This is a genomic window from Streptomyces sp. NPDC060028 (genome assembly GCF_042736725.1).
Classification (GTDB): Bacteria; Actinomycetota; Actinomycetes; order Streptomycetales; family Streptomycetaceae; genus Streptomyces.
The window spans coordinates 56,234-112,924 of record NZ_JBHWVJ010000009.1 but is presented as its reverse complement, the minus strand read 5'-3'; the positions used below and the strand labels follow the sequence as shown (position 1 = coordinate 112,924).

Genomic DNA, 56,691 nt, shown 5'->3' with positions numbered 1-56,691 from the left:
CTCGTCGCCGATCGAGCGGAAGAAGGTGATCGGCGCGCCGTACGGGTCGTACACCTCGTCCGCGTCCGGCGAGGGCGCCAGCAGCCAGCCCCGCAGGGCCGCGGCGGCGCGGACCAGCGCCCGCGCCCGCTCGGCCATGCCGCCGTCCAGCGGCGGCAGCGTCGCCGGGTCTATCGCCCTGACCAGCCGGGTGAACTCCTTCAGCGTGAAGGTGCGCAGCCCCGCGGAGTGGCCCATCGAGATGACCTGGGCGCGGTGGTCGCGGGTGGCCGTGAGGACCAGGTCCGCCCGGATGACGTGCTCGTCCAGCAGCTCCCGGCCCGTGAAGCCGGAGGCGTCCGCACCGAAGTCCGCCAGCACGGCGGCCGCGTTCGCCTCCATGGGGGCACCCTCGTGCCCCCAGGTGCCGGCGCTCTCCACGATGAGGTCACCCGTGACCAGCCCGCCGAGCCGGTGCGACAGTGCGTGCCGCGTCAGCCGCTCGGTGATGGGCGAGCGGCACACGTTGCCGGTGCTGACGTGGAGTATGCGGAAGGTGCTGTCCCCGGCTATGCCACGCCCCTCAGGGCTCACGGAGCCACCTCGAGGTCGGGTACGACCTCCCGCAGCTGCTCCGCGGTCAGCGCCCCCTCGCGCAGCAGGACGGGAACCTTTCCGGTGACGTCGACGATCGACGACGGCTGGATCCCCGGCGTCGGACCACCGTCCAGGTACACCGAGACGGAGTCGCCCAGCATCTCGCGGGCCGCGTCGCAGTCCTCCGGCGCCGGGTGCCCGGTCAGGTTCGCCGAGGACACGGCCATCGGCCCGACCTCGGTCAGCAGCTCGATCGCGACCGGGTGCAGGGGCATGCGTACGGCCACGGTCCCGCGGGTCTCCCCGAGGTCCCAGGCCAGCGACGGCTGGTGCTTGGCGACCAGGGTCAGCGCGCCCGGCCAGAAGGCGTCCACGAGCTCCCACGCCTGCTCGGAGAAGTCCGTGACCAGGCCGTGCAGGGTGTTCGGGGAGCCGATGAGGACAGGGGTGGGCATGTTGCGCCCGCGCCCCTTGGCGGCGAGCAGATCGCCGACGGCCTCCGCGCTGAAGGCGTCCGCGCCGATCCCGTACAGGGTGTCGGTCGGCAGCACGACGAGCTCGCCCCGGCGCACGGCGGATGCGGCTTCACGCAGACCCGTCTTGCGGTCCGTCGCGTCGTTGCAGTCGTATCGCCGGGCCATCAGCGGGCCTCCTCGTGCAGCAGGGGGGTAGCGGAAAAGGTCGCGCCGGTCACGGCAGTGCCTTGCGGGCCGTCGCGAAGCGGGGACGGTTGTTCAGGTCCGGGTGGTCGGCCGCGTCGGCCCATCCCCGCTCCTCGGCGAAGATCCACGGGACCTGGCCGCCCTGGGTGTCGGCGTGCTCGATGACGACGATGCCGCCGGGCCGCAGCAGCCGGTGCGCGGTGCGCTCGATGCCGCGGATGGTGTCGAGGCCGTCCTCGCCGGAGAACAGCGCCATCTCGGGGTCGTGGTCCCGGGCCTCCGGGGCGACGTACTCCCACTCGGTGAGCGGGATGTACGGCGGGTTGGAGATGACCAGGTCGACCTGCCCGTCGAGCTCCGGCAGCGCGCTGAGCGCGTCGCCCTGGTGAACGCTGACCCGGGAGCCCTCGGCGTTCTTGCGCGTCCAGCGCAGGGCGTCCTCGGACAGCTCCACGGCGTGCACGCGCGAGCGCGGCACCTCCTGGGCCATGGCGAGCGCGATGGCGCCGGAGCCGGTGCACAGGTCCACGATCATCGGCTCGACCACGTCCATCGCCCGGACGGCCTGTATGGCCCAGTCCACGACCGATTCGGTCTCGGGCCGGGGCACGAAGACCCCGGGCCCCACCTGGAGCTCCAGGTAGCGGAAGAAGGCGCGGCCGGTGATGTGCTGGAGCGGCTCGCGCGCCTCGCGGCGGGCGACGGCCTCCCAGTAGCGGGCGTCGAAGTCGACGTCCTTGACGTGGTGCAGTTCCCCCCGTTTGACGCCGTGCACGAAGGCCGCGAGCTCCTCCGCGTCGAAGCGCGGTGAGGGCACGCCGGCGGCGGCCAGCCGCTGGGTGGCCTGGGCCACCTCGGCAAGCAGCAAGTTCACGCTGGTCCTCCGGGCTGCTGTCGTACGGGGGGTGGTGCGGGGGGTCAGGCAGTGGGGCAGGTCGGGCCGGGTCAGTGCGCGGCCGCGAGCTTGGCGGCGGAGTCGGTGTCGACGCAGGCCTGGATGACCGAGTCGAGGTCGCCGTCGAGCACCTGGTCCAAGTTGTACGCCTTGAAGCCCGTGCGGTGGTCCGAGATCCGGTTTTCCGGGTAGTTGTACGTCCGGATCTTCTCGGAGCGGTCCACGGAGCGCACCTGGCTGCGGCGCACGTCGGAGGCCTCCTGCTCGGCGGCTTCCTGGGCTGCGGCCAGCAGGCGCGAGCGCAGGATGCGCATGGCCTGCTCCTTGTTCTGGAGCTGGCTCTTCTCGTTCTGGCAGGAGGCGACCACACCGGTCGGGAGGTGCGTGATGCGCACGGCCGAGTCGGTGGTGTTGACGGACTGGCCGCCGGGGCCCGAAGAGCGGTACACGTCGATGCGCAGGTCGTTCATGTTGACCTCGACCTCGACCTCCTCGGCCTCCGGGGTGACGAGCACGCCGGCGGCGGAGGTGTGGATGCGGCCCTGGGACTCGGTGGCCGGAACGCGCTGGACGCGGTGGACGCCGCCCTCGTACTTCAGGCGGGCCCAGACGCCCTGGCCGGGCTCGGTGGCGCCGTTGCCGCCCTTGGTGCGGACGGAGACCTGGACGTCCTTGTAACCGCCGAGCTCGGACTCGGTGGCGTCGATGATCTCGGTCTTCCAGCCCACGCGCTCGGCGTAGCGCAGGTACATGCGCAGCAGGTCGCCGGCGAACAGGGCGGACTCGTCGCCGCCCGCGCCCGCCTTGACCTCCAGGAGCACGTCCTTGTCGTCACTGGGGTCGCGCGGGACGAGCAGCAGGCGGAGCTTCTCGGTGAGCTCTTCACGCTGTGCGCTCATCACCTTGACCTCGGCGGCGAAGTCCGGGTCGTCGGCCGCGAACTCCTTGGCCGTCTCGATGTCCTCGGCCGACTGCTTCCACGCACGGAAGGTCGCGACGATCGGGGTCAGCTCCGCGTAGCGCTTGTTCAGCTTGCGCGCGTTGGCCTGATCGGAGTGGACCGACGGGTCGGCGAGCTTCTTCTCAAGATCGGCGTGCTCGCCGATCAGTTCCTCGACCGCCTCGAACATCGGGGGCTCCTGTGGTGAAAGTACGAAAAGGGCTGCGGGACGAGAAAGGCGCCGGTCCGGCTGCCCCCGTGTCGACAGGGTGCAGCCGGGATCCGACGCCTGAGGCTCGCTACTTCTGTGCAGCCTTGCCGAAGCGGGCCTCGAAGCGGGCCACACGGCCACCGGTGTCGAGGATCTTCTGCTTGCCCGTGTAGAACGGGTGGCACTCGGAGCAGACCTCGGCACGAATGTTGCCTTCGGTCAGGGTGCTACGGGTGGTGAACGACGCACCGCAGGTGCAGCTGACCTGGGTCTCGACGTACTCGGGGTGAACATCGCGCTTCAAGGTGTCTCCTAGATTCGGGAGGGCGCCGGGTCGCAGGAGCCGAATTGCGCGCTGCGTGAACCGGGGCCGACAGACCAGTCTGCCAGGACCGGGCTGCCTGTCAAAATTCTGAGGACGCCTCCCTCAACAGGAGGGGGCCGGCATCTATTCCGGACCGGTGCTAACGGACGACCGCGCCGGCCGATCCCTTGTCACCGGTCGAGTTCGCGGTGGCCTCGGCGGGGATCGGCTGCTCGGCCAGCAGCGCGTCCCAGACCATCTTGGACTCCTTGGCCAGGGGGGCCACGCGGTTCGGGTCACGCGCGTCCGTGGTCACCGGCAGGGTGATCATCTGCATGTTCTGGGCGTCGATGCCCTGGAGCCCCTGGGCGAAGCCCATGAGCGACTTCACGTCGCCGAGCGCCTTGTCCGTGGTGAGCGCCTTGGTGGCGGTGTCGGCGAGGTCGAGCAGCCGCTTCGGGTTGTCGAACAGCCCGATGCCCTTGACCTGCTTGATCAGGGCCTCGATGAAGGCCTGCTGGAGCTGTATTCGGCCCAGGTCGCCGCCGTCGCCCACGCCGTGGCGGGTGCGGACCAGGCCGAGGGCCTGCTCGCCGTTCAGGCGGTTGGTGCCGGCCGCCAGATCGAGGTGGCTGTAGTCGTCCTTGATCGGCTTGGTGGTGGTCACCTCGACGCCGCCGAGGTTGTCGATGATCTTCTTGAAGCCCGTGAAGTCGACTTCGAGGTAGTGATCCATCCGGATCCCCGACATCTTTTCGACGGTCTTGACCGCGCAGGCCGCCCCGCCGATGGTGTACGACTCGTTGAACTGGGAGCGCGAGCTGCCGGGGTCGGTCTTGCCGTTCTTCAGCGCGCACGAGGGCCGGTTGACCATGGTGTCGCGCGGTATCGACACGACGCTGGCCTTCTGGTGGCCGTCGTAGAGGTGGATGATCATCGCGGTGTCGGAGCGGGCCGAGCCGCCGTCGTCCGCGCCGTACTCGCTGTTCGCGCCGCCGCGGGAGTCCGAGCCGAGGACGAGGATGTCCATCGACCCGTTGTCCACGTTCTGCGGGCGGTCGGTGCCGAGGGCCTGGTCGATGTCCACGGTCTTCAGGTTGCCGTTGAACTTGAAGTAGAAGTATCCGAGCCCCGCCCCGCCCAGCAGGACCACGCCCGCGGCGCTCCACGCGGCGATGGCGAGGGCCCTGCGGCGCTTCTGCGGCTTCCGTCGGCGCCGGCCTGCGCCGCGCCTGCCGCGGCCGCTGCTGTCCTCGCTCATGCTCTCCTCTGTCTGCCGTGGGTCCGCTTGCCGGCCGGGGTTCGCCCCTGCCCCTCCCCGAGCCGCCCCTGACACAGACGGCCTAACGCCCTCCAGGGTTCCACGGCGGCCGCGGGCGCCATGCCGCCGCCATCCGGCGGACCGATCGGGATGAACGCCACGCAATGCCCCGCCTGCCTGGGGTTTCGGTACGGGACGCCGAGCGGCGGACACGGGTTCAGCAGGGAATGAAATGTGGCGAAGGTCGCAGCCGATGGGAAAACGGACGGGAGCCGCGCGGGAAGACCGGCGGGGAGCGGTGGGGAGCGGTGGGAAAGCCAGTGCGGAAACCAGCGGGAAGACCGGCACGCAAACGCACAGCCGCCCCCGCCGCGGGTGCGGCGGGGGCGGCTGTGGTGATGCCTGCGGGGACTAGTCGTCGTTCTTGCCCGACGGGGTCGTCTTCGCGATCTGCATCAGGAACTCGGCGTTCGACTTCGTCTGCTTCATCTTGTCGAGAAGCAGCTCGATGGCCTGCTGCGAGTCGAGCGCGTGCAGCACCCGGCGCAGCTTCCAGACGATGGCGAGCTCTTCCGCGTTGAGGAGGATCTCCTCCTTGCGGGTGCCCGACGGGTCGACGTCGACAGCCGGGAAGATGCGCTTGTCGGCGAGCTTGCGGTCGAGCTTGAGCTCCATGTTGCCGGTGCCCTTGAACTCCTCGAAGATCACCTCGTCCATGCGCGAGCCGGTGTCGACCAGCGCGGTGGCCAGGATGGTCAGCGAACCGCCGTCCTCGATGTTGCGCGCGGCACCGAAGAAGCGCTTCGGCGGGTACAGCGCGGTCGAGTCGACACCACCGGACAGGATGCGGCCGGAGGCGGGAGCCGAGAGGTTGTACGCGCGGCCCAGGCGGGTGATGGAGTCCAGCAGGACGACCACGTCGTGACCCAGCTCGACGAGGCGCTTGGCGCGCTCGATGGCCAGCTCGGCGACGGTGGTGTGGTCCTCGGCCGGGCGGTCGAAGGTCGAGGAGATGACCTCGCCCTTGACCGACCGCTGCATGTCGGTGACCTCTTCCGGACGCTCGTCGACCAGGACGACCATCAGGTGGCACTCGGGGTTGTTGACGGTGATCGCGTTGGCGATCGCCTGCATGATCATGGTCTTGCCGGTCTTCGGCGGGGCCACGATCAGACCTCGCTGACCCTTTCCGATCGGCGACACGAGGTCGATGATGCGGGTGGTCAGCACGCCCGGGTCGGTCTCCAGACGGAGCCGGTCCTGCGGGTAGAGCGGGGTCAGCTTCTGGAACTCCGGGCGGCCACGGCCGGATTCGGGCGCCATGCCGTTCACCGAGTCGAGGCGCACGAGCGCGTTGAACTTCTCGCGGCGCTCACCGTCCTTGGGCTGGCGGACCGCCCCGGTGGTGTGGTCGCCCTTGCGCAGACCCGCCTTGCGGACCTGGGCGAGGGAGACGTACACGTCGTTCGGGCCCGGCAGGTAGCCGGAGGTCCGGATGAACGCGTAGTTGTCGAGGATGTCGAGGATGCCCGCGACGGGGATCAGGACGTCGTCGTCGGCGACCTGCGGCTCGCTCGGGGCGAACTCGTCGCGGCCACGACGGCCACGGCGGTCGCGGTAGCGGCCGCGGCGGCCACGACGGCCTTCCTCACCGTCGAAGTCGTCCTGGGGGCCGTTGTCCTGACGGTCCTGCCGGCCCTGCTGACCCTGGCCCTGGCCCTGACCGCGGCCGCCCTGCTGCTGGCGGTCCTGACGGTCGGCGCGGTCCTGACGCTCGGCGCGGTCCTGGCGGCCGCCGCCCTGGCCGGCCTGGCCCTGAGCCTGAGCCTGACCGGCCTGACCCTGGCCGCCCTGGCCCTGGTCGTCGGCCTTGGCGCCACGGTCACGGCGGCCCTGCTGGCGGTCGCCGCGCTCGGTCCGCTCGCCACGGTCGCTGCCGCGGTCACGGCGGTCGCGGCGGCCGCGGCCCTCTCCGTCCTGGGCCTGGCCCTGGGCGGATACGGCGGTGGCGGCCTCAGCCTTGGTGTCGGCCTGCGCGGTGGCGGCGGCCGTCTCGGTCTTCTGCTCGACCTGCACGGCGGCGGGAGCCGAGGACTCCGGGCTGCCGGACGGGGCCGTGGCCCGACGGCGGCGACGCTCGCCGGCCGGGGCGTCCTCTCCCGCACGCTCGGCTTCGCTCGCGCGGGAGGGGCCGCCTGCCGGCTGGCCCGGGATGTCGATCTGCGCCTGTACGGCAGGCTTCTCGGCGGGCGCCGTGGCGGCGGCCTCGCCCGTGCGGGCCTTGCTGGTGGCGCGGCGCTTCGGCTTGGCCTCGGCGGTGTCGGCGGCGGCAGGGGCCGCGGCCTTGGGGGCGCTGCCGCCCTGCGCTTCCTTGATGACCTCGATCAGCTGGCTCTTGCGCATCCGCGCGGTGCCCCTGATGCCAAGGCCCGACGCGACCTGCTGCAGCTCGGCCAGGACCATGCCCTCGAGGCCGGTGCCGGTGCGGCGGCGCTTGGTCGGCGCGGCGCCCTCGGCGGGGGCACTGGTGCCGACATTGGTGTCGGCAGCGCCCATCAGATCGGTGGTGTCGCTCACGAAGGGTCCTTCCCTGGAGCGGACGTCGGCCTGTCTGGCTCGGCGACCGGTTGTGCTGTCCGACAACAGTCCATTTCCTGATGGGTCATGGACCGCGGCCGGGGCGGTGGTCCGCCGATAGAGGTACGGCGGAGAGAAACGTGCATGGGTGGTTCCGGCGAGAAGCCCCCGAGCTGGAAGCGTGGGAATGTCACGCCGATTCCGGAGCGTGCTCGAAAACTGCTGGCAGCGATCAAAGCAGTCGGGGAGGCTCCCGGAAGAAAGGTGGTCCCTGACAGGGACACTGAGCACCAAGCCATGGCGGCTTCGGATGCGCACTTGACACTAACACTACCGGATCCAACAGACATTCCCCCTCTCAGTCACCGGCAATCGCCCTTCCGCGCGGGCGGCCTGCCCCGGCCGCCCGCCCCAGACCGCCCATGTCCCTGCAACAAGGACTAGCCGCCCTGGGTACCCAGCGGAAGTACGCTCGCGCCCGCGGCGTCGAGTGCGAGCCGGTTGGCCGCCCACCCCTCGCCCGCGAGCTGCGCGACCTTGTCGGCCGCGCCGTTGTCGACCAGCGCGAGGACCGTGGGGCCCGCGCCGGAGATGACCGCGGGGATGCCATCCGCCCGCAGTCGGGCGACGAGTGCCACGCTCTCGGGCATCGCCGGGGACCGGTACTCCTGGTGGAGCCGGTCTTCGGTGGCCGCCAGCAGGTACTCGGGACGCCTGGTCAGGGCCTCGACGAGCAGGGCCGCGCGGCCCGCGTTGACGGCCGCGTCCACGTGCGGGACGGTGCGCGGCAGCAGGCCGCGCGCGGTCTCGGTCAGGACGGGCTTGGACGGGACGAAAACCACCGGAACGACGGAATCGGCGGGCTCCATACGGATCGCCTTGGCGCTGCCCCCGTCCATCCACGCCAGGGTGAAGCCGCCGAGCAGACAGGCGGCGACGTTGTCGGGGTGGCCCTCGATCTCGGTGGCGAGCTCCAGCAGCGCCGCGTCGTCGAGCTTGGCCTCTCCGCCTATGGTCACGGCGCGGGCGGCCACGATGCCGGCGCAGATCGCGGCGGAGGAGGAGCCGAGGCCGCGGCCGTGCGGGATGCGGTTGGCGCAGACGACCTCCAGGCCGCGCGGCTGGCCGCCCAGCAGGTCGAAGGCGGTGCGCATGGAGCGTACGAGCAGATGACTCTCGTCCCGCGGGAGGGTGTCGGCGCCTTCACCCGCGATGTCGATGTTCAGGCCGGAATCGGCCACGCGGACGACGACATCGTCGTAGAGCCCCAGGGCCAGGCCGAGGGCATCGAAACCCGGGCCGAGATTGGCACTGCTGGCGGGGACGCGCACCCGTACGGCGGCGGCGCGGAACGCTGGACCGGCCATCGTCCGATGACACTCCTTGTGACTGTGCGAGATCTTCGCTCTTCGCTGGCTCGCTGCGAATGTACTGGAGAACGTACGACACCCGAAGGCCCTGTGGGCAGCACCGCGGTCATATGCGCGGTGGCGGATGTAAGTACAGCCTATCCAAGGAAGGTTCTCATCCGACATAGGGCGCACAGGAGGCGCACGATGCGTGTCGCGGACTTCCGTCGGATCGTATTGTCTTTTGGTGTCGTACGGCCCGAGTTGCCGGATTCCGGAAGGCTCCGGAACCCGGCGAACGGGGCGTCGGTCAGATCAGGCCGAGGCGTACGGCGGCGGCCTCGGCGTCGACGGGAATGGTGACCGGCTGCGGAGCGCCGGCGACCGCCCAATCGGGGTCCTTCAGGCCGTTGCCGGTGACGGTGCATACGATCGTCTGGCCCGGGTCGACCAGGCCGAGCTCGGCGGCCTTGAGCAGACCGGCCACGGAAGCGGCCGAGGCGGGCTCGACGAAGACGCCCTCCTGTGCGGCCAACAGCCGGTAGGCGGCCAGGATCTGGCGGTCCGTCACCTCGTCGATGAAGCCGCCCGACTCGTCGCGCGCCTGCAGCGCGTACTCCCAGGAGGCCGGGTTGCCGATGCGGATCGCGGTGGCGATGGTGTGCGGCTCCTTGACGATCTCCCCGCGCACGATGGGCGCGGAGCCGGAGGCCTGGAAACCCCACACACGGGGCGTACGGGAGGCCAGGCCGTCGGCCTTGTACTCCTTGAAGCCCTTCCAGTACGCGGTGATGTTGCCGGCGTTGCCGACGGGCAGCACATGGATGTCGGGGGCGTCGCCGAGCGCGTCGACGATCTCGAACGCGGCCGTCTTCTGACCCTCGATGCGCACCGGATTGACCGAATTGACCAGCGCCACCGGGTAGTTGTCGGACAGCGCGCGGGCGAGGGCGAGGCAGTCGTCGAAGTTTCCGTCGACCTGCAGGATCTTGGCGCCGTGCACGAGGGCCTGGCCCATCTTGCCGAGCGCGATCTTGCCGCGGGGCACGAGGACCGCGGACACCATGCCGGCGCGTACCGCGTACGCGGCGGCGGAGGCCGAGGTGTTGCCCGTGGAGGCGCAGATGACGGCCTTGGCGCCGTCCTCTTTGGCCTTGGTGATCGCCATGGTCATGCCGCGGTCCTTGAAGGACCCGGTGGGGTTGGCCCCCTCCACCTTGAGGTGCACCTCGCAGCCGGTGCGCTCGGAGAGCACCTGCGCGGGGACGAGGGGAGTGCCACCTTCGCGGAGCGTGACCACGGGGGTCTTGTCCGTGACCGGCAGGCGGTCCCGGTACTCCTCGATGATGCCGCGCCACTGGTGGGTGCGATTGCTGCTCATGGGTCCTTACTCCCCTTCAACGCGCATGATGCTGGCCACACCGCGGACGGTGTCCAGCTGCCGCAGCGCCGCGACGGTCCCGGAGAGGGCCGCGTCGGGCGCGCGGTGGGTGACGACGACGAGAGAGGCTCCTTCGCCGCCCCCGTCCTGATGACCTTGCTGGCGGACCGTGTCGATGGAGACACCGTGCTCCGCGAAGACCGTCGCCACCTGGGCGAGCACGCCCGGCTTGTCGGCCACATCGAGGCTGATGTGGTAGCGGGTGACGACGTCCCCTATGGGGCTGACCGGCAGCTGGGTGTACGCCGACTCGCCGGGCCCCGTTGCCTCGGCGAGCTTGTTGCGGCAGACGGCGACGAGGTCGCCCAGGACCGCCGAGGCGGTCGGCGCGCCGCCCGCGCCGGGCCCGTAGAACATGAGCCGCCCGGCGGCCTCCGCCTCGACGAAGACGGCGTTGTACGCCTCACGGACGGAGGCGAGGGGGTGCGTCAGCGGGATCATCGCCGGGTGGACGCGGGCGGTGACGGACTCGCCGTCCTCCGCGCGCTCCAGGATGGCGAGGAGCTTGATGGTGCAGCCCATGCGCTTGGCGGAGGCGAAGTCGGCGGCGCTGACCTCGGTCATGCCCTCGCGGTAGACGTCGTCCAGGCGGGCCCGGGTGTGGAAGGCGATGCCGGCCAGGATCGCGGCCTTGGCGGCGGCGTCGTAGCCCTCGACGTCGGCGGTGGGGTCGGCCTCGGCGTACCCGAGGGCGGTGGCCTCGTCGAGCGCTTCCTGGTAGCCGGCGCCGGTGGAGTCCATCTTGTCGAGGATGAAGTTCGTCGTGCCGTTGACGATGCCCATGACCCGGTTGATCTTGTCGCCGGCGAGGGACTCGCGCATCGGGCGGACCAGCGGGATGGCGCCGGCCACGGCGGCCTCGTAGTACAGATCCAGCCCGGCCGCCTCGGCGGCGGCGTGCAGCGAGGCGCCGTCCTGGGCGAGGAGCGCCTTGTTCGCCGAGACGACGGAGATGCCGTTCTCGAAGGCGGTGGTGATCAGGGTGCGGGCGGGCTCGATGCCGCCGATGACCTCGATGGCGATGTCGATGTCGCCGCGTTTGAGCAGCGCGGTCGCATCGGTGGTGACCAGCGCCGGGTCGATGCCCTCGCGCACCTTGGAGGGACGGCGCACGGCCACGCCGGCGAGTTCGACGGGCACGCCGATCCTGGCTGTCAGATCGTCGGCGTGCGTCGTCATGATGCGCGCCACCTCTGAGCCGACCACTCCACAGCCCAGCAGCGCCACCTTCAGCGGACGCGTACGCATCATTCGACCTACGCCTTTCGATCTTCCATCGCTACCCGGCGCGCGGGGATGCGCGCCCGGTGTGAACCAGTCTCACTCAATGGACAGCAGTTTCCATCCTCGGTCCATTGAGTGAGACGTCTATTTCATCATCCGAGGTCGAGACGCAGGAGATCTTCTTCCGTCTCGCGCCGGACGATGATCCGGGCCTGCCCGTCGCGCACGACGACGACGGGCGGCCGGAGCGCGTGGTTGTAGTTGCTGGCCATCGAGCGGCAGTACGCGCCGGTGGCGGGCACGGCGAGGAGGTCGCCGGGGGCGAGGTCGGCGGGCAGGTAGGCGTCCTTGACGACGATGTCGCCGCTCTCGCAGTGCTTGCCGACGACGCGGACCAGCATGGGCTCGGCGTCGGAGACGCGGGAGACGAGGGTGACCCCGTACTCGGCGTCGTAGAGCGCGGTGCGGATGTTGTCGGACATGCCGCCGTCGACGGAGACGTACGTGCGCAGTCCCTGGAGCGGCTTGATCGTGCCGACCTCGTACAGGGTGAAGGCGGTCGGGCCGACGATGGCGCGGCCGGGCTCGACGGAGATGCGCGGCGCCCGCAGGCCGGCGCCCTCGCACTCGCGGGCGACGATCTCGTGCAGGGCCTTGGCGATCTCGTGCGGCTCGCGCGGGTCGTCGGCGGAGGTGTAGGCGATGCCGAGGCCGCCGCCGAGGTCGATCTCGGGGAGCTCGACGCCGTGCTCGTCGCGTACGGCGGCCAGCAGCTGGACGACGCGCTTCGCCGAGACCTCGAAGCCCGCCATGTCGAAGATCTGCGAGCCGATGTGGGAGTGGACGCCGAGCAGTTCGAGCGAGTCGTGCCCGAGGGTGCGGCGTACGGCCTCGGCGGCGGAGCCGTCGGCGACGGCGATGCCGAACTTCTGGTCCTCGTGGGCGGTGGCGATGAACTCGTGGGTGTGGGCCTCGACGCCCACCGTGACCCGGATCTGCACGGGCTGGCGGACGCCGAGCTCGCGGGCGATGTGCGCGACGCGGGCGATCTCCTGGAAGGAGTCGAGGACGATGCGCCCGACGCCGGCTCCGATGGCCCGGCGGATCTCGAGCTCGGACTTGTTGTTGCCGTGGTACGCGATCTGCGCGGCGGGCATCTCGGCGGCCAGCGCGGTGGCCAGCTCCCCGCCGGAGCAGACGTCGAGGTTCAGTCCTTCTTCCTTCAGCCACTTCACGACGGCCTTGGAGAGGAACGCCTTGCCGGCGTAGAAGACGTCGGCGTCGGGCCCGAAGGCGTTGGCCCAGGCCCGGCAGCGCGCGCGGAAGTCCTCTTCGTCGAGGAAGTACGCGGGCGTCCCGAACTCCTCGGCGAGCCTGGTGACTTCGATCCCGCCGACGGTGGCCACGCCCTCGGCGTTGCGCGTGACGGTGCGCGCCCACACCTTCTCGTCGAGCACGTTCAGGTCGGCGGGCGGCGGAGCGTGGTGCCCCTCGGGCATCACATCGGCGTGGCGGGGGCCGGCGGGGTGCGCGGAACGGCTCATCGGTATCTCTCTTCGCGGATCACAGGCAGTCGGGAGCGTCGATGCCGAGCTGGGCCAGGCCGCCGGCCAGCACCGTCCCGGCGGCTTCGGCAAGAGCCAGCCGGGCGCGGTGGGCGGCCGAGGGTTTCTCGTCCCCCTTGGGCAGGACGCGGTACTGGAAGTCGAGCAGGGCGTCGGCCAGCTCGACGAGATGCCGGACGAGCCGCTCGGGCGCGCGGTGGTGCGCGGCGGCTTCGAGGACGAGGGGGTAGTCGCGCAGCGCGCGGAGCAGGGGGGCGGCGGAGTCGGTGGGGGCGGCGGTGCCGGTGTCGGCGTGGGCTTGGGCTTGGGCGTCCTGGACCTCGCCCGGCTCGGCCCGGAAGCCGAGGTCGGCGGCATTGGCGCGCAACGCCCGGGAGCGCGCGTGCGCGTACCGGACCCGGAAGAACTCACTGTCCTCACCCTGGACGAGCAGCCGCGGGGAGAACACCGGGGTCTCGTGGGGCGCCACGCAGAGCATCGCCCAGGCCGCGGCGCCGGCCCCGTAAGCCGCGCGGACGTCACCGAGGCGGCGGGGGACGGGGGCGGTGGGCAGGGGGCCACCGGGATCGAGCCCCTGACCGAGGCGGATGCGCACCACGGCGTCGCGCACGACGCGGGCCCGCAGCTCGGGCTCCTCGGCGAAGCCGTACCTCTCCCCGCGCGCGAGCACATCGCGGACGACGCGAGCAGCGGAGAGCGGAGCCATCACGAAATTCAGGAACCCCGCGCCGGTGATCTCCACACGCGCGATCCCGGGCACCTCGGCCAGCCGCCGGGCGAGCACACCCGCGACGTGCGCCGGAACCAGGGCGGCGCTCTTGGCCAGCTGGAACGCGACGGGGGTGGCGTACTCCCCCACCCCACCCGGCCGGGTCCGCTCGACGACGACCCGCTGGGGCACCGCCGCCTCCGCGGGCAGCTCCCCATCCTCGACGGCGCAGCGCACGGCGCGCACGACGGTACGGGAGAGGTCGGCGGGGGTCACGTGACCAGCCTAGGCGAGAAGCCCCCGCGTCACGCGAACGGTTTCGCCATGTGAAACAGGGCGACGAGGTGCGGCCGACGGCGAAGGAGAGGACCTAGCCCCTCCCCCGCCCGGCGGGGGCCCCTTTGCGCTCGCGGCGGTCCCGGCGCTCGATCAGCCGCCGCACGACCCGTACCAACTCGGCGGGCTCGAAGGGCTTGGCGAGAAACGCATCCACCCCGGCGGTGATCCCGGCCTCCACCTCGTACTGCGTACAGGCGCTGACGATGGCGACGGGCAGATGCCGCGTCCGCGGATCGGCCCGCAACTGCGCGGCCGTCCCGAACCCGTCGAGCCGGGGCATGACCACATCAAGGGTGATGACATCGGGGCACACGCGGTGCACGACGTCCAGACACTCGACACCATCGTTCGCGGTCACGACCTCGAAGCCCTCCAGCTCGAGATTGACCTTGATCAGCTGCCGGATGACCTTGTTGTCGTCGACAACAAGCACCCGGCCCGAGGCGCCTGACACAACTCGAGAGTAGGTCCGCCCCGGCCCCCGCGTCCGGGTTTTTGCCACTTCCACCCCCTCCGAGCGACCCACCCCCCTCGCCCCCGGAAACGGGTTCCTGATCACCCCACGGAAGCTGGTAGTGTTCAACCCGTCGCCGCAAAGCGAACGACGCGCCCCCGTAGCTCAGGGGATAGAGCAACGGCCTCCGGAGCCGTGTGCGCAGGTTCGAATCCTGCCGGGGGCACTCCAGCCAGACCAGCGCAAAACACCGCTGACCTGCTGAAGTGCCAAGCATGAAGACCTGGACCCAGTCCCACTGAGTCCAGGTCTTTGTCGTTGTTACGCACTGGTCGCGATAGACCTGCGATAGGGCCGCCAGAACCAGTGACGGCCGATCAAGCACCGCCTACCGTGTCGCCATGGCACCGCAACATGACAACCCTGCTGCGCGACTTCGAGACGTGCTGGTCGCTGTACACGCCAGGTTCCCTGGCCAGCGAGACCAAGAAGCAATTCTGGGATGGGCCGCGTTCGCCCAGACTCTTGAGGTTGACGAGAACTCCGCGGCCGGCGTGCACGCGATCGCAAGTGTGATCCAACTTCCCGCCACGATCGTCGCTGCGGTCCGCGCCCTCGGCGAGGACTCGGACGAGGAGGAGCACCTCCTGTTCGGCTTGGACACCCTGGAGAGCGCATTGTCTGGAGTCGCCGCACGCAAGCCGCTTTATCAGGTATTCGCCGAGATCGTCCCCGGTGGACACGTGCCCAAAAGCGCGGCGGCCCATGGGCTACTTTCCATTAGTCGAGCCCTGCATCGCGCCAACCCGACCCAGCCTCTCTCGGCAGAAGATCTCACCCGGCTCGAAAGCCTGATCACCGAGATGATGAGCGAAGTCAGTGCGGGTGCACTTCCCACACAGCTCCGGATCCTCCTTCTTTCCCACCTGCACTCCATGCTTCAAGCAGTACACATCTCCCGAGTGACAGGCCGCGAGGACATTGAAGCAACATTCGATGCTCTTTTCGGCTCCGTCATCCGCCGACCCGAGCATGTCGAGTCGATGCGCGAGACAGGGTTCGTTGAGAGGTTCCGCGATTGGATCAACTCCGTTAACGGGATAATCAGCATCGGCACTGGAACTGTCGGACTGGGACAACAGGTCATGCGGATGCTCGGCTAAGCAGCTAGAAATGCCAATCCAACTCCGCTTCGATCTTCGAGTTCATAGCTGCTTCCTGTCCATAGATGCACCCCTCGTAGACTCGGTGGATAACCTCGGGCGAATTCCCGACCCGGCGGGCCACCTCTGCCACGGGAACCCCTGCGTTCAGCCAGGTTGTGATGCAGGTGTGCCTGAGGTCGTACGGTCGGCCTCCCAGGATGGATGTCTGGAGATCTGGAGGGAGGGCGTACTCCCGAGCGTCCTTCCAGACCCGCCAGTACGTGCTGCTGCCGACAAGCCCGAGCCGCTCGTTCGTGAAGAGCCGGCCGTCTTTGGCTGTGCCGAACTCGGTGAGGTGAGCCTGGAGCATGCCTACCAGTGGCGGTGGGATCGGGACTGGCCGGTCGTCCTTGGCCTCGCGAGACTTCAACCCTCGCTTGTCGTGGCGCTCCCCACTATCCGTCCACTGCTTACCCGAGACCGGGTGCGTGTCCCGGAGGGTGAGCGTCCCCCATCCCGTTTCGGGGAGGTAGCAGTCCGACTTCCTCAGCCCCACCGCCTCGCTCGGGCGGAGGGCCGCGAAGTACATCACTGCGTAGAACGCCACCAGGCGGCGCCCCTTCATGCGATCCCACGTCCCGACGTACGAAACCGCGGCGAGCAACTGGGCGGCTTGGGTCTTGTTCACAAGAACGCGCGGGTCGACACGATCCGATGAAGAGACCTTCACCTTCTTGAGCATGGAAAGAGGATTCGTAACCAGGAGCTTTCGCTCGATTGCGTACTCCACCGCCGTATTCAAAGCGCGGCGCCTGCGCCGGGAGGTCTCCCCTGCCGCGGGTGCGCCGTCCAGCTTGAACGAAATCCGATACTGGACGTCTCGCAGAATCTTCGGATCTTCCAACGCGGAAACGAGCAGCGACTTCTTCGAAAGCCACTGATGGGCAACTTCAAGTTCGGCCGGCGGCTCCAACTCGGCGTTCGCCGGGACAACCGACCAGCGAAGGGCGAGGCGCAGCTCCTCCACCTCGGGCATCTGCTTGCCCTGCTCCACCATGGCCAGGGTCACGGCAGCGAGACCATCCGCGATGCCCTCGCGCGTCTTTGCAGCAGCTGTGGGCCAGCGCATGGCCATGTACTCACGGCAGAACGTGAACCAGGAAAGTTCCTCGCGAGCATCTGCGGGCTCTGCGGCCTGCGTGGCGGCGCGGACTTCGGACTCAGGCAGGCCGTCCTTGATGCGGAACGCCTCGCCGCGCTTCATGGCCAACCACAATTCGGACCGGCGGCTCCCCGCAAGTGCCACGGTGGCGAACGTCTTACTGCGGACTTCGCCCCCGACGATCCAGCGGAGCTGATACGGGCGGGTCTTACTCTGCGCCTTGGTCACATTCCACAGGCGGACATCGAGAGAAAACCCTTCCGGGTCCAAGCCATTGTTCTGCTCGGACCCGGAATCGGCGTCGTTCGTCACGCGGATTCCTCCCGCATCTCCAGCCAACGGACCAGCTCGGAACGGCGGATACGCACGGAACCGTTCGGGAGCTTGATGGCCTTGGGGCCCTTCTTGCACTGCCGCCAGCGATAGAACGTGGCTCGCGGAACACCGATCTCTTCGACCACCTGCGGGATGGTCAGCATTTCGTCGCGCGGCTTGGCCACGGCGAGGCTCCTTCGGGAAGGTGTGGGTTGGGAGGCAAGAACGCCGGGACCGCTGACACAACTGACAGAACCTAGGCGAGAACGCGTTGACCTGCGGGTTCAGGGCTAGGAGTGGCTCTGACAGAACTCGCGGAAACTCCGACAGAACCTCCGGCGGTGGGTTCCTGCCACGGCCGAGCGCGAGGTTCTGTCGGAGTTTCCGGAGGTTCTGTCACGGTGGCCGTAGGCCCCGTTTACGCAGGTCAGCGGTTTACGTCGAGGGTTCTGTCAGTTGTGGCGGTCCGGCGGGGGTTGTGTCAGGCGCCGCGAGCGAGGCGGGGGTGCGCGTCGTACTTCGGGGAGGGCGGCCGGCCGCCGCGGCCGGTGCGCGGGGGTGAGGGCTGCTGGCGGATCCAGCCGTGCTCTTCCAGGAGTGCCAAGGCCGGGTCGAGGTCGGCCATGGCGGGGAAGTCACCTCGGGAGAGCTGGCGGAACAGATCCCGCTTGGTGAAGTCGTTCAGCCGCGAGTCCCCGATGTGGCCGAGGACCTGGTGCGCGGCTTCCCGAGCAGGGGCGGCGCCCATGGCGTCGAACACGTGCTGGGCGTGGGCAGTGAAGTAGTCCCCGAGGCGGGTGGCGTCGGCCAGGGTGGCGGCCTCGATGGGGCGGGTCCATCCGCTGTCAGTGTGGGTGGCCAGGTGAAGCAGCCCAGCGATCCGAGCGACGGCCCCGTCGCGTTTGCTGGCCCACTTCACGACGTCCGCGAGTGAACCGCCCTTCCCGATCCGGGATTCGGTGACCTTCTGGTAGGCGAGCATGACTGCGTCGGCCTCGGGGGTGAGGGTGAGCACTGCCGGGTCGGTCCAGCCGTTCAGGGCCATTGCCAGTCCGCCGAGCTGCCGGGCGTAGGTGTCGGCCACGTCGTCCGGGATCAGCTCCGGCGTGAGGTTCCGCCTGCCGACCAGGGATTCGGGCTGCGCGTACAGGAACCGGGCCAGGAGCCCACGGCCGTCGGCCCCCTTGATCTGCCCGATGGATTCGAGGACTTCGGGCTGGACGGCGAGGCCCATCGTGACAGCGGGGTGTTCGACGTGCTGAGCTTCGCGGCCCTGCCGGTTGACGCGGACCATGTCCCCGGCGTGGCCCTTGAGGAAGATCTCCATGTTGGGTGCTCCGCTGTAGCGGCCCGAGATGATTTCGAAGATTCCGCCCTCCGGGGAGAGAACAGAGATCCGGCCTTCCTGCTCGGTGAGCAGGGTGGCCAGGTTCTCCGGCGTCACGTCGTCCGCGACGAGCTGGGGCTTGCAAGGGACCTTAATTTCCTCGGCGGCCTGGGCGAGGGCGACGGCCTCGGCAGTGAGCTGGTCGCGCATCCCCGGCTCGGCGTTCGCGGCCTTGGCCGCTGCTTTGTCGGCGGCGGCCTTGGCCAGGCGCGCGGTGGTCTCGGCCTCAGCGCGGGCTGGGCCGGAGAGTTCCACGAGGGCCTTCTCCACGGCCATGAGCGGCTCGGTCATCAGGGCGAACACGGCGCTCTTGCGGTTGCCGGGGTCCAGCGCCACGGCGGTGTAGAGGTTGACCGGCTCGCGCCACCGCCCGCGCACGCAGACCGTGGCCCGTCCGCCAGCCGCCGTGGCGATGACCGCCAGGGCCAGGCATCCGGCGAGGTCGGCGGGGGTCTGGGTCTCCTCGGCGACAGCGGCCACCATGCCAGCCAGCCACGGCGGGAGCGTGTCGACGGGGAAGGCGGGGAGTTCGCGGCGGGCGGTGAGCGGGACCGGCTCGTCCCAGACGGGTCCAGTCACATCCTCGGCGAGGGCGTCGAACCCGGCCCAGAGGTCGGCGTCAGTGGGCTGTGCGGTCATGCTGCGGTCCTGCCTTCCTGCGGGTCACGGCGAAGGACTGAAAGGACGGCCTGACGGCCGACGACCTTCGGCGCGCTACTGCCGTTCCGGGCCGGGGCCGGTCCGGCGGAGCTGGGGTTGTCGGTGGTGGTCATGCCGCGTCTCCGCTCGCGTTGCGCAGCGAGCGGCGGATGCCGTCGCGGATGCTCGCCGCGACCCGGGAGGGTGCGAGCCCGTGCGGGGCGGCGGCGGTGAGCGCGTCGGTGACTTCCTGCTCGGTGAGGGCCCCGGCAGCGATGAGCCTGCCGAGGGCGTACGCGGCGTTGTAGAGCGTCGTGTTCTGGGTGCCGGTCTGGGCGGCAGCCACCTTGGCTACCTCCCCGTTCAGGGCGGCTGTCGCGTACCGCTCTGCCTTCCCGATCCGGGAGCGGAGAACGGCCACGGAGACCGGGGCGGGTGCGGGCGACGGGGTGAGCAGGTCACCGAGCCACGTGGGGAGGGGGGCCGGAGGCGCGTCGTGAATGACCTCGTACAACCCGGTGCCGACGGTGCTGCCGGCCGCGACCACGTACCCACCCCAGGCTCGCGTGTCGACCTTCCACCCCAGGCGCCCCGCGCTCCCACGTAGCTGCTTTCCGGCAGGGGCGGTGAAGTACAGGTGCTGTCCACCACGGCGGGTGCGCACCGTGAAGGTCTCGGTCGGCAGCCGCTCGCCGGCGCGCTCGCACAGCATCGCGAAGACGTCCAGGCCGTCGGTGGCCTGGGCCCACTGCGGCGGCGGGGCCCCGTCGTCGTCCTTGGGGATGTCGAGGTCAACGACCAGGAGACCGGCGGGGCCGGTGGCGATGCCGACGTTGTATGGGGCGGTCCCCCAGCAGCGCTCGATGTCAGCCTGGCTGGTCGTGGCGCGCTGCTCGGGGGTGCGGTGCCCGTCAGCGCACCGGCCGCTACCGGGGCATCGGGCCTCGGCGTGCCCGGCGGGGCGCTTGTCGTCGGGGCGGAGGGGGAAGACGGGCCAGCCGCGTGCGGCGGCGTCCAGTGCGGCGCGCAGCTGCGCCGACTGGGTCTGATAGGTCATGCTGGTGGTCTCCTGTTTCTGTCGAAGGGACGGAGAACCGGGGCGGTCGCGGTCTTTGGCGAGAGGCGACCGCCTCGGGCGTGTCTAGGCGGCGGTGGCGTGCTCTGTCGCCCCGGTCTGCCGGAGCAGGGAGCGGAGGGCGTGGGCGGCCTGCTGCGGGACCACGCCGTTACCGAGCGCCTTGAGCTGGGCAGTGCGGGAGAGTCCGGGTACGTCGGTGACGTGGCCGGCGGGCAGGCCCATGAGCCATTCGACGAATGCGGGGTTCAGACGTCCCACAGGGTCAGTTGGCCCGGGAGCTGCTCGCCCGATGACGGACTCCCAGCGGGCGACGGCGGGGCCGTACTCGCCCCAATGCGGTGCGCCGCCGAGAGGAGCGTCAGATCCCCCTTGCTGCCCCGCTGGTTCGGTCCGCCCTTCTCCCCGTCCGACGCCCTCGGGGTCGGCAACAGGGAGCAGACTTCCGCTGCCAGGCATCGGCCGTGCGTTCCGGCTTCCTGCGAGGGGGTGCGCTTGGTCTGCCGATTCTCGTTCGCCGACGCCCGCGGTGTCGGCAGTAGCGCCCCGGTGAATGCGAGGTCCGTCAGGGTCGACGAGGTGCTGCGCGGATTGGGGGCCGTTGACTGGCGGGCTCCCTTGGAGTCCCCGACCACAGGGGTCGGCAGCAGCGAGACGACGTGCCGGAGGTTCATCCCGCCCTGCGCCGCGTGCCCCGCTCCGGTCGCCTCGGAGGTCGAGGGTGTCGGGAGCAGTGAGGTGATCGCGGTGGGGAGCTGTCCGCTCTGCCCACCGCCGCGCCAGTCCCTGGCTGCTGGTGTCGGCAGGCCAGGCGTAGAAGAAGAGGCGGTTGCGCTGGTGGGCGGCGCCAATGTCGGACGCACGTACAGTGCCCCAGCGCGCATCGAACCCGAGGGCGGCAAGGTCGGCGAGGACGGTGTCGAATCCAAGGGAAAGGTGCCCTGCGACGTTCTCAAAGACCGCGAGTCGGGGTCGTAGAACCCTAAGGGCATCTGCGATGTGGGGCCAGATGTGCCGAGCATCTTCGGTTCCCTTCCGCTTGCCGGCGGTACTGAACGGCTGGCACGGGTAGCCACCGAGGACTACATCGACCGGCGGCACCGCCGTCCAGTCGGTGGCGGTGATGTCTCCCAGGTTGGGCACCCGCGGGTGGTGGTGGGCGAGGATGCGGGCGGCGCCGGGGTCGTTGTCCGCGACCCAGGCGAGGGAGCCGCCGAACACCTGCTGGACGGCCATGTCCAGGCCGCCATAGCCGGTGCACAGCGATCCGAGCCGCAGTGCGGTGGGAGGGCTCATCCGGGGTTCTCCTGTTTCTGTCGAAGGGACGGAGAACCGGGGCGGTCGCGGTCTTTTGGCGAGAGGCGACCGCCCCGGGCACAGCTACTGGTGCCGGACCCAGAGGGCGTATTCCTGGCGGACGTAGCCGCGGGGCTGGCGGACGCTGTCCGGGTGGTCCGGGGTGTAGGGGCCGTCCGCGTAGCCGCTGGGGCCCAGTCCGGCGGCGTCGTCGATCTCCATCAGGCGTCGGGCGGCCTCGATGGCGAGGGTGGCGGCGTCACCGTTGACCGGGTCGTCGTCGGTGAGGGCGATGCGGTCCAGGAGTGCGGCCTTGCGGAGCCAGAACTCCCGAATCTGGATGCCGTGCAGGCAGTCGGGGACTCCGCGGGCGGTCCAGCCGATCTCGCTGATGACGCTCGGCGCGGTGGCGTAAGCGGTCTCGGGCGCCGGCCAGTGGCTCACCGGCTGCTCGGCGGTGACGTACAGGCGGACGCGATCGCCGTCCCGGGTGGGGTGCTGGCGGACGGGGCCGGTCCTGAACGTCTCGGACAAGGATTTGGTGATCTCGGGGGCTTCGGTCGGGGCGCAGATGACGCGGATCTCGAACATGGCGGCCTTTCAGGTTGAGGTCAGAACGGCGAGCCGTCGCGGTTGCTGTAAGCGGCGCCCTCGGTCACGGCGGCCAGCTCATCGAACTTCAGGAGGAGTTCCCCGAGCTGGCGCCAGGTGAGGACCCGGGAGTACGAGCTGGGCCATTCGTCACAGTCGATCTCCACGACGAACGTGTCGTTGGGGTCGATGTCCATGCCGGTTCTCCTCATCCGTGGAAGTGGTTGCGCTTGAAGACGGCCCGCCGGATGTTGACGACCGTCCCGCCCATGCGGCCGTGGTTGTTGCCGAGGACCTGGGTGGCGATGAAGCCGCCGAAGATGACGGCGGCCAGGATGATGAGCTGCCCGATGAGCGCGGCCACGGCGGCGATGAAGGTGGTGAGGAGCATGAGCCCTCCGCATGCGGCGGCGAAGCCGATGCCGCCGAGGGCGATGTTGACGGCGAGCGGGTTGATGGCCGGTCGCTCCGCGAGGGGCTCGGGGGCCTTGGCGGGGGCGATGACGTAGCCGGTGATGATGCGGCCGTCGGGGAGCTGGATGGTCTGGATGTCCGGCAGCGCGTGCGGCTGGTGGACGGCGAGCGCCGGGTAGGCGGGGGCGAGCGGGATGGGGCGGTGGGTCTCGGTGGTCTCCCAGCGGGCGGGGTCGTGGTGGTTCACGGCGGGGTCTCCTACTCGGCGATGTCGGTGAGGGCGGTGGCGGCGGACTTCACGAGGTTGGTGATGGGCTCGTACGCGCCGGTCCCGGCGGTGAAGAACCCGAAGAGAAACAGGACGATCGCGGCTCCGGCGCCGGCGGCCTTGGCCTTGAGGACGAAGAACGAGGCGATGCCGAAGAGCAGGACGGCAGAGATGGTGAACGCCATGGGTGGCTCCAATCGGTGAGAGGGTCAGCGGGTGCCGTTGCGGTAGGTGCGGGCCCACAGGTTGTAGAGGTGGCGGCCCGTGCGTATGCGGATGCCGTGGCCGTCGCAGCGGCGGCAGTGCTTGCCGCGCTTGGGCTTGCCCTTCCGGTCGTGGGTGAGGGCGAAGCCGAGTCCGTTGCACTTGCGGCAGCGGCCGAACGGCGAGACCGCACACACTCCGATGTAACTGAACGTGAGCAACAGGAAGAGGGTGATAGCGAGCAGGGAGAGGGTCACAAGAGGCCTCCAGAGCGGGATTCCGGCGTTTTCGCAGGTGGGCCACTACCTGCTAGCGGCCAGATCAGGTGCGGTATGGGCCGCTAGCGGGGTCGCTAGCGTTAGCGACGTCTGCCGCTAGCACTAGCGACCCTTTGGGGCTAGCTCGCGTCCCGCTTCTTGTCGCGCTCCGTAATCGCTTTGGCGATGTGGGCGCGCTCGATGCCGCGCTTGTTGACGGTCTTGCCGTCGATGCGGCGGCCGATCTGGTCGGTGCCGATGCCGTACGGCTTGAGCGCTGCCGTCAGCTGTTCGGCCTTGGGCTTGGGCTCCATCTCGGCCCACGGCCCGTAGACCTCGGGCCGGTGCTGGGCGAGGCGGTCCACGATGGTTTCGGACCAGACCTTGGTCTCGCCCTTGCCGATGACCGCGGCGATGTCGTCCAGAATCGTGGCGAGCGCGGCATCGGCCGGCGCTTCCCCGGCGGCGTCGCCGGTGAGCGTGCCCTCCGCCTGCCGCAGGGCCTGGGCGCGGGTGAGGATGGTCTCCGCGTCGCGGCCATCGGCGAGGTAGGTGCGGACGATCCCGGCGTCATCCGACATGCCCTTGAGCAGGCCGACCCCCTTGTGGGACTTCAGGAGCCGGGAGGCGTCCAGGCCCTCGCCGTACGATCCGGCGCCGAGGATGGTCTCCGAGACCTGGTAGGCGCCGACGCGCAGGGCGAAGCGGGCCTGGTGCTGGTCTCGGAGCACGGACGGGCAGGCGGTGTCGTCGGGCTTCTGAGTCGCGGTCATCACCGAGACACCGACCGCCGGGGCAACGCGGGCGAGGAAGACCAGCAGGTCAAGGATGGTCTTCCCGTGGACGGGGTGCATCAGGTACTCCTGCACCTCATCCACGACGAACAACACGAGGGGCATGTCGTACTTCTTGTCCCGCGAGATGGCCGGGGTGAGCTTGCCCTCCGGGCAGACGTGCAGGGGCAATTCGGAGAGCCGGTGGTAGCGGTCCTCCACGTCGGACTTGAGCTCCTGAAGCGAGTTGACCAGGTGCATGACCGGGTCCACCCCGCTCTGCGGGACGGTGCCGAAGCCGACCCGGTGGGCGACCATCGAGAACTTCCGCCAGTCCGGGGACGCCTTGCCGTCGAACACGTACAGGCGGACGTACGGGTCCAGCGCTGCGGCGAGGGCGATGGTGCGGGCGGAGAACGTCTTACCCTGCCGCGGTACGGCGCCGACCAGGAGCGAGAGCCAGAGCATGCTGATCTCGACCTCAACGCCGCGTTCGTCGCGGCCCCACGGGAACGGCTTCCAGAAGTCCACCCGGTCCGCGCCCAGCAGCGGGGTGCGGCCGGTCGGAACGGCGAGCGGGTCGCGGTTGGCCACCCACATGGAAACCCGGCGTGAACTGGTCGTATCGCGGTCCAGGAACACCTGCGTCTCGGCCACGTCGATACCCGAGGCGAGCGCGTCACGCTTCTTGACCGCGTCGGAGAACGTCTTGCCGTACGGCAGGTCGACCACGACCCGCCAGCCGTCGCCGTCCTGCCGGATCGGCTGCGGGAACGCGATGCCCTGATCCGCCTTGGTGAGCCCGGCGGCGAGGAACGCGCGAGTGACGATGTCCGAGGTCAGCTTGCGGTGCCGGAACTTCACCTTGGCCGCGTCGATCAGCGGCCGGTCCGCCGGCGTCCCCGCCCACCCGAGTGCGCCCGTGAGGGCGATCAGCGCCAGGGTCAGCAACCAGGCCGGGGCCAGCACCCACATGGCGAGAGCCGCGCCGAGGCCGATCACGCTGGCCAGGGTGGCGATGATGCCGCGCAGCTTCACCCGTGCGTCCCGCTGCCGGGACAGCTTGAGGTACTCGCCCGCGTCCTCCGTGCGGACGGCCGCGAGGCGGACGGGCAGGCCCTCGGCGTCGGAGACCCAACGGCCGGTCGCACCGATCCAGCGGAACCCGCCGCGGGGTGCGTAGGCGATGAGCTTCGCCGAGTACACCGGCGTCCGCACCAGGTGGTAGGCGCTGCTCTTGCCGTAGTGGCCAGCCGCCCACTTCGCGACGGCCGCCCGCTGCTTGGCACTGGTCAGCCAGTCCGGGAGCACCGGCCGGCGGGCCTTGTCCTTGGCCTCGATCACCTCGGCGATCGAGGGCGGGAACTCATGCTTGGGCGGGTCCACCGGATCGCCCTCGGCGACCGTCCCGTCGTCGTCCGGGGTGTCGTCGGGGAGTTCCGCCTCCCACTCTCCCGGCTTCGCCTCGCCCGGGGCGAGCGGGGCGGCCTTGCTCTTGGTCGGGAACGGCAGCACCGACGCCGACCCCGTGGAGTTCTCCGTGCTGTCCGGCTCTTCGTCCGGCTGCTCAATGACGTGGATCTCAGACACGATGGGTCTGCTCCCTCTGTGGAGTTGGGAAAGGGGGCCCGGACGGCGCTTTGGACGGCCGACCGTCCGGGCCCCGTGTGACACGGGTCTGTGCTGGTCAGAGGCTGATGGCCCAGGCGAGCGCGTCGGCGCCCTCCTGGACGGTGATGTCGTCGCCCTTGAGGTAGGCGCTGTACATCGCGTTGGCCTTGCGGGCCACGTCAGCGGCGGTGGCGCGGGGGCGGTCGCCGTCCCACGCGCCCCAGGCGCACAGCTCGAACGCGGCGTGCCGGGCCTTGCGCTGCCGGGCCTCGGCGCGGCGCTGCTCCCGGCGGCGCTGGTTGCGGGCTTCGCGGCGCTCAGCGTCGACGTCGACGGGCGCCTTGAGGGTCTTGGTAGCGGTGCTCATGGCTGATCTCCTGGATTGGTCCGAGAGGTTCAGGCGACGCGCTGTTCTTCGGGGTAGGCGCACGGCACGCACATGCCGAGCGAGGCCGGGATGACGTAACCGGCGTCGCGGCGGCAGGTCGGGCAGGTGCGGCGGGCCGTGTTCGCCTTGGTGAGCGCGGCGGCCTTGGCCGGGGTCATCGGCCGGACCGGGCGGGCCAGCTCGACCCGGTAGAGGAAGGCGATCAGCAAGCCGCGCCGGTAGCGGGGCCGTTCCAGCTGGGCGACGACGTCCTGACCGCCGGGGCGCAGGCCGGCAGCGCGAAGCTGACGGCGGGTGGCCAGTCCGTCCGGGGCGAGGCGCCACGGGTAGACGGAAACCAGCGGGTTCGCAGAATCTGAATGCCACCGGGTCGGGAACGCGCTGGCGGTGGATGGGCAACACCCGGAGAGGCACGCGGGTTCGCCCGGCTCAGCTGGTGTCAGTGCTCTGTGAAAGCCTCGCGGGCATGAGTTACGACTTGGCTGTATGGGAAGGCGCACGCCCGGCGGACGACAAGACCGCTGGTCGGGTCTTTAACGATCTTTACGACCGCCTCATAGAGTCGGAGACTGACGAGCCTCCGACTGAGCGCATCAGGGAATACGTCGCCGGACTTCTTGAGCGCTGGTGCGATCTCACCGAAGACGACGACGACACTTCGCCGTGGTCAACTGGTCCGTTGATCGGCGAAGCCCGTGGCTCACTGATCTACTTTCCGATGCGCTGGAGCATGGCGGAGGAGGCGTCCGGCTTCGCGGCTGGCCTTGCGCGGTCCATGGGCCTGGTCTGCTTCGATCCTCAGCTGAACAAGCTCAGGCCTTAATGATCTCGGTCAGTTCGCCACCAGCACCGAATTTAGCGGCGCCTAGGCCTGGGTGGGGTCGATTGTGAAGCGTTCGGGGTGGGCGGTGCGGACGTAGTGGATCGCGGTGTAGGAGGTGATCCCGAACAAGCGCATCAGCCTGACCGGGTCGGCTGTCTCGCGCGCTTCGTCCAGGAACCTGTCCTGTCGCAGTTGGGTGAAGTTGATGCCGATGCGGTCGCGGAGCGTTGAGAAGTTGGAGATCCCTACGGCTGGATGATCGATGTGCAAGGCGGTGAGAGGACTGACGATCAGGTAGGGGTTGGTGCTCAAAGGCCACCGGTGGTGTCGTTCGACCAGCCATTCCTTGACGAGCTGCAGAGCGAATTCGTCAAGGCAGATCACGTGATCGGGCCGGTTTGGCCTGCGGATTCGTAGTCTTCCTGTGGACCGGTCGAGGTCGTCGATGAGGATTTCGGCGACTTGCTTGGGACGGACCGCGTAGACAGCCATCAGGACCAGGGCAAGCCGGTCCTTGGCGCCGCCGGCCAGGTTGAGCAAGCCTTTGAGGCGGTCCGCCGGAATCGGCCGGGGGACTCTCACCGGGGTGGTGAGGTGCACGTTTCTGGTCGGGTCGCGGAAGATCCGGCGCTCGCGTCGCAGGGCCCGGAACAGCGAACGCAGTGAGGTGAACACCGAGTAGTTGACGGCTGCTGTCTTCACTTCCTGCTCGGTTACTTCGCCCAGCGAGGCGAGATGCTCCCAGGTGCCGAGGGTGGAAACGACGTGAAGGGTGTAACCGCGGATCGTGCCCCAGCGCATGGGCGGGGAGGGGCGTCTGCCGCGGCCCCGGAGCACGGCTATCCAGGTATGGAGGTCTGCCTGGAACTGGGCCGGTGCCTGGTCCACCCATCGGTGAACCGATGCCTCGTGGGTGCCGATGGTGTCCGAATCGAACGCCAGCATGCCCTTGGTCTGCAGGAATCCGGCGACCCGGACGGTGTTGTAGTGCTCTGAGAGATCACCGACGCCCACGACATCGCGCTCAAGAATCGCAGTCGTGGTGCCGAGCCAGGCCAGGAGAACCCGGAGGGTGCGAAGGCTCTTCTTGCGGGTGGCGCTCGACCATGCCTGGTCGCGGGCGAGCCGGTCGAGCTCGCTGACGATCGCCTGCGCCGGTTCGCTGATCCTCAGCAGGCCCGGGTTCGCGATGGCCTTCCAGTTCCTCTCCGGTGCGGGGAAGAGTTCGATCTGGGCGGGGTCGATCAGGTGCTGGGGCCAGTAACGAAGCTCTGCTCGGCGCTGTTGAGCCTGCCGGTCCCGCGCAGTGTTGAGGTCCCGGCCGGTCTTGTTGACGTAGATGTCGATGTCGCCGCCGAACCACAGCTGGTCAGGGATCGGGGGGTCGGCCAGCGTCTGCTCCAGCTCGACGACGCGGCAGCGGCGGCAGCGTCCCAGGGAGAGAGGCAGCGTCCGGTGGCAGCGTCGGCAGGGTCCCCTCTGGCTGGAGCGTCGCCAGTTCTTGCAGGCAGAGCACAGTTTCGCGGTGGTTCCCGACCAGGACAGGCAGTGCCCGCAGCTGACCGCCGGCGGTTGGGGGTGAAGCGCGAGGTGCCACTCGTTCGGGCGTCGGAGAAGTAGACCCGCGCGGCGGAAGATCTCCACCACGGGTCCGCGCAGTTGCGGCAGTTGAGCGATGTCCTGTTCGCTCACCAGGACTCGGTCGGCCTCCCGGACGGCGAGCGCGAGGCGGATCATGTGGAGGGCAAGCCTTTCCCAGGCGTCGCTCAGGTTCCGCTCGGCCGCCATCTGCGCGATGACGGGAGTCAGAGCGGGTAGCTCCGGGAAGTCCCGGTCCGTGATCCGGTGTGCGTGATCGACACTCAGTGCCCGCGGTGGTGCCGGCCAGGACATCTGGCCGTGGACCTGTGCCGGGCAGACCCGTGGATCGTCACGGACCAGCGGCGCCTGTGGCTCCAGCGCCAAGGGCCGCCAGTGGCCGTCCGGTATGGGCAGCTCGGGGAAACGGAATACCCGCTGACGCCAGTGCATCGAGTCCTGATCTCAGTTCGGCGGGAGGCCGCGCGGACCACGGCCCGTGCCCGGGACCGGCCGGACCGCAGAACCCCGGTCCGGCCGGGCGCCGGCCACCCTGCGTTCCTCCTGCTCCCGGGCGGCGAGGTGCGGCTCGGGCTCGGCCTGCATCAGGTCCGCGACGGTGCAGTCCAGAGCCGCACAGATCTTGTCCAGGTCCTCCAGCCTGACCGTCACAGGCTTCCCGCTCCACAACGCCGCGACCTTGCTCAGCGAGGGCGTGAAGCCCACCTCGGCCAGAGCCGTCTGCAACTGAGTCGGACGCCAGATATCCCGTTGGGCGGCGACCATCCGCAGGTTCCATTTCACCCTTATGCCTCCATGCTCAAACGCCGGACCGCCCGGCGCGCGGACTGCAGACTCGCCAGTTCGGGATCAGCCTGGACGGTCGAGAGGTAGCCGACCGTCGTACTGGCCCAGATGTGGCCGAGGACCTTCTGCACATCCCAGAGCGCCATGCCGCTCTCGTAGAGGTGCGTCGCCCTCGCGTGCCGCAGCAGATGCGGGAACAAGCAGGTCACCGGGCCTGGAAGGTAGAGACTTCCAGCAGTCTTGAGCGCTTTGCGGAACGCATCAGGACGCACCGGCATACCCACCGAGATGTTCAGGTCCGCCACCGCCCGCGGCCGCCGCTCCGAGGGAAACAGCGGTGCGGCCGGGTCCAGGGCGTCGTCGCTGAACAGGCCACGGACGTCCTCGATGTACCACCACAGCAGTTCACGCCCCTCCTCGAAGAGGTATGCCTGCCGTTCGCGCTTGCCCGACCCGCCGGCCCCTTTGCCCTGGACCACGAACCGGCCCCACTGGCCAAGCTCCCAGTGGATATCCCCGAGACGGACCGCGCAGAGCTCGCTCGCCCGGACACCGGAGATATAGGCGATCTTCGCCATCACGTAGTCGCGTACGGCCACCGGATACTTACGTGCTGACGGAAGCGACACCCGCCACTTCGAGAAGCACTCGGCCAGCGCTCGCTGCGAAGGAGGAATGCGCAATCCGAAGTCCCCGCGGTGCACCGGCCTGTTGAACGTGTCGACCGGTGACTCCACCCTCGCGCCGAAGCGGCGTGCGATCTCGCCTGCGTAACGCTGCTCCAGGAAGGCGAAGTAGCTGTCGAGCTTGGTCAGCTTGCTCCGAACCGTCGAACGGGCCCGGCGTCCCGGACCGGTGTAGAACCGGTCCACATGCCGTGGAGTGAGCTGCCACGGCACCAGGTCGTAGAAGGAACACAGCTCCAGCACCGGCCTGACCAGGTTCTCCAGGGTGCTGGGAGCAAGACCGGCGACGTCGCGGGCCCACAGGTACTCCGACACGGTTTCCAGGTAGAAGCCCTGCTCATCGACGGCATCGCTCTGTGCGGCGGCCCGCCGCTGGAGTATCTGGACATCGGCCAGACCCCGGTCCTCGGCCTCAGCCAAGCCCCGTGCGTCGCAGTCCTCCGTTTGCCCAGTCAGCAGCGTCAGACGGCGGCGACTTCCTGAATCCTGCATGGCATCGCAAGTTAGTGGCCGTACTCGCAGAATCTGCCAGTTACTGCGAAGACCTCACAGGCAGAGAGGAAGCCTGATAGAGGCACCCCCACCTCCCCACTTGCGCTCCTTCTGGCAGACGCATCGCGAGGGAACCCGCGTGAACTCCAATTGGCAGCGTGGCCATCAGCCGGTTCCGGCGGGAACGGCGGTCAGGTGCGGGCGGTCGGCATCGTCGCGGGCGGCGAGGATCTGCTTGCGGCCCCAGGACTCGCTCATGCCGTACGCCTCGCCAAGCGCGCGGGCGGACAGGGGGCGTGCGGCCTGTACGGACTCGCCGTACGTACGCCGTGCGTCCTGCCGCATCCGCTCCAGCTCCGCTTCCTCGTACGCGGCCTGCCGCGCCGCTTCCTCGTCCGTGGACGGAGACTGTTCGGGGACGGCGTGCGGGGTGTGCGGACGCTCCGCCCACACACCGGCCGCACGGGCCGTGAGCTGCGGGTGCTCACCCGGAACGGGCAGAGCGGGGGCGTCCGGGACCTGGGTGTGCGGGCGGTCGAACTTGATCGCGTCCGGGGTGTGCGGGTGCTGTGCGGGGTGCCCCGCACGCTCCTCGTACGGGTCAGCGTCCGGCGGCTCCGGGCGGTGGTGGAGCACCTTGGCCACCAGGTCCGAACCGAAGTAGATGGAGCCGACCGGCAGGGATGTGGCCAGCAGTACGAGGGCCCAGTTCGCCGGGTCCCAGTCGGCCAGCCTGCTCCAGTCCACCGACTCCGAGTGCAGTGCCGGGACCAGCCCGTGAACGTAGTTCAGGACCAGCGAGGCGATCGTGTACCCAGCGAGGACCCGCAGGGCGAACTTGCGGGCATCGTCGGTGAGGACGAGCGTGGCGACCAAGGCCAGTGCCATCAGCCCGTCCACAACGAACGGGTACAGCGTCGCGGCCGTGGCGTCCGCGCCGATGGACCGTGCCACATCCCGCAGCGCGTTCCACGACACCCGGAAGGCCATCCCCACGACGCCGACCAGAGCGGCAACCAGCAGGGTCTTTGCGGTGCGGTTCATGCTGCTGCCCCCGTTCCGCGGCGGCCAGCGCGGCGGCCGTTGACCGTGCCCTGTTCCGGGGTGAGGGTCAGAGCGTTCATCCACGGGGCCCCGCCTCGCTTGGCCCGGTACATCTGCTCATCAGCGAGCCGCAGGAGCGCCGATACGTCGGCGGTGTCGGTGGCCGGGTCGTAGGCGACCGCACCGATGGAGGCGCCCACGGTGAACGTGTGGTCGTCATCGGTATGAACGGGCTCTTCGAGCGAGCGGGTCAGCTCGGTCAGCGTCCAGGGCAGGTCCTCGCGGCTGAACACGGGGGCCACTGCGGCAAACTCGTCCCCACCGAGGCGGACCACCGTGCCCGCGTTATCGGCGGCCCAGCGGCTCAGCCGCTGCCCAGTGGCTCGGAGTACCGCGTCTCCGGCCGCGTGGCCGTGGGTGTCGTTGATCTCCTTGAACCGGTCGAGGTCGATGACGTAGACCGCGCTCCGCCCTTGGGTCAGCCTCGTCGCGGCGCGCTCGGCGAACGCGTCGCGGGTCAGCAGGCCGGTAAGGGGGTCGCGTCGGGCGGTCTCGATCCGGCGCCGCAGGCGCAGGCTGTGCAGGGACCATCCGGCCGCGAGCGGCAGTGCCGCGGACAGAGCGGTGAGGGTGTGGCTCATGCCGCACCGCCGATCCGGCGGTTGTGGCGGGCCCATCCGACGTGCTGGACGCACCAGCCGATCCCTGCGGCAACCAGCAGCCACGCGTCGTGCAGTGCTACGGCGCCCAGTACCCCGACCAGCACGGTCAGCGAACCGGCCCCGATCAGGTACTGGTCGAGGCTGCGGCGAGTGGTGGCGCTCATGCCGCAGCCCCCTTGCCACCCTTGCGGGCCGGGCGACGGCCGGCGGGCCGTCGCATCAGCGGGACGACGTTGAACAGCTCCGGAGCGTTGACCTCGATCACCTGCGCGGCGATCCGGCTCACGTCGTCGGGCAGGTCCGGGTTCTCGGCGCGGATGTCGCGGGCCGCGTCCAAGCGGGCCGCGCGCTCCTCCTCGCTCTCGCCCTCCACTCCGAGCCACAGCTCCAGCGGGGTACCCAGGGCCAGCTCGATGAACTCATTCACGCTGACGGCCTCCTGGCCGCCGATGTACGTACGCATCGCTGTTCTCCTGATGTCGAAGGGATGCCGAGGCGGTCGCGGTCCTTTGGCGAGAGGCGACCAGCCCCGGGGACGAAGTCGAACTTCCGGCTCCCCTCAGCCCCGCCCGTACGAGACGGGCGGAGGAGGCAACCGGCCGCAGCACTACAGCTGCGCGGGTGACCTGATTCCGTGGATCACCGGCGTTTCCGGTGCGCTCACGCGGCGGATCAGGGGGACGCGAAGGGCATCGCCGCAGCACCGGTCCAGTGCGGCGGCGGCCGAAGGTCTTAAGCGGCTCACGGCGACTCCTCTGTCGGGGGGGGGGGGGGGGAATGCTGGGGAGACTGGGCTTCACCCGGCACCGCTCGATCCGGAGGCGGTCCCTGTCTCCGGATGTCGTGGCGGCCCAATGTCGGCCGGGTGGTTCTTTAGAGCCGATGGCGTGTCCCCCTGCTGGGGTGTGGGGCCCGGTTGTGACGCGGGCCCGTTCTCGGTCGGCTGGTCTCCACTCGCCTCGGCCGGCGTCGTCACGGTCGTCGTAATGCGGTGGATCACGCTGTGGAGTTGTGGGCAAAGCCGCACGCACCGCCAAAGCGATACATGCTTGAGCATGTACCTCACAGTGGCCCGCTCGGTCCGGGCTGTCAAGCCCTTCGTGATTTGGGAGTCGCTGTGGCGTGACATCAGAGTGCCGCCGGAGGTTGGGACGAAGTCACCACGTCCCTGGACGACTTGGGACGTCCTCGGTACCGTTCCGTGGGGCAAGTACGTCCCTGGACGTCCCTGGGGGTGAGGATGGCTAACGAGCGCTTGCGGTCCGCCATGCTGTCGAACGGCGTGACCGTAGAGGCCATGGCGGAGCATGTCGGGGTGGACCCGAAGACCGTCGAACGATGGATCACACAGGGGCGTGCGCCGTACCGCAAACACCGCCTCACCATCTCGGCCCATCTGCGCGAGGATGAGGCGTACCTGTGGCCCGACGGGCTACCTGACGGGCAGCGGAAGGATGCCGCTGACGCAGAGGTCCTGAAGGTCTATCCGCACCGCTGTTACGTTCCAGCGGATCTCTGGCTACAGCTCTTCGGCAGGGCCGAACGAGAGATCGGCATCCTGGTACACGCTGGCGTGTTCCTCGCAGAGAACCCGCGATGGACTCAGTTGCTCAGACTGAAGGCGGCCTCCGGGGTCCGGGCACGAATCCTCCTCGGCGACCCGCAAAGCCCAGAGATCCAGCGCCGGGGCGAAGAGGAGGAGATCGGTGAAGGCGTCGCGTACAAGGTGCGCGAAGTGATGAAGCTCTACCGTCCGCTCTACTCCGTGCCGGGCATCGAATTCCGTCTGCACCGGTCAACTCTTCACAACTCGCTGTACCGGTCAGACGACGAGTGGCTGATCAACACCCAGGTCTACGGGGTCAGCGCCCCCATGGCCCCGGTACTCCATCTCAGGAAGGTGACGGGCGCCGAGCTCGTTTCGACATATCAGCAGAGCTTCGAGAAGGTCTGGAGCGAAGCAGTTTCCATCGAAGGGCAAGCATGAGCCGCACCGACTACTTCAATGACCCCTCCGCGCCCAAGGCCAACAGCATCGTGCCGGCGGTGACCGCATTCGTTCTCAACGACGCAGGTGAAGTCCTCCTGGAACGCCGCTCGGACAACGGGCGGTGGGGCATGCCCGGCGGCGTCCAGGAAGTCGGGGAGAACATCGCCGGAACAGTCGTACGGGAGGTCTTGGAAGAGACCGGGATCTCTGTGGAGGTCGTCGGCCTGGTCGGTATCTTCACCGACCCCGGGCACGTCATTGCCTTCTCGGATGGTGAGGTCCGTCAGGAGTTCTCGCTCTGCTTCAGGGCCCGGCCGCTCAGCGGCGAAATCAAGGTCAGCTCAGAATCGTTCGAAGTCCGGTGGGTTCCTCGCGCCGAAGTCGATTCACTCGACATGTCGCCCACCACCAGGCTGCGCCTAGAAGAGGGCTTCCGCGGCTCACCTGTCCCTCGGATCAGCTGATCTTCTCCTGCGCAGCCTCGGCCCTGCGCTGCCGGACGCGGTGCACACGGGCCAGCAGCTCGGGACGCGCTGCCGAGACCGCGCGGTAGACGACGTGCTCGGGTCCGTACCTGTCCAGCACTTCCACCAGCCTCGCGGCGGGGTCGACAAGGTGTCCTGTCGGGCTGCTGGTCAGGTCGCAGTAGGTGATCGCGTCCACCAGCCCTTGCTCTGCGGGCCCGAACTCGGCGAGCGTCTCGGAGAGGCCCAGCTCGGCGGCCTCCCAGGGGGATGAGGTGTGGAAGGCCACGATGCTGCACAGGCGAGCATCGGCTCCGACTACGTCGCGGAGATACCGGGCGCCATCGATCATGTGCTGTCCCGTGTCCATGGCTTCCCGGGCATAGCCGACGTCGTGCGCGATTGCTGCCGCTGCCAGCAGTTCCGCGTCAGCCCCCAGGGCTGGCGCCAAGGTCAGGGCCTGGGCGTACACCTGCTGCGAGTGAGCCCACCGCCGCGGAAGGCTCTCGGCGAGCAGTGACTCAGTAAGGTCGTGCGCCCACTTGGCCAGCTTCACAGTCCGTTCCCTCCGGGGTATCTCGATTCAGGGGGTCGGGCTGACGAACCGCCCAACCCCGTGCTGTGCTCTGACGTACCCAGCCGTTTCGAGTTCACGTACGGCTCGGCGCACTGTGCCCCTCGACACTCCGAAGGTCTCCGCGAGCACAGCCTCGCTGGGGAGTCGAGCGCCAGCCGGAAGTGCACCCTCCCGGATCTGAGTCAACAGGTCACTCATGATCTGTTCGTACGGCGCAACCTGGGCGCTGCTTCCGGAGACCTGCCGGCCTACTCCCGCGACGGTCGCGATGTCCCCGGCGTCTTCCAGCGCGTGGAGTGCCCGCCGGACGGTCGTGCGCGCCACGCCGAACTCTCGCCCGATCTCAGCCTCCGACGGCAGACCGTCCCGATAGACGTCCTCGGCGATCCTCGCGCGCAGAACCTCTGCGATCTGCAAGTACGTACCTCGCGGACTGGCCTGCGGCACTTGGGCTCCCCTCCTCAGCGGCCTTCGGGTAAAGCGATTGGCCCAGTCCAGCTTCGCATGCCGAAGCCTTCTCGCCGAGGGCCTCTCGTGAGGCGGGAGGGCACCGGCGTCGCGCCGCGCACGGTAGCGCGATAGGCATGAGCCCGGAGCCGGGTCGGAAAATGCCAAGCACTCTCCATTCCTGGGCTCCTACAAGCGCAGCCGGCAAGGGTCCCGCTACCGCCGGCCCTGCGTGCCTGGATCCCGGAGATGCTCGGCTATCAACCGCTTCCTGTCAGGTTCGTCAAATGGCTCAAGAAGCCGCTGAGCCTCTTTTAGAGCAGAACGGCCACGTTCTACATCATCGCCTGCCACCAGGGCCATCCCGATAGCAGTCATGACGGTCCCTTCCCCATGAATATCTCCCGCTTCACGGAATAGCTGTAGCGCAGACTGATAAGCCTCTAGGGCCCGCGGGAGATTCGAACCCAAGCTGATCGCGTTTCCCAGGTTAAGGAAACACATTGCTTCACCCTGCCGATCCCTCACTTCTCGATAGGCCACGATCGCAGCACTGAGATAATTCGCCCCATCTTTCAAAAGGCGGGTGGAGAGCTCCCGCGTTGCCCTTTGCATCAGCGTTGTTCCGAGTTGAGCTAGCGTCGACGCTTCTGCTTTTCTGGCCCCGTTGCGGGCATGCACTTTGAGGGCTTGCCGCAGAACCCTCTCCGCCTCTTGAAATCTGCCAGATTCGCGAAGAGAGATCCCCATGTTGGTGAGGCCGAAGCCGTCACCTTCTCCATGCGCCCCCCTAATACTCATAGCCCTTTCCAAGGGCTCCATGCTGGCCTCAACACCCACCAGCTCCCGCAGAGCACCACTCAGATTAATAAGCGCTCGGGCCTCCGCATCACGATCATTGAGGGAGCGTGCGAGAGCTACTGATTTGTTAAACCAGCGCACCGCATCTCGATATTTCCTCATGGAGGTGTAGGTGATACCAAGATTGTTATATCCACTAGTCAGACGCGACAGGTCTCCACTTCTCTTCACGGCCTCCACTCCGACGAAAAGGACAGACAAGGAAGAAGCGAAGTCCGCCACATTGATCAGGTAAGGCACAACCGATGCAGCCAAGTCTGCACTCGTGTCAGGCATTTCCAATGCTGCTGAAACCTCAACACTGGCGACCAGGTTTGACGCCTCGACAGCAAGCCACTCCATGGCGGCGGAACGATCCGCAAAACCGTCAGACGGCTGCCTTTCTGGATGGCCATTGGTCCACTCAGCCGCATTTTCAGCCCGGGCCGAAAAATAAGAGACGAGCCTTGCTTGAGCAGCGTCCTGGGATTCCTTGCTGTCGCTACTCTGCGCCTCTTCAGCCGAATAGAGTCGGACCAAATCGTGCATCCGCCACCTGCCTGGAGCACTACCCATCTCCACTAGGTGGCAGTTGAGGAGGAACCGCAGGGCCCGCTTCGCCTTCAGCTCTTGAGTGTCGAGCAGCACGGCTGCCGCTTCTACCGACAGATCGGAACCTGGGATAAGTGCGAGCGATCTGAACACAGCCGCATGGAATGCATTTAGCCGCACATAGGATCGTTCGAAAGCCGCGCGGACGGCTACATCTTCGTGTTCCAGCCCTTCCAGTCGCTGCTCTTCCTGCGCGAGCTCATCCGCAAGTTCCGTTCCACTCAATCCTGGATCAGAAGCCAGGATGGCACCGACAATACTTAGCGCCAGAGGTAGGCGACCACAGAGCCTTGCCAACTCAAAACCGTCTACCGGAGGCAGTTCCCGTTTCGCCTTAACCTTGACCAGGTCTACCGCGTCTTTGGGTGAGAGCACATCAAGCCGCATGTTAGTTGCTCCGGGAAGCAGCGGCGCGATTGCATTGCGAGACGTGACAATAACCCTATGCACATCGGACTGAGGGATGAGCGAAAGGACTTGCTCCGGATCGCGAGCATTATCCAGGAGGATCAAAACGGATAGTTTTGCGTTCGCCCGCTTCTCCAACTCTGCATGGAACTGAGGTCCAACATTTTCAGGCTTGGGATCAATTGCATCAACCCCTAGGGCTTTGAGCACCGGTGAATAGACCTGGTGGGGGTATACAGAGAGATTTGATAGCGCATCATATCCGCGAAGGTCGACGGATACTGCCCCTCCGGGGAAAAACTTTCGGTCCACGGCCAGGCAAGCGGCCCGGGTGGCGAGCTCTGTCTTCCCAATACCGCCGAGCCCTGATAGCACTAAGACAGAGCTGGCGCCGGCGCCATCTCCTGTCAGCTGGAGATGAGCGAGGATACGCTCGATCTCTCCATCACGTCCTACAAAGGCACCTCGCGTAAGCCCAGATTTACTCAGCGGGATGACCGTAGGCGGAACGGCAGGATTTCCGCTGTCGTTAACATAGAGGTCGCGCCCGGCCTGATATACCCGAGCCTGACCGGATGCCTCAGCGTCAAGCGTCACGCGCCCTTCAGAATCGCTCATGACTCTTGGATGTGCTGGTCACGCCCGGCCTGATATACACGTCCATTTCCTGTCGCGTGAGCGTGCATCTGCACTACATTGCCGCCCGATGTACTCTCCGGGGACAGTTCGTCCAGCAGCGCTCGCAACTCCTGTGCGACGCTGGGCTCAGTGAGCAGCAGCCGTCGAATCCTGCCCTGCCACTCCGCCTGGAGCTCGGTCTCCGTCTGCGGGTCTTCGCTACTGCGCGCCGCGAGTAGATCCTGGCGAGTCTCGTCAAGCTCACCAGCCACTGATTCAGCCCGCTCCGGGAGCACCCTGCGCCAGATGGCAACGACTCCCTCGCGTGTGCGCTGCCAGGCGTCTGTGGCCATGAGCGTGACTATCGTTGTGCCAGCAGTCCCCGCAAGGGCAGCTACTTGTGGATCCATCAAGGCCCCCAACCTCTCAGGTGGCTTCACAGCCCCTCGACCAGAAGACCAAAAGTTACCGGCGACAGAAGAACCTTCGCCAGTTGTTCTTGCCGTCTCGTGGCGGAGAAACCGTTGATCGAGGCGCGTCAACCTCGGTGCCCGCCAGCCGTTGACCCACGATCCGTCGCTTCCGCGTCCGCTCCGATCGCAAGGTATGCGATAGAAATCGCCGCTGGTTGGCTGGCTCGGGCAAGAACCGGCAGGTCAGCGGTCATGCGCCCCCGCGCTGGGTCATGCCCTCCGGAGCCGTGTGCGCAGGTTCGAATCCTGCCGGGGGCACTCCGGAACAAGGCTCTGACCAGCGGAAACGCAGGTCAGAGCCTTTCTTGTTCATGCCAAAACGCACACGGCCTATGTGGCCGTTGCATTTTTTGGTCTCCTCCCATCTGCACGCCCGTGACCTGTGCTTTTACCGCAACCCGCCTGCCAGGCGACCCGCTCCAGACCCCTCAGAACAGGCCCGCGCGGGCCATCTGTGGGACGCGAGGTTCATGGGGCCACTCGGTTCGCCGCGAGAAGTGTGACGAACCCTCAATGCGCCTGTTGGCCAGGGCCTGCCGCCCGTAGAGGCACTTCGCGTACCGGGTCAGGAGGCCTCGACGTTGTTGCCCGCCCGTTCGGCGACCTCGGTGGGATCGACGCCGGCGTTCAGCCAGGTGGACAGGGCCGAGTGCCTCAGGTCGTAGGGGCGGGCGGCGAGGGGGGATGCCACCAGGCCCGGCGAAAGCGCGAGTTCGCGGGCCTCGGGCCAGGCACGGTCGTAGGTGGTGGATCCCACGATGCCGCCCTTCTCGTTGAAGAACAGCCGACCGTCGTCCGCGGCGCCGAAGGTGTCGACGTTCTCCCGCCACAGGCTGACGAGTTCGTGCGGGAGTGGCACCGTACGCGTGCCTCCCGGCGGGCGACTCTTCAGACCGCGCAGGTCGTGACTCCGTCCGCTGTCGGTCCACTTCTTGCCGACGGAGGGGCGGGTGGCATGAAGGACCACGCTGCCCCACCCCTCCGTCGGCAGTTCGCAGTCCGGCAACGTAACCGCCACGGCTTCGGCCGGCCGCAGCCCCCGTAGTACATCCCGGCGAAGAGGCCGACCAGCCTCCGCCCCCGCGCCCGCCCGTAACCACCGACGTAGGAGACCGCACAGAGCAGGTTCCGCGCCTGCACGGGATCGACGACCACCCGGGGATCGACCTGCTGAACGGTTTCGGTGATGCGCCAGCTGATGTTGGCCAGTGGATCGGCGCGGAGCTGACCTAGCTCGATCGCGTACCGCACCAGTCGCGATGGATCAGCGGCGGCTTCTTTGACGGCCTGGACCAACGAGGACCCAGACTCGACAGCCAGCTTCCTGACGTCCATCCCGTCCCCCGCCGCGCGTCCCCGGCGGGACTGCGCAGCAACCACCACCCTCGGCCCGCGCCCCTTCCTGGGGGGGCACCTCGTACCCCGCCTGCCGACGGGCGACGGTCCTCCGTCGGGCTCGAGCGCAGCCTGATCTGTGAGGTGCGCACCGGGCGCCCGGGTGTCCGGTGCGCCATCCCGGCTCACAAGCCATGCTCCTCCATCAGGCGCATCAGGTTTCGCTTCCGCTTCTGGGCGGCGCGCAGGTCGGTGACGTACGTGGTGAAGTCGTCCGGCGTACCGAGCCGGTGGTGACAGTCGCGGACGCTCAGGAGCAGGCTGACGAGCTGTTCGTAGGCATGGTTGCCAGTCTCGTGGATGAGGCGGGCGGCCAGACGGAGGTAGACGGCGAGGGCGTCGGCCGCGCGGGTGGGGCGGGCGAGGTCGGCGAGGGTGAGCCACTGGCCGTCGTGGGCGCCGGACGACGTGGCCGCCTGCCAGGCGGCGTCGATGTCCTTGTCGTCGAGTAGGGCGTCGACGAGAACGCTGCCGCGTTGGGCGCCCTTCCCGCCCGCGTCTACGCGCAGGAGATCGACGGCCTGCTCCCGCTCGGGCGGCCAGCATCCGGCGGCCCTGGCCGCGGCACGCAGCTGCTGGTAAGTGAGCAGGCTGCGGCGGGCGACGAAGTGGTCGCGGCGCAGGGTGACGGCGTCGGCGAGCCGGCTGGCCTTCGTATAGCGGTCGGCGAGGTCGTCGACGAGGGCGGTGTCGACCGTGGCGAGGTCCTCGGTGTCTCGGATCCCGCGCTCGGCCCATTCCAAGGCTTCAGCGGGACGGCCGGCGGTGTCCAGTTCGCGGGCGATGAGCAGGTGGGTGTGGCCGTTGGGCGCGAGGTCGGCGACGTGCACCGCGATCACCGTGTCGACGTCCCGGCCCGACCTCGCCAGCCGTTGCATCAGATGTTTCTCGGCCCAGCCGGTGCGGTTCGCCTTCCACGCCTCGACCGCAAACTGACGCAGGGCGATCATCCCCCTCTCTCCGAGAAGGTCCTCGTAATCCAGCGGGTCGATGTCCGTCAGGTCGGCCGCATCATCGAGTGCGTGGGTCACCAGCCAGTGCGCGAGGTCCTCCGGGTCGGGGTGCGCCGCGCGGCAGGCATCGTGGTGGGCGTCGGCGAGGCTGGTGCCGATCTGCCCGAGCCATCCGTCGGAGTCGTCGACGTTCTCGACCACCCCGGCCAGCAGACCGATCGCCTCCCGGGCCAGGGACATCGCGTCGACGGACCGGCCCGAGGCGGTCAGCGAGCGGACTGCTGAAGCCGCCTGCCGCGCCTGGTCTGCGTAGGCGCGGGCGTCGCCGTACTCGACGTAGCCGTACTGGGCGAATGGACCGATGTCCAGCAGGTCACGGACCCGTGACCGGACCCCGGCCAGGTCGCCCCGCGCGCTCGCCGCCCGCAGCTCCAGGCGGCGCCGAAGCTGTCGGTCCTCGGCGATCTCCTCCCCTACGACGCTGAGCAGTTCGTCCCTCGACAGGCCGGACAGCCAGGTGTCGAGGCTCCGCGACCGGGCGCGGGCCGACTCCCGCAGACGCGGGAGGTCCGCGTTCTGGCCGATCACGGTCAGTCCGAGGGCGACCAAGTGTTTGCAGAAGGCGCCTTCCTGGCCGTAGGGGCAGTCACACGTGCCCGTCGGTCTTCCGCGCCCACCCAGCGCGAGCTCCACCTCGTAACGCTGCCTACCCCGGACCGACGCCCTGATCCAGCCGTCACCGAACTCGATCCCGTACACCTCGTCGACGTAACCAAGTCCACGCTCGAACGAGCGCTCCCCGGCCAGCTCCCTCAGCTTCGCTTCCGTAAGACCGCCCACGACTCTCCGCGCTCCGATCCGGCTCGGACTCCCCCCAATGGCCCTCACACTAAAGGCCGCCAGGTCGAACAACCCCGGGGACTGGCACGACGCCACCTCCACGAGTCATTGGTGTCCTCAACACCTCAAGTGCCCTCCGAGTCCCGCCGCCCGGCCGACCGGTCCGCCTCGCACCAGACCCTCTACGGCCTCTTCGCGGACCAGAGCACCACCCGCGTACGGCCTCCATCCCTTCCCGACGGTCGTACGCGGGTGGCAGAGGACCAAACAACCGATTCCATGCGGCGTCTCACCCCCCGCCTGTAAGGTCGTCGACCACCCCCCGCTCCCTCGGACCTTCCCCGAAAGGTGCCGCATGACCGAGCCCGCCACCGTGAACCTGACGAAGGCTGCGCCCACGGTCTCCTTGAACAAGCACGGCGTGACGTCGGGGCTGATCAGGGTCAACCTCAACTGGACCTCGCCGCAGGCCGCCGCGCAGCGGGAGGCGGGCGAGGCCCGCGGTCTGTTCGGCCGGATCCGGGCGTCGCTGCGGTCGGCCGCGGCCAAGACGGTGGATCTTGACCTCGGCTGCATGATCTGCTGCACCGACGGCTCCAAGACCGTGGTGCAGGCGCTGGGCAACGCGTTCGGCGCGGTGGACTGCTTCCCTTACGTCGCCCTTGACACGGACGACAGGACCGGCGCCCTGGAGGGAGGAGAGAACCTCGTCATCAACCTGGACCACCAGGACGAGTTCCAGAAGCTCCTGCTCTTCGTCTACATCTACGAAGGTTCCGGCGACTTCCGCGGCCTCGACGCGGTGGTGACCCTGACCTCCGACCGCGGCGACCGCTTCCGGGTGGTTCTGGACGAGTGCCCGCCACAGGCGCACGCCTGCGCCATCGCCCTCATCAAGCGGCAGAAGGGCGAACTCATCATCGGACGCGAGGTGCGCTGGTTCACCCCGCAGGACGGCCCCGGCGTCCAGGACATGATCTCCCGCGCGTACCGGCTTGGCATGAAGTGGACCCCCGGCCGGAAATAACACCGAGCGGCCAGGGCACACCCTCGGACGCACTCGGCGCTCGACCGGCGCCAGTTGTGGCGATTCATCACGATGGACATCGGCGACTACGTCGTCATGCCGCGAAAGCAATTGCCGGTCGTGGCCCTTGGCAGCGTCACCGGGCCGTACGAGTATGCGCCCGAGGCCCCGCCCGGCTTCAGGCACACCCACACGAGCCTCGTTGAGCAACGGCGCCGCCCGGCGGGCCCTTACATCTGCGGCCTCCACCTCTGTCGCCCCGGTTCCCTGTGCGGTGGACGCGGCAGCGTCGTCGCGGTCACAGCACTAGCCGCCCGAGGTGAGGGTGGCGGCCAGTAGGCGGGCGCTCGCGGGGACGCCTCGGGTCTGTTCAGCGTGGCTCGCGTGAGCCTGGTCCAGGGTGGGCAAGAGGCTCGGTGCGCGGTCGGTGGGGGCGCGGTCGAGGAGCGTGGTGCCTGTCTCGGCTTCCTGGGTGGGGGCGTAGCCGGCCGTGCGGAGGGCTGACAGCGTCTCCTCCGGCGGGGCTGTGGAGATCAGGACGGTGGGGGCGATCCGGCGCAGGCGGAGTTTGGTCAGGCCGCGGGCCTGGGCCACCTCGGCGATCAGTCCGGTGTCGTCCGAGCGGATGCAGCAGGCCGAGCGGACGACCTTGAGTTGTCCGTGGGTGCGGGCGGTGTCCTTGATCGTGTAGGCCAGTGGTTGGGGGAGGGGGGTGTCGCGCTCGCTTGCCGCCGTGAGGCGGTCGAGGAGTTCGTCCGCGCTCCAGCCGGCGTCCAGGGCCCGGCGGATGGAGGTTGCCGTGATGCGCCAGACCACCGCGTGGCCCTCGGACTCGATGTCGCCGACGGCGGAGAGCAGGTCGGCGAGGGCGGGCGCGGGCGCGCCGGTGACCGTGGCGGTCAGGTCGCTCTGGAACCGGGCCTTGTCGCTGGGCTCGGGCAGCGCTGCGTACAGCTCCTCGCGGAGGGTGGTCACCGCCTTCGCCAGGGTGGGGCGGAGGGCGAGGTCTTCGCCCAGGCCCTCCGAGCCGCGGGCGGACGGGTCGGCGCCCGCGCCGGGCACTGCCGGGTAGTGGTGGGCGGCTCCCGCCTCCAGCAGCCGGCACAGGGTCCGCCCGGCGGGGGTGAGCGCGCCGTGGGCGACCACGCCGAGCAGGGCCGCCTCTGTCAGGGTGGCCGCCAGACGGTCGAGGACTCCGTCCAGGCCGGTCAGCTCCCCCGTGGCGTCTGCGGCCAGGTGAGCGCGCAGGGCGGGCTGGAACCATGCGGCCAGGGAGAGCAGTTCGGTGTATCCGCGCGCGTTCGCGGTCAGCCCGTGTCCGTCGGGGAGGACGGCGAGCGCTCGTAGGACCCCGGTGCGGAGGGTCACGGCGTCCTCGTCCTGCGGACTGATGAGCGCGACCGGGGTCTCGTCGGGGTCCGGCCAGTGGCTGAGTACTGCGGGGACCACGGCCCAGGCGGCCAGGAGCGACAGCAGTTTGCCCGCGGGCGGAGCGGCGGCCCAGGCGTCGTAGCGGTCGCTCGGCAACAGCCGGGCGGAGGGCTTGGGGGCCTTGAGGTTCCGGTGGCCGCGGGAAGCGGGGGCCGGTTCGTCGTCCCGGGGCGCGGCCAGTCCGGCGTTCACCGCGAGGTCCAGCCACAGCCGGGTGCCGGCCTCGTCGGCCCCGGCCGCCTTGGCCAGCCGCCGGGTGTCCCGTACGGCGATCCCGCCCGCCTTGCGGATCGCGACCGGCTGGGCGGCCAGCGCCCGCAGTACCAGTTCGGCCCGCCAGGCGGCCGCCGCGGCGGCCGTGCCACCCTCGCCCTCCCAGCCGGACGGCAGCGGCGCGGTGGCGGTGAACGGCTCCGGTTCCAGCCGGGGGCTGGGCGCCGCGCCCTCATCGCGGAGCGCACGGGCGACCTCGTACGGAAGTTCCACCAGGTCGAGGCCGGAGGGGATCAGTAGTCCGCGCACGGCCAGCCAGTCGGTGCCCTCGTCGCCGCTGCCGCCTTCCCGGAAGACGTACTTGGCGTCCGGGCCCGCGTACTGCGACCCGTACCGGCCGACGAAGCAGTGGGTCCGCAGCAGCGGCGGGCCGGGCACCAGGTGGTCCAGCAGCTCCAGCGCCCGGACCGGGGCGTCCGCCACCAGTACCCGCACCCGGGCGGGATCGGCGAGCAGAGCGGTGATCAGCTCTTGGGCCTGGTCGCGGGTACGGGCCGCCCCCTCGCCGAAGAGGTTTGCGGCGATCCGCTTGACCTCGGGGGCGTTGTAGGCGGTGGTCAGCAGCCGGTCGGCCGTACGCCCGTAACCGTCGAACCCGGCGGCGCGGACGTGCAGCAGTGGTGGGAGCGCCAGTCGGCCCTTGGGCGCGGGGAGCAACAGCGCGCGCTCCCGCAGTCGGGTGAGTGTGTGTTCCGCCCGCTGCCGCTTCTCCCCCGGCTCGAACCAGGACAGTACGTCCCGCTCAGGCACCAATCGGTCCGCGGGTTCCACCGGGGGAACGGGCTTCCGCTGTTGCCAGGGATATCGGGGCCCATCCTCGGCCTCGTCACCGGCTGCGGGGCCGTGCCGCTCCAGAGCAAGGGCGGCGATGGAAGCGAGCAATTGCAGTTCTCCGGCGGTGCCCGCCATCAGGCCCTGGCCCACCGACTCGTCGGTGAGCAAGTGTTCGGCGAGCTCGCGGAGGGTGGTGATCCGTCGGTACCCGGCGGCGAGCGGCAGATCCCGCTCCTCCAGCAATGCTGTCAGCCGCTCGGCATCCAGGGTGCCCAGCCATTTCACAAGGGCGGTACGCGCATTCACCCGGCCAGGCTAGCGCCGTCCGGTCACCCCGCGGGGGTGAACCTGCCGCGTCCTCTCAGACCGCCGTTCTCAGTCGGTGCCGACGCGATCTCCCGCCTCCGGACCACACCGGCGGTTTCTCTGACTACTCCCAGGCACGGACAAGGTCCTCCGGACCCCAATGCGCCGCAAGAGGGAGATCGTCCTCGACGCCACAAAGGGACACCGCAACCAGCGCCGTGTCCGGCTCGGCACCGGGCACGGCGAGCATGTCTCGTACCAGGGCCTCGTACTCACGTCGGCCGAACGGCTGCGACTCCAGCCACTTCACCGAGCCGATGAAGTGAACCTGCCCTGCCACGGGTTCGCGGTCGGCTCCGATCAGGTCGATCTCCGGGTTGTTCTGCCGGTTCCACCAGCCCCCGACCGCCTCCGTCTGCGGCCACATCTCGTCGGGCAGCAGCCGCAGCAGCGACTCGCGAACGACCGGCTCGACGGCCCGGCCCCGCCATGTCGTCCACGACCGCTCGATGCGCTCCAGCGCCAGATCACCACGACCGCGCTCGATGAGCGGGATCCCGCGTTGCAGGAAAGCCAGCCAGAACCGCAGGTACGGATCAGCGATGCGATAGCGCTTGTTCTTGCTGTCCGCCTTGACCGAGAGCGGCAGGTCAGCGGCCAGGACTCGCTTGGCCAGCAGCGTGTTCAGCAGCGGAGACAGCGTGCCCGAGGGCAGCGCGCCGGCACCACCGGCCTGTGCGGCAATGGTGGAGAAGGTCCGCTCGCCACTGCCGACCGCTTCCAGGATCGCGCGCGAGTGGGACGCCTCGGGGAACTCCCCCAGCAGCGACAGTTCACCCGCCACCAACAGCGGGGCAAGCGGGTTGGACACAGCCTCGCGCAGAAAGTCACGCCGGCCCATCCCCGGCCGCCAGGACTGAACGATCTCCGGGAACCCTCCGGTGATCAGCAGCGCGTCCACCGCTTCCGCCGCGTCAAGGCCGGTCATCGCCTGCACATCGGCCAGATGCAGCGGCTGTACGGTCATCTTGGCCGCCCGGCCGAAGAAGGGGCGCCCATAGGACTGCATCGACTCCATCACCGACATGTCACTGCCGACCAGGATCAACAGGACGGGCTTGGCGGACAAGTGCCGGTCCCAGACCGTCTGCAGCGCCCCCTCGAACTCCCCGTCCTGTTCGACCAGCCACGGCACCTCGTCGACCACCACAATGCTCGGTGCATCGTCCGGAATCGCGACTGCGAGGGAACGCAGCGCCTGGTTCCAGTCGGCGGCCCGCAGCCCGGCCACCAGCTCAGCCCCGGGAAGAGGGGAATGCGCCAGCGTCGCGGCGAAGTCCGCCCGCTCGGCCACCGCGTTGCGTCCCCGGGTCGCCTGGAAGAGTCTGACCTGGGCAAACGTCGGGGTGCGGTCCGGCCTCCGGAGCCGTGTGCGCAGGTTCGAATTCTGCCGGGGGCTCCAGCAAGACCAGCGCGGAACACTCGCTGACCTGCTGAAGTGTCAAGCAGGCGGGTCCGAACTCAGTCCCGCTGAGTCCGGGCCTTTGGCGTTGTCGCGCACTGATCGCGATAGGCCTGCGATAGAGGCCCAGGTAGCCCTGCCGGGCGTACGGCCGGCAGGGCTACCAGGCCTAAGTCCGGCCGGCCGTACCCCCGCTGGCACGGATGACGGGTGCGTGAGGCGAACGCGCCAGGGCGAATGGGCTGGCCTCCCATGAGGTGGCGTCGGCTGGTGAGGTCGCTCCACGTCGGTATCTGCCCCATCGTGCCCGACGCGTGTCCGGCGTGGCGAGGAACCAAGGGCGTCAACAGTGACAGGCGGCGCTCCACCGCCCATGGCTCCTGGTCCGGGGCCGCTCATGTGCGGTGGGTATGGAATCAGAGGCTCCCCGTGCCACAACCGCGTCAGACCGGCGGGGAGCCGCCGGGAATCGCGGCGGCATGCCAGTGCCCCAAACCGGCAGCCCCAAGGCCAATTGTTGCAGGTCGGAGGATGGACCGGGCCCCGCTCTCCCTAAGCGACGGAAGCTGTGGTTCCACATGGACATAGGACATGCACCTCACGGTCGACAGTGAGAGCATTATTTATGTGAGTTCCAGTCGAAAACCCGGCCGTCGAGAACCCGCGGGATCCTTGGCTCTTCTGTGGCAGACACAAACAACGAATAGGTGATGGAAGATGGAACGCCAGCCAAAAACGCTCTACATGACAGAGACCGATCCGCATGCGAATGTACTTGGTGTCAGGCGACAAGCACTAAAAGGACGAGCACTCCGCGCATATGTAATACAGCACTGTCTTTTCTTTCGATGAACTGCTTGTGGGCGACTCCCAACTGAACAACAACCGCTATCTGCGCTCGTTGATTTGGAACGGCGAAAATCCAGTCGACTCAGCGCCTCAAGATCTGTCTCTTCTTCTTTACTACGGGTATTTGCTTCCAGCGGTCCGGACAGGCATGAAATTGCGCGACGTTTGGAGCGATCTCGTAGCTCGAGGTGTGCCCGAGACCCCGAGCAGCGACGCTTACATACGATTTGTCGAGACGGAGCTGGACGGCCGGCAGAGGGAGTACGACGCTGATGACGTAAGTCGTCTATTTCGCAGTCAGGTGCTGAGCGCCTTTGGTCCAGATAGCCCAGTGAACGTCTCGGCTGATGTCAAAAGATTGGCGCACAGCTATGTCAGCGCCGAAGACCCGCTCCACTTCATCAAGTTTCGCCGGTGGTTGCAAGACGAAGTAAATAGGGGTGACGTCACACAGTGGCAGCAGAATCAGCTCGATAAAGCGGCTCGCGCCGCATATAGACTTGGCCTGCCAAAATCCCTGCGCGTCTCTGCCGACATTCCCGTGTCTCCGAGCCGATTTTGGACTCCGGTAGACATTCGTATGGGAGATCGACGCACGCGACATCACACCCCCACGGAGCAACCCCATATTTGGAGGCTGCCTCCCTTTGTGTTGTCGCGAAAAATCTTTGCCGACATGCCCGCTGATCTACTGCCTTGCATCAGGAGCGAGAGCTCGCGTGGCAAGGTCGTGAAACGATTGGCAGAGTTCGAGAAAACCGGCACCGTCAATGAGGATGAGCTCGTTGGCGAGCTGGAAAGATACTTCATCGACATCGATAGAATCCTCCTGACAGAGGCTCCGGGGAGCGTCAGAGATGAATACCTGGCACTGAAGAGGCGTCAGAAGGTCCACGCTAGTTTGGTGATCGCCCACAATGAGGCGGTGTCGATTGTTGGCATAATACCGGACCACCCCGCTCTAGCTTTGGTGGCGGCGTTCTATGGATTGATCATCACCGCATTCGGTTCGATCGCAACAATACGTCAGACATGGGGTGAACAAGGGCCCATCAAAGACGGCATCGCAGTCGGACTTCTCGCAGCCGAGCGAGCGGCGGCGAGAGGCGACCTGGTTCTCAGTTCACCGAATAAATAACTGCATGTTCTCCAGCCTCACAACTGTGAGACGCCAGTACCCTGCATGCGGCTACGGCCTATTTGTGGGCAAGGCGGCGGATGCTGTTGTTCGTCCCCCTGAGCTGCTGAAACGCGTGAGACACACGGGCCTCCGGAGCCATGGGTGGGGTCGGAATTCTGCTGGCGGCGGTTCGCGAGGAGGGGCCGAAGGCGCCGCCGTGGCTGAGTTTGATGGGGTGAGGCTTCGCGTTTGAATGGCCAACTGCCTTGTGGTGCGGCGCGGTTCGATGCGGTGGTGGCTTGCGGGGGTGTGGTTGCGGCGTCTCGGGTCGGTTCTGCGGGGTAGGGCGGCGGGGGGAGCGGGCCGCCCTTGAGGGCTGGGTGAGGGGGCTTGATGGGGTTTTTCGGTGCCGGGGTGTCGTCGGGGAGGGGGGTGCCGGGTCCCGAGGGGGGATGACGGGGGGATCGGTCGACGGGGTCGGCCGGGGGTGAGAGCGGGCATACCGACTAGTGCTGTGGCCGGGAAGGTTTGCCGGGTCGCGGTGTCCGGTGCGGTGCATCGCAAGGCGGAGGACCGCGTCTCGTACTGGACGTACTAGCGCGGTCCGACAAAGCGGCGAGGTGCCGTACCGGGCGGCGCGCCCCGGTGAACCTTTCCGGTCACAGCACCAGCCGGGCGTGCGGGTGGCTCCGAGCCGTTCGGGCCGCCGTGCGTGCTGGATGAGTCTTCCGGGCCGGGCGGCGGCATCGGCCTGGAGGAGCGCTCCGACAGCGCGATGCGCCGCGGCTACTGCTGGGGGCCCGACCTCGTGTGCACGTGCGGCGCGGTCAAATCCAGGGGCTGCGGCTGAGCGTCAAGGGGTCTTTTTTGTTTGGTGATTGCGTCCGGTGGTCTGTACGAGGGGTGGCGGGCGGGTCTGTGGGATTTGGGGGGTGGGGAGGGGGTCGGGGTGTGCCTAGGGTGGGGCTTGAGGCCGCTTTGTGCCGCTGACCAGGTGCTTTGCGGGGAGAGAGCGCGCAGAAGGATGGAGCGACGCGGATGCGTGAGCTGGCGGAGACGGCGCGGCAGTGGGTGGCCGAGGGGCGGGTGGCGTTCCTGGCCCGGCCCGTGACCGAGCAGGGGTTCGGGCCGCGGGATCCCGCCGGGGCCGTGCTCGTGGACGCGCGGGGCGAGTGCGTCGGGGCCCTGTACCGCGGGGTGTTCGATGCGGAGCTGGCCGCCGAGGCCGCGGCCATGGGCCCTGGGCGGAACGTGCGGGTGTGCGAGGTCTCGGTGGGTGCCGGCGAGGCCGTGGAGGCGCGGCTGACCTGCGGCGGGCAGGCGGAGATCCTGCTGCAGTCGCTCGCCTCGGTGCCCGCGCAGTGGTGGGAGCTGCTCGAACAGGGGGCCGGGGTGGCGCTGGTGACCCGGCTCGGCGAGGCGGCGGACGAGGCCGCGAGCGAGGTCGTACGGGCCGTCGACGCGCCGGGCAACGATGCCGAGCGGCGGGCCGGCGAGCTGCTGGCCACGCGCCGGCCCGGGCGGGACGCGCTGTACGGGGGGTCCGGGCTGGTGCTCGTGGAGGCGTACCCGTCCGCGCCCCACGTGGTCATCGGCGGGGGCGGCGAGCTGGCGGGGATCATCGCCCGGCAGGCCGCGCTCCTGGAGTGGGGCGTGGAGACCGTCGAGTCGGCCGCGGATGCCGAGAAGGCGCTCACCGACCACCGCGACGCGGCCTGCCTGGTGCTGCTCAGCCATGAGCCGGACTTCGACGTGCCCACTCTGAGGACGGCGCTCGCGCTCGGGATCCCGTACGTGGGGGCCCTGGGTTCGCGGCGGACCACGGCCAGGCGCCGCGAGGGGCTGCTCGCCGCCGGGGTGAGCGAGGCGAGGCTGCGGGCGGTGCACGGGCCCATCGGGCTCGATCTCGGCGCGCGGACCCCGGCGGAGACGGCGTTGGCCATCTGCGCGGAGATCCTCGGGGTGCTGGGCGGGCGGGTCGCCGGCGGGCTGCGGGACTCCGACGGGCCGCTGCGGGGGTGATGGGCGGTGGCTGCGGTGGCTGGTCGCCGCAGCCACCGCCCACCGCAGCCACCGCCACCACTGCGCCACCGCAGTAGCGCATTTTGTGGCGGAATGCGGGAAAATAAAGGTATGGAGATGACCCTGACCTACATCGCGGACAGGACCCTGACCGACATCGCGTGGTTCCTGGTCGTCGGGCTCGCCGTGGTCGGCTTCCTGCTCGGCGGCTTCTGGCTGGGCAAGCGAGTCCGGGCACAGGAACCCGCGCCCCCCGAACCCGAGAGCCAGCCCCACCTGCCCGACGGCGGTGCGGTCTACGAGGTCCGCGAGGAGCGGGAACCCGTCGAGATTCCCGAGGGCGGCCTGCGCCCGCACGAGATGCAGGGCTACGGCAACTTCGGCTCCACCACCGCCAGCCATCAGGAGGACGTGCGCGCCGAGCGCGAGTCCGGCTACGAGCACCCCAACTCGCCCCCGGAGCAGCCTCCCCCGGGTGGCGTGAAGCCCGTCTGACCCGGCCCGCCCCCTCCGACTCCTCTGGCCTGCGCCACCCCGCGGCGCGGGTCAGAGTTCCGTCCGCAGCCGCAGCACCTCGGGCGGGGGGTGGCGGGCCGAGGTGTGCCGGACCTCCGCCGTCAGCGGCGGGTCGAGCGGGCGGAACGGTACTTCGCCCACTCCGATGGCGGTAACGGTCGCACCGGAAACGCCCGCCGCGCCGGGCCGGGGCGCCGCCCGCTTGGCCACGGCCGCCGCGACCTCCGTACGCAGCGCCGCCGTCAGCGGGCTCGACACCAGCGGCGTCTCGTCCCCGACGGGCAGTACGAGCACCAGCGCCAGGGGGCGCCGCGGTGTCCCCGTGTAGCCGACCACCGCCGCGTCGCGGACGTTGGTGTGCCGGAGCTTCTGCCAGGCGCGCCGCCCGGCCGGGTAGGCCTGGTCCAGCCGCTTGACGACCAGGCCCTCGATACCGCTGGCGGGCAGGGTCTCGTACCAGGTGGCGGCCAGCTCCGGGTCGGTGGTCATCGGCACCGGCTGCAGCGGCGGCCCGAGCGGGAGCAGCAGGTCGACCAGGAGCGCCCGCCGCCGCTCGTACGGGCGCGTGCGCAGGTCGAGCCCGGCCAGCTCCAGTACGTCGAAGGCGGCGTACGAGGCGGGCAGGGTCTGCGCGAGTACGGCGGCCCGCGCGGCCGTCGCGGCGGCCGCCCGGCGCTGCACCAGGGCGAAGTCGGTGCGGCCGGCGTGCCAGACGACCACCTCGCCGTCGAGCACGGTCCCGGCGGGCAGCTGCCGGGCGGCCGCGGCGAGATCGGGGAAGGCGCTGGTGACGATACGGCCGGAGCGGGCCTGGAGCACCACGTCCTCGGCCGTGCGCAGCACGACCAGCCGGTGGCCGTCGAACTTCGGCTCGTACGCGAGACCGGGCGCGCGCGGGAGGCTGCGTACGGGGGCTGCGAGCGCGACGGTGATCACGACGGCCGCCCCTCCCCGGACGCCCTGGCCTCCCCGGACGCCCTGGCCGCCTTGCCCGCCCGCTTCGCGGGGAGCTGCCCCGCCCGGTCGGGGTCGGTCAGCGGGCCGAAGAGGTCGCCGTCCCGTTCGAGCCGCGGCGGGATGTCGTCGGCGAGGAAGACCAGGTCCTCGGGGGCCCCGCAGGCCTCGACCTCGCCCCAGGAGACGGGCGCGGAGACGGCGGGCAGGGCGCGGGCGCGCAGGGTGTAGGGGGCGGCGGTGGTCTTGGCGGCGGCGTTCTGGCTGTGGTCGACGAAGACCTTGCCGGGGCGCAGCGCCTTCGCCATGCGGTGCACGACGAGGTCGGGCAGCTCGCGCTCGGCCTCCTGGGCGAGGGCCTTCGCGTACGCCGATACGCGGTCGGACGGGGTCGGCTCCAGGGGGACGGCCAGGTGCATGCCCTTCGAGCCGGAGGTCTTGGCGTAGGCGTGCAGCCCGTCGGCGGCGAGCCGGTCACGCAGCCAGAGCGCGACCGCGCCGCACTCGACGATCGTGGCGGGCGGTCCGGGGTCGAGGTCGAGGATGAGCCGGTCGGCGACGGCCGGGGCGCCGGCCGGCCACTGGGGGGTGTGGAACTCGACGACCAGGTTCGCGGCCCACATGAGGGTGGCGAGATCGGCGACGACCACCTGTTCGGCGGAGGGGTCCTCGGAGCGGGGAACCGGGGTGGTTTTCACCCAGTCGGGGGTACCGGGCGGCGGATTCTTGGTGAAGAAGAGCTGGCCGTCCGGGCCGTCGGGATACCGCAGGAAGGACACCGGCCGGTTGTGGACGTGGGCCAGCAGCGAACCAGCGACGGTGGCGTAGTAGTGCAGCACCTCGCCCTTGGTGAAGCCGGTCCGCGGGTACAGGACCTTGTCGAGATTGCTGAGCGCGATGCGACGCCCCTCCACCATTGTGATCGGCGTCATACGATGAGATTGCCATGAAACGGGAGGAACCGTGCGATCCATATGGAACGGGGCGATCTCCTTCGGGTTGGTCAGCATCCCGATCAAGCTCGTCAACGCCACCGAGAACCACTCGATCTCCTTTCGCCAGATCCACCTGAGCGACGGCGGACGGGTCCGCTACCGCAAGGTGTGCGAGCTGGACGGCGAGGAGGTGTCGGCCGCCGAGATCGGCAAGGGGTACGAGGAGGCGGACGGGTCGATCATCCCGATCACGGATGAGGACTTGGCGCAGCTGCCGATCGCGACCGCGAAGACGATCGAGATCGTGTCGTTCGTGCCGGCCGATGACATCGACCCGTTGCAGATGGACGCGGCGTACTACCTCGCGGCGAACGGGGCCACGGCGGCGAAGCCGTACACCCTGCTGCGGGAGGCGCTGAAGCGGAGCCGGAAGGTCGCGATCGCCAAGTACGCGCTGCGCGGCCGGGAACGGCTGGGCATGCTGCGGGTCGTCGACGACGTGATCGCGATGCACGGGCTGTTGTGGCCGGACGAGATCCGGGCGCCGGAGGGAGTGGCTCCGGAAGGGACGGTGTCGGTGCGGGAGGCCGAGCTGGACCTGGCGGACGCGCTGATGGCCACCTTGGGAGAGGTGGAGATGGAGTCGCTGCACGACGACTACCGGGATGCCGTGGAGACGATGATCGCGGCGAAGGCGGGGGGCGCGTTCGAGCCGTCGGAGGCGGTGGTGGAACCGGCCGGCGGCCAGGTCATCGACCTGATGGCGGCGCTGGAGAAGAGCGTACGGGAGGCCAAGGCGTCCCGGGGGGAGGGCGGTTCACGGGCGGAGGCGGAGGCGGAGGTCACGCCGATCCGGCGCAAGCCGGCGGCCGCCCCGAAGGCGGTGGGCGGAAAGAAGTCGACGGCGGCAGCGGGCAAGAAGGCGGCCCCGGCCGCCACCAAGTCCACTGCGAGCGCCACCAAATCCACTGCGGGCGCCACCAAATCGACCGCGTCCAAGTCCACTTCGGCGAAGAAGAAGACGACCGCCGCGACGGGAGCGACGGCCAGGAAGACCACCGCCAAGGCGGCCGCGAAGAAAACCGCCGCACCCCGCAAACGCACCTCGGCCTGAGACCCGCGCCCCCACCCCCGGCGGGGTGTACGGCTACCGCTCCCCGGGACCCCGCCAGGTGCGGTGGTCGCGGGCGAGGGTGAACAGGGCTTCGACGTCCGGGGGTTTGAGGGTGGTGGCGGCCTCCGTGAGGTACGGGGTCACCGCGGGGGATTGCAGGACGCGGATGTCGCGGACGCTCGGAGCCACCTCGACGCGGGAGGCGTCGACCAGGGCCAGCACCGGGGTGACCGGCGCCGTCAGGACGCGGGTGGCGTAGCGCGCGGCGAGGCGGACCCGGCGCGGGTCCGGGCGGGGTTCGGCGCGGCCCACCGTGAGCAGGATGTCGCCGACCCGCACGCGCTGGCGCCGGACCGGGACCGTGAGGACGCAGAAGACCCCGGGCGGCCCCAGGAGCAGGTGGTCGATGCGGCCGACGCCCGGGACGCCGAGGGAGTGCAGGGTTCTCCAGCCCTGCGATTCCGGCAGGGCGTCGAGGATCTCCCCCATCCGCTGCTGGGCCGTGAGGTCCTGGCGCAGCCGGTGGCGGGCGCGGGCACCGGACGTGCCGTGTTCGAGCTCGCCGAGCAGGGCCTCCCCCGGTCGGTTCGGGGCCAGGTCCTCGTCCGGCGGCAGGGCCAGGCGGCGCAGGTCCGCGGCCGAGGGGACGGGGGGCGGGCCGATCGAGACCGTCCCGCTCAGGTAGGGGCGCAACACCGCCAGGATCTCCTCGCGGCGGTCGTCCGCCAGGACGCTGATCCGGTTGGTCTGCCGGTCGTACCAGGCCACCGCCTGCCCGTCGGGCAGATTGACGTACAGCCGGCCGCGGCCGGGCCGGCCGCTCGGCAGTACCTTCAGTCCGCGCATCGCCCTCACCCCCGCCGTCCATGGGAGCAGCCCGGGCGCCGCGCGGCAATCCCCCGGTTGTGTAACGACTCCGCCGGGACGCTGCTGCCCCGCTGTTACAAAACCAGTGCCCCACTGCAACGGCCGGTGCCTACGTTGGTGCCACCTGGACTTCCCAGGGCGTCACCAGCACCGAAGGACTCCCCGTGAGCACCGTCCGCCGCCGCACCCTCGTTCGCGCCGCCGCCGTGACCGCATGCGCCGCCGGTCTGCTGGCGCTCCCGACCGCCGCCGCGCTCGCCGAAGGGGTGCCGGCCGCCTCCACCGCCTCGCAGCGGACCCTGGTCAAGACGCTCGCCCTCGCCGACGGCGTCTCCAGGGCCGACGTCTACCGCACGGCCAAGGACGCCTACCAGGCCGACGTGCTGACCGCGGAAGGCGCCAAGGCCGCCACGGTGAACAGCCGGGACGGCTCGACCGGCTACGGCGACGCCGGTGACCTGCACCTCGCGCTGCGGTCCGACGGGGTGCTCAGCTCCTGGGTCGGCGACACCGTGCCCGTCGGCAGCGCCGGCAACCACGTCGTCACGCACAAGACCGGGACCCGCGACGGCAAAGTCACGGCCGCCTCCGCGCCCGCGCCCGCGCACGGCTCCGCCTCCGCCTCCGCCTCCACCTCCGGCTCCGTTTCGGGCTCCGCTTCCGCCGCCGTGGCCGGCGGGACCGTCGAGGCGTTGCGGCTGAACACCCTGGCCGACGGCCCGGGCAGTGGCCTGATGCTGCTCGCGGCGGGCGCCGGCGTCACCGCGATCGGCGCCGCCGGACTCGGTTTCGCGATGCTGCGCCGCGGCCGTACGGACGGCTAGAGGCGGAGAGAAGCCGGAGAGAAGCCGGAGAGAAGCGGCCCAGGCCTCACCAGGGCCGGTCCGGGTGGTGCCTTCCCGCGCCCCCGCGGGTCCGCCGCCGAGTCGGCCGGGCGGGCCTCGCGCGCAAAGACGGCGTACCTCTGCTTACTGTTGACGCGACGCAGGGTCATGCCCCGGAGAGGAGGACGTACGGGTGGCGAGTTCCCCTCCCTTCCGCTTTTCCGTCCGGTTCCCCCCGCGCGCCCGCGCCGCCCTGCCCGCGCTGCCCCTCCTGCTGCTGCTCGTGACGGGCTGCGGCGACACCGGCGGCCTGGCCAACGCCGGTCCGACCCCGACCGCGAGCGGGCCCGTACATCTGTGGCCCGGGCGCAAGGGGGCCTCCGTACCGCCCGCGGATCCGGGGGGCGCGCCGCCCGAGTACGTGCCGGGCATCGCGCCCGTGCAGGACCAGAACGTGCACGGCATCGACCCCGTCA

53 protein-coding genes, 2 tRNA genes and 2 pseudogenes (2 of these 57 only partly in view) are annotated in these 56,691 nt (G+C 69.2%); 13 read left to right on the top strand and 44 right to left on the bottom strand.

Annotation, left to right across the window (positions count from 1 at the left end):
• The 13 genes from ACFWBF_RS07645 to ACFWBF_RS07585 all read right to left on the bottom strand — a co-directional run.
• A protein-coding gene (locus ACFWBF_RS07645; protein ID WP_385596731.1) for a protein-tyrosine-phosphatase crosses the window boundary here: on the bottom strand, positions 1-573 show its 5' portion. 60 nt of this gene lie to the left of the window's left edge; only the first 573 of its 633 coding nucleotides appear in the window; it begins with the start codon at positions 571-573; its stop codon lies beyond the left edge, outside the window.
• Positions 570-1,217, bottom strand: coding sequence for an L-threonylcarbamoyladenylate synthase (locus ACFWBF_RS07640; RefSeq protein ID WP_030153769.1), 648 nt, complete (start codon positions 1,215-1,217; stop codon positions 570-572). The genes ACFWBF_RS07645 and ACFWBF_RS07640 overlap by 4 nt, the downstream gene beginning before the upstream one ends.
• A gap of 49 nt (positions 1,218-1,266) precedes the next feature.
• Complete coding sequence (gene prmC / locus ACFWBF_RS07635; RefSeq protein ID WP_385596729.1) at positions 1,267-2,112, bottom strand: peptide chain release factor N(5)-glutamine methyltransferase; 846 nt, start codon at positions 2,110-2,112, stop codon at positions 1,267-1,269.
• Between the two features lie 71 nt (positions 2,113-2,183).
• Positions 2,184-3,263, bottom strand: coding sequence for a peptide chain release factor 1 (prfA, locus tag ACFWBF_RS07630; protein WP_385596726.1), 1,080 nt, complete (start codon positions 3,261-3,263; stop codon positions 2,184-2,186).
• Positions 3,264-3,372: 109 nt separating this feature from the next.
• A complete protein-coding gene (rpmE, locus tag ACFWBF_RS07625; RefSeq protein WP_215034030.1) occupies positions 3,373-3,588 on the bottom strand; it encodes a 50S ribosomal protein L31 in 216 nt (71 codons plus the stop codon).
• 160 nt (positions 3,589-3,748) lie between these two features.
• The gene (locus tag ACFWBF_RS07620) at positions 3,749-4,849 is read right to left on the bottom strand and encodes an LCP family protein (RefSeq protein ID WP_385596721.1); all 1,101 of its coding nucleotides are present in this window, start codon (positions 4,847-4,849) and stop codon (positions 3,749-3,751) included.
• 411 nt (positions 4,850-5,260) lie between these two features.
• Entirely contained in the window at positions 5,261-7,426 is a 2,166-nt protein-coding gene (gene rho / locus ACFWBF_RS07615; RefSeq protein ID WP_385596719.1) for a transcription termination factor Rho, read from the bottom strand.
• Between the two features lie 440 nt (positions 7,427-7,866).
• Positions 7,867-8,793 carry a homoserine kinase gene (gene thrB, locus ACFWBF_RS07610; RefSeq protein WP_385233952.1) on the bottom strand — a complete coding sequence of 309 codons (927 nt, stop codon included), beginning with the start codon at positions 8,791-8,793 and terminating at the stop codon, positions 7,867-7,869.
• Positions 8,794-9,085: 292 nt separating this feature from the next.
• Positions 9,086-10,156, bottom strand: coding sequence for a threonine synthase (thrC, locus tag ACFWBF_RS07605; protein WP_385596715.1), 1,071 nt, complete (start codon positions 10,154-10,156; stop codon positions 9,086-9,088).
• Positions 10,157-10,162: 6 nt separating this feature from the next.
• A complete protein-coding gene (locus tag ACFWBF_RS07600; protein WP_385596713.1) occupies positions 10,163-11,467 on the bottom strand; it encodes a homoserine dehydrogenase in 1,305 nt (434 codons plus the stop codon).
• Positions 11,468-11,592: 125 nt separating this feature from the next.
• A complete protein-coding gene (lysA, locus tag ACFWBF_RS07595) occupies positions 11,593-12,984 on the bottom strand; it encodes a diaminopimelate decarboxylase (RefSeq protein ID WP_385596710.1) in 1,392 nt (463 codons plus the stop codon).
• Positions 12,985-13,003: 19 nt separating this feature from the next.
• The gene (gene nrtL / locus ACFWBF_RS07590) at positions 13,004-13,990 is read right to left on the bottom strand and encodes an ArgS-related anticodon-binding protein NrtL (RefSeq protein ID WP_385596707.1); all 987 of its coding nucleotides are present in this window, start codon (positions 13,988-13,990) and stop codon (positions 13,004-13,006) included.
• A gap of 94 nt (positions 13,991-14,084) precedes the next feature.
• Positions 14,085-14,579 (bottom strand): response regulator, encoded by a 495-nt coding sequence (locus tag ACFWBF_RS07585; protein ID WP_385596785.1) that lies wholly within the window; start codon positions 14,577-14,579, stop codon positions 14,085-14,087.
• 82 nt (positions 14,580-14,661) lie between these two features.
• Between ACFWBF_RS07585 and ACFWBF_RS07580 the strand changes: the two genes are divergently transcribed.
• Positions 14,662-14,733 (top strand) — tRNA-Arg (locus ACFWBF_RS07580).
• Between the two features lie 175 nt (positions 14,734-14,908).
• Complete coding sequence (locus ACFWBF_RS07575; RefSeq protein WP_385596704.1) at positions 14,909-15,670, top strand: hypothetical protein; 762 nt, start codon at positions 14,909-14,911, stop codon at positions 15,668-15,670.
• Between the two features lie 4 nt (positions 15,671-15,674).
• On the opposite strand, the gene ACFWBF_RS07570 is transcribed toward ACFWBF_RS07575, so the two are convergent.
• The 14 genes and pseudogenes from ACFWBF_RS07570 to ACFWBF_RS07505 form a co-directional block, all read right to left on the bottom strand.
• Entirely contained in the window at positions 15,675-17,126 is a 1,452-nt protein-coding gene (locus ACFWBF_RS07570) for a tyrosine-type recombinase/integrase (protein WP_385596700.1), read from the bottom strand.
• A pseudogene (locus ACFWBF_RS07565) lies at positions 17,123-17,320 on the bottom strand (helix-turn-helix transcriptional regulator); the annotation flags it as partial. The pseudogene ACFWBF_RS07565 and the gene ACFWBF_RS07570, both read right to left, overlap by 4 nt.
• A 290-nt stretch (positions 17,321-17,610) precedes the next feature.
• Entirely contained in the window at positions 17,611-19,155 is a 1,545-nt protein-coding gene (locus ACFWBF_RS07560) for a YfjI family protein (protein ID WP_385596697.1), read from the bottom strand.
• A 130-nt stretch (positions 19,156-19,285) separates the two neighbouring features.
• The gene (locus ACFWBF_RS07555) at positions 19,286-20,212 is read right to left on the bottom strand and encodes a bifunctional DNA primase/polymerase (protein ID WP_385596694.1); all 927 of its coding nucleotides are present in this window, start codon (positions 20,210-20,212) and stop codon (positions 19,286-19,288) included.
• Between the two features lie 84 nt (positions 20,213-20,296).
• Positions 20,297-20,491, bottom strand: coding sequence for a hypothetical protein (locus ACFWBF_RS07550; RefSeq protein WP_385596790.1), 195 nt, complete (start codon positions 20,489-20,491; stop codon positions 20,297-20,299).
• A gap of 549 nt (positions 20,492-21,040) precedes the next feature.
• Positions 21,041-21,466, bottom strand: a pseudogene (locus ACFWBF_RS07545) (DNA cytosine methyltransferase); the annotation flags it as partial.
• Between the two features lie 144 nt (positions 21,467-21,610).
• On the bottom strand, positions 21,611-22,117 hold the full coding sequence (locus ACFWBF_RS07540; protein ID WP_385596691.1) for a hypothetical protein: 507 nt from the start codon (positions 22,115-22,117) through the stop codon (positions 21,611-21,613).
• A gap of 20 nt (positions 22,118-22,137) precedes the next feature.
• On the bottom strand, positions 22,138-22,314 hold the full coding sequence (locus ACFWBF_RS07535; protein WP_385596689.1) for a hypothetical protein: 177 nt from the start codon (positions 22,312-22,314) through the stop codon (positions 22,138-22,140).
• 11 nt (positions 22,315-22,325) lie between these two features.
• Entirely contained in the window at positions 22,326-22,778 is a 453-nt protein-coding gene (locus tag ACFWBF_RS07530; protein WP_385596686.1) for a hypothetical protein, read from the bottom strand.
• 11 nt (positions 22,779-22,789) lie between these two features.
• Positions 22,790-22,984 (bottom strand): hypothetical protein, encoded by a 195-nt coding sequence (locus ACFWBF_RS07525; protein WP_376499184.1) that lies wholly within the window; start codon positions 22,982-22,984, stop codon positions 22,790-22,792.
• A 24-nt stretch (positions 22,985-23,008) separates the two neighbouring features.
• Positions 23,009-23,224 carry a hypothetical protein gene (locus ACFWBF_RS07520; protein WP_385596683.1) on the bottom strand — a complete coding sequence of 72 codons (216 nt, stop codon included), beginning with the start codon at positions 23,222-23,224 and terminating at the stop codon, positions 23,009-23,011.
• 176 nt (positions 23,225-23,400) lie between these two features.
• On the bottom strand, positions 23,401-25,623 hold the full coding sequence (locus ACFWBF_RS07515; RefSeq protein WP_385596680.1) for a cell division protein FtsK: 2,223 nt from the start codon (positions 25,621-25,623) through the stop codon (positions 23,401-23,403).
• Between the two features lie 97 nt (positions 25,624-25,720).
• Positions 25,721-26,011 (bottom strand): hypothetical protein, encoded by a 291-nt coding sequence (locus tag ACFWBF_RS07510; protein WP_385596678.1) that lies wholly within the window; start codon positions 26,009-26,011, stop codon positions 25,721-25,723.
• Positions 26,012-26,040: 29 nt separating this feature from the next.
• Positions 26,041-26,373: an RRQRL motif-containing zinc-binding protein gene (locus ACFWBF_RS07505; protein ID WP_385596782.1), complete on the bottom strand. Its 333-nt coding sequence runs from the start codon at positions 26,371-26,373 to the stop codon at positions 26,041-26,043.
• Between the two features lie 125 nt (positions 26,374-26,498).
• Between ACFWBF_RS07505 and ACFWBF_RS07500 the strand changes: the two genes are divergently transcribed.
• Positions 26,499-26,855 (top strand): hypothetical protein, encoded by a 357-nt coding sequence (locus tag ACFWBF_RS07500; protein WP_385596675.1) that lies wholly within the window; start codon positions 26,499-26,501, stop codon positions 26,853-26,855.
• A 42-nt stretch (positions 26,856-26,897) separates the two neighbouring features.
• On the opposite strand, the gene ACFWBF_RS07495 is transcribed toward ACFWBF_RS07500, so the two are convergent.
• The 7 genes from ACFWBF_RS07495 to ACFWBF_RS07465 all read right to left on the bottom strand — a co-directional run bounded on the left by ACFWBF_RS07495 (position 26,898) and on the right by ACFWBF_RS07465 (position 32,587).
• Positions 26,898-28,886, bottom strand: coding sequence for a hypothetical protein (locus tag ACFWBF_RS07495; RefSeq protein WP_385596672.1), 1,989 nt, complete (start codon positions 28,884-28,886; stop codon positions 26,898-26,900).
• 12 nt (positions 28,887-28,898) lie between these two features.
• Positions 28,899-29,237, bottom strand: a complete 339-nt coding sequence (locus tag ACFWBF_RS07490; protein ID WP_385596669.1) for a helix-turn-helix domain-containing protein — start codon at positions 29,235-29,237, stop codon at positions 28,899-28,901.
• Positions 29,238-29,239: 2 nt separating this feature from the next.
• A complete protein-coding gene (locus tag ACFWBF_RS07485) occupies positions 29,240-30,346 on the bottom strand; it encodes a tyrosine-type recombinase/integrase (RefSeq protein WP_385596667.1) in 1,107 nt (368 codons plus the stop codon).
• 237 nt (positions 30,347-30,583) lie between these two features.
• Entirely contained in the window at positions 30,584-31,462 is an 879-nt protein-coding gene (locus ACFWBF_RS07480; protein WP_385596664.1) for a DUF2637 domain-containing protein, read from the bottom strand.
• A complete protein-coding gene (locus ACFWBF_RS07475) occupies positions 31,459-32,103 on the bottom strand; it encodes a GGDEF domain-containing protein (protein WP_385596661.1) in 645 nt (214 codons plus the stop codon). The genes ACFWBF_RS07480 and ACFWBF_RS07475 overlap by 4 nt, the downstream gene beginning before the upstream one ends.
• The gene (locus tag ACFWBF_RS07470; protein WP_385596658.1) at positions 32,100-32,288 is read right to left on the bottom strand and encodes a hypothetical protein; all 189 of its coding nucleotides are present in this window, start codon (positions 32,286-32,288) and stop codon (positions 32,100-32,102) included. Before ACFWBF_RS07470 ends, ACFWBF_RS07475 begins: the two co-directional genes overlap by 4 nt.
• Positions 32,285-32,587 (bottom strand): hypothetical protein, encoded by a 303-nt coding sequence (locus tag ACFWBF_RS07465; RefSeq protein ID WP_385596655.1) that lies wholly within the window; start codon positions 32,585-32,587, stop codon positions 32,285-32,287. Before ACFWBF_RS07465 ends, ACFWBF_RS07470 begins: the two co-directional genes overlap by 4 nt.
• Before the next feature lie 777 nt (positions 32,588-33,364).
• Between ACFWBF_RS07465 and ACFWBF_RS07460 the strand changes: the two genes are divergently transcribed.
• Entirely contained in the window at positions 33,365-34,111 is a 747-nt protein-coding gene (locus tag ACFWBF_RS07460; RefSeq protein WP_385596651.1) for a helix-turn-helix domain-containing protein, read from the top strand.
• Complete coding sequence (locus tag ACFWBF_RS07455; protein WP_385596647.1) at positions 34,108-34,578, top strand: NUDIX domain-containing protein; 471 nt, start codon at positions 34,108-34,110, stop codon at positions 34,576-34,578. Before ACFWBF_RS07460 ends, ACFWBF_RS07455 begins: the two co-directional genes overlap by 4 nt.
• Here ACFWBF_RS07455 and ACFWBF_RS07450 read toward each other — a convergent pair.
• The 3 genes from ACFWBF_RS07450 to ACFWBF_RS07440 all read right to left on the bottom strand — a co-directional run bounded on the left by ACFWBF_RS07450 (position 34,571) and on the right by ACFWBF_RS07440 (position 38,080).
• Positions 34,571-35,134 carry an HD domain-containing protein gene (locus tag ACFWBF_RS07450; RefSeq protein ID WP_385596645.1) on the bottom strand — a complete coding sequence of 188 codons (564 nt, stop codon included), beginning with the start codon at positions 35,132-35,134 and terminating at the stop codon, positions 34,571-34,573. The genes ACFWBF_RS07455 and ACFWBF_RS07450 overlap by 8 nt on opposite strands.
• Before the next feature lie 27 nt (positions 35,135-35,161).
• A complete protein-coding gene (locus ACFWBF_RS07445; RefSeq protein WP_385596641.1) occupies positions 35,162-35,572 on the bottom strand; it encodes a GntR family transcriptional regulator in 411 nt (136 codons plus the stop codon).
• A gap of 246 nt (positions 35,573-35,818) precedes the next feature.
• Complete coding sequence (locus ACFWBF_RS07440; RefSeq protein ID WP_385596639.1) at positions 35,819-38,080, bottom strand: tetratricopeptide repeat protein; 2,262 nt, start codon at positions 38,078-38,080, stop codon at positions 35,819-35,821.
• A 669-nt stretch (positions 38,081-38,749) separates the two neighbouring features.
• Here ACFWBF_RS07440 and ACFWBF_RS07435 point away from each other — a divergent pair.
• Positions 38,750-38,811, top strand: a tRNA-OTHER gene (locus tag ACFWBF_RS07435).
• Positions 38,812-39,118: 307 nt separating this feature from the next.
• On the opposite strand, the gene ACFWBF_RS07430 is transcribed toward ACFWBF_RS07435, so the two are convergent.
• Both ACFWBF_RS07430 and ACFWBF_RS07425 read right to left on the bottom strand, forming a co-directional pair.
• Complete coding sequence (locus ACFWBF_RS07430) at positions 39,119-39,412, bottom strand: hypothetical protein (RefSeq protein ID WP_385596636.1); 294 nt, start codon at positions 39,410-39,412, stop codon at positions 39,119-39,121.
• A 661-nt stretch (positions 39,413-40,073) separates the two neighbouring features.
• Entirely contained in the window at positions 40,074-41,741 is a 1,668-nt protein-coding gene (locus tag ACFWBF_RS07425; RefSeq protein WP_385596634.1) for an SWIM zinc finger domain-containing protein, read from the bottom strand.
• Between the two features lie 355 nt (positions 41,742-42,096).
• Between ACFWBF_RS07425 and ACFWBF_RS07420 the strand changes: the two genes are divergently transcribed.
• Positions 42,097-42,768 carry a hypothetical protein gene (locus ACFWBF_RS07420; protein WP_385596631.1) on the top strand — a complete coding sequence of 224 codons (672 nt, stop codon included), beginning with the start codon at positions 42,097-42,099 and terminating at the stop codon, positions 42,766-42,768.
• A 306-nt stretch (positions 42,769-43,074) separates the two neighbouring features.
• On the opposite strand, the gene ACFWBF_RS07415 is transcribed toward ACFWBF_RS07420, so the two are convergent.
• Both ACFWBF_RS07415 and ACFWBF_RS07410 read right to left on the bottom strand, forming a co-directional pair.
• Positions 43,075-45,552, bottom strand: coding sequence for a helicase-associated domain-containing protein (locus ACFWBF_RS07415; protein WP_385596628.1), 2,478 nt, complete (start codon positions 45,550-45,552; stop codon positions 43,075-43,077).
• Between the two features lie 124 nt (positions 45,553-45,676).
• Positions 45,677-46,906, bottom strand: a complete 1,230-nt coding sequence (locus ACFWBF_RS07410) for an ATP-binding protein (RefSeq protein ID WP_385596625.1) — start codon at positions 46,904-46,906, stop codon at positions 45,677-45,679.
• Between the two features lie 967 nt (positions 46,907-47,873).
• Here ACFWBF_RS07410 and ACFWBF_RS07405 point away from each other — a divergent pair.
• The 3 genes from ACFWBF_RS07405 (at position 47,874) to ACFWBF_RS07395 (ending at position 51,500) form a co-directional block, all read left to right on the top strand.
• A complete protein-coding gene (locus tag ACFWBF_RS07405; RefSeq protein WP_385596622.1) occupies positions 47,874-49,001 on the top strand; it encodes a hypothetical protein in 1,128 nt (375 codons plus the stop codon).
• A gap of 1,020 nt (positions 49,002-50,021) precedes the next feature.
• Entirely contained in the window at positions 50,022-51,005 is a 984-nt protein-coding gene (locus ACFWBF_RS07400) for an XdhC family protein (protein WP_385596618.1), read from the top strand.
• 111 nt (positions 51,006-51,116) lie between these two features.
• The gene (locus tag ACFWBF_RS07395; protein WP_385596615.1) at positions 51,117-51,500 is read left to right on the top strand and encodes a DUF6479 family protein; all 384 of its coding nucleotides are present in this window, start codon (positions 51,117-51,119) and stop codon (positions 51,498-51,500) included.
• 51 nt (positions 51,501-51,551) lie between these two features.
• Here ACFWBF_RS07395 and ACFWBF_RS07390 read toward each other — a convergent pair whose 3' ends face one another.
• Together ACFWBF_RS07390 and ligD are read right to left on the bottom strand one after the other, a co-directional pair.
• Entirely contained in the window at positions 51,552-52,454 is a 903-nt protein-coding gene (locus ACFWBF_RS07390; protein ID WP_385596780.1) for an ATP-dependent DNA ligase, read from the bottom strand.
• Complete coding sequence (gene ligD, locus ACFWBF_RS07385; protein WP_385596612.1) at positions 52,454-53,407, bottom strand: non-homologous end-joining DNA ligase; 954 nt, start codon at positions 53,405-53,407, stop codon at positions 52,454-52,456. The genes ACFWBF_RS07390 and ligD overlap by 1 nt, the downstream gene beginning before the upstream one ends.
• 31 nt (positions 53,408-53,438) lie before the next feature.
• On the opposite strand from ligD, the gene ACFWBF_RS07380 reads away from it, so the two are divergent.
• Positions 53,439-54,524 carry a Ku protein gene (locus tag ACFWBF_RS07380; protein ID WP_385596609.1) on the top strand — a complete coding sequence of 362 codons (1,086 nt, stop codon included), beginning with the start codon at positions 53,439-53,441 and terminating at the stop codon, positions 54,522-54,524.
• 33 nt (positions 54,525-54,557) lie between these two features.
• Here ACFWBF_RS07380 and ACFWBF_RS07375 read toward each other — a convergent pair whose 3' ends face one another.
• Entirely contained in the window at positions 54,558-55,370 is an 813-nt protein-coding gene (locus ACFWBF_RS07375; protein WP_385596606.1) for a nuclease-related domain-containing protein, read from the bottom strand.
• Between the two features lie 185 nt (positions 55,371-55,555).
• Here ACFWBF_RS07375 and ACFWBF_RS07370 point away from each other — a divergent pair, with 185 nt between their 5' ends.
• Entirely contained in the window at positions 55,556-56,215 is a 660-nt protein-coding gene (locus ACFWBF_RS07370) for a hypothetical protein (RefSeq protein WP_385596603.1), read from the top strand.
• A gap of 193 nt (positions 56,216-56,408) precedes the next feature.
• Positions 56,409-56,691, top strand: partial view of a hypothetical protein gene (locus tag ACFWBF_RS07365; protein ID WP_385596600.1) — the 5' portion only. It continues 452 nt past the right edge of the window; 283 of the gene's 735 nt are visible here — the first part of the coding sequence; it begins with the start codon at positions 56,409-56,411; its stop codon lies beyond the right edge, outside the window.

Coding starts and splice junctions, on each gene's coding strand:
- ACFWBF_RS07475 (WP_385596661.1), bottom strand. CDS start 32,103: ATGAGCCACACCCTCACCGCTCTGTCCGCGGCACTGCCGCTCGCGGCC.
- ACFWBF_RS07540 (WP_385596691.1), bottom strand. CDS start 22,117: ATGTTCGAGATCCGCGTCATCTGCGCCCCGACCGAAGCCCCCGAGATC.
- ACFWBF_RS07420 (WP_385596631.1), top strand. CDS start 42,097: ATGACCGAGCCCGCCACCGTGAACCTGACGAAGGCTGCGCCCACGGTC.
- ACFWBF_RS07600 (WP_385596713.1), bottom strand. CDS start 11,467: ATGATGCGTACGCGTCCGCTGAAGGTGGCGCTGCTGGGCTGTGGAGTG.
- thrC (WP_385596715.1), bottom strand. CDS start 10,156: ATGAGCAGCAATCGCACCCACCAGTGGCGCGGCATCATCGAGGAGTAC.
- ACFWBF_RS07470 (WP_385596658.1), bottom strand. CDS start 32,288: ATGAGCGCCACCACTCGCCGCAGCCTCGACCAGTACCTGATCGGGGCC.
- ACFWBF_RS07465 (WP_385596655.1), bottom strand. CDS start 32,587: ATGCGTACGTACATCGGCGGCCAGGAGGCCGTCAGCGTGAATGAGTTC.
- prfA (WP_385596726.1), bottom strand. CDS start 3,263: ATGTTCGAGGCGGTCGAGGAACTGATCGGCGAGCACGCCGATCTTGAG.
- ACFWBF_RS07535 (WP_385596689.1), bottom strand. CDS start 22,314: ATGGACATCGACCCCAACGACACGTTCGTCGTGGAGATCGACTGTGAC.
- ACFWBF_RS07460 (WP_385596651.1), top strand. CDS start 33,365: ATGGCTAACGAGCGCTTGCGGTCCGCCATGCTGTCGAACGGCGTGACC.
- ACFWBF_RS07555 (WP_385596694.1), bottom strand. CDS start 20,212: ATGACCTATCAGACCCAGTCGGCGCAGCTGCGCGCCGCACTGGACGCC.
- ACFWBF_RS07640 (WP_030153769.1), bottom strand. CDS start 1,217: ATGGCCCGGCGATACGACTGCAACGACGCGACGGACCGCAAGACGGGT.
- ACFWBF_RS07495 (WP_385596672.1), bottom strand. CDS start 28,886: ATGCACTGGCGTCAGCGGGTATTCCGTTTCCCCGAGCTGCCCATACCG.
- ACFWBF_RS07455 (WP_385596647.1), top strand. CDS start 34,108: ATGAGCCGCACCGACTACTTCAATGACCCCTCCGCGCCCAAGGCCAAC.
- ACFWBF_RS07400 (WP_385596618.1), top strand. CDS start 50,022: ATGCGTGAGCTGGCGGAGACGGCGCGGCAGTGGGTGGCCGAGGGGCGG.
- ACFWBF_RS07620 (WP_385596721.1), bottom strand. CDS start 4,849: ATGAGCGAGGACAGCAGCGGCCGCGGCAGGCGCGGCGCAGGCCGGCGC.
- ACFWBF_RS07440 (WP_385596639.1), bottom strand. CDS start 38,080: ATGAGCGATTCTGAAGGGCGCGTGACGCTTGACGCTGAGGCATCCGGT.
- ligD (WP_385596612.1), bottom strand. CDS start 53,407: ATGACGCCGATCACAATGGTGGAGGGGCGTCGCATCGCGCTCAGCAAT.
- ACFWBF_RS07500 (WP_385596675.1), top strand. CDS start 26,499: ATGAGTTACGACTTGGCTGTATGGGAAGGCGCACGCCCGGCGGACGAC.
- lysA (WP_385596710.1), bottom strand. CDS start 12,984: ATGAGCCGTTCCGCGCACCCCGCCGGCCCCCGCCACGCCGATGTGATG.
- ACFWBF_RS07575 (WP_385596704.1), top strand. CDS start 14,909: ATGGCACCGCAACATGACAACCCTGCTGCGCGACTTCGAGACGTGCTG.
- ACFWBF_RS07375 (WP_385596606.1), bottom strand. CDS start 55,370: ATGCGCGGACTGAAGGTACTGCCGAGCGGCCGGCCCGGCCGCGGCCGG.
- ACFWBF_RS07510 (WP_385596678.1), bottom strand. CDS start 26,011: ATGAGCACCGCTACCAAGACCCTCAAGGCGCCCGTCGACGTCGACGCT.
- ACFWBF_RS07395 (WP_385596615.1), top strand. CDS start 51,117: ATGGAGATGACCCTGACCTACATCGCGGACAGGACCCTGACCGACATC.
- ACFWBF_RS07480 (WP_385596664.1), bottom strand. CDS start 31,462: ATGAACCGCACCGCAAAGACCCTGCTGGTTGCCGCTCTGGTCGGCGTC.
- ACFWBF_RS07525 (WP_376499184.1), bottom strand. CDS start 22,984: ATGGCGTTCACCATCTCTGCCGTCCTGCTCTTCGGCATCGCCTCGTTC.
- ACFWBF_RS07560 (WP_385596697.1), bottom strand. CDS start 19,155: ATGACCGCACAGCCCACTGACGCCGACCTCTGGGCCGGGTTCGACGCC.
- thrB (WP_385233952.1), bottom strand. CDS start 8,793: ATGGCCGGTCCAGCGTTCCGCGCCGCCGCCGTACGGGTGCGCGTCCCC.